We start from the raw sequence: 53,762 nt of genomic DNA on the forward strand, positions 1-53,762 counted from the left end.
CAAATATGCATTCGAACCGAAGTTCAAATGTTTACTGCTTTGGTCACTCTTCAAGACTTTGATATTTCTTCTGCCTGCCGAAACAGGCTTCGATATCGTCTTGCGAGTGCCCACACAGATTGTCTGATAAATTGTTAAAGAGCAGTGCGTTAGCAACCCGTGGTTGGTAACGCGAGGTGCGCATATTACGCTTTCCTCATTCAGAGTCAACTACTAATTTCGTTGAATTTCTCTGTTCTCTTTGCCGGTCACTTAACTACTTGATTCGTTGTGTGCCGTCTCGATGGATGCGCATTATAGGGAGTCGAATTTTTTGCACAACTCTTTTTTCGCCTTTTTCTACTGTTTGAATACTTTTCACTCCTTACGTGCAGATCTTGGTCGATCCGCCGCATTTTCGCTGCGATCCCGCTGTCCCATTGGTTGTAATTCCATCAACAAAGGCTAGTATTGCCGGTAAAGTACTTTCATATAAAGAGGCTATTACTATGTCCGATGCCATTCGCCCCTATCTTCATCATCTACCTAAGCTAGGTGAGCGTGTCATGGTCGATAGATCCAGTGTGATCATTGGTAAGGTGACTTTGGGTGATGATGTCAGTGTCTGGCCATTAGTTACCATTCGTGGTGATGTTCATGAGGTCGTCATTGGTGCCCGCTCAAATATTCAAGATGGCAGTGTGTTACACGTTACCCATCAGTCTGAATACAATCCTGAAGGATATCCGCTGATTATTGGAGAAGATGTGACTGTAGGGCATAAAGTCATGCTGCACGGCTGCACTATCGGTAACCGGGTATTAGTAGGAATGGGCTCCATCATATTAGATGGGGCTGTAGTAGAAGATGACGTGATGATTGGTGCTGGTAGCTTGGTTTCTCCAGGGAAACGTTTAGTCAGTGGTCACCTCTATATGGGCAGCCCTGCCAGACAAGCCCGCCCTTTAACACCGGCAGAAGTGGAAGGTCTGCGTTATTCCGCAGATAACTATGTGCGTTGGAAAGATGACTATCTAGCAGGAACTAAATAGATCGGAATATCTGCTGCAGGGAATAGCCCATTGCTCTCCCTGCCTCTGTATTGCTGACTGCAGACCTAAATTAAATGTCTATCTACCCAGTTCATCACGAAGTTGATTGAGCACTGGTGTAATTTCAGGCATCACACCATGCCAAAGCTGGAAAGCATGCGCCGCCTGCCCCACCAGCATTCCTAAACCATCGGTACAGTTAGTCACTCCCCACTGCTTACACCAGACTAAAAATGGCGTAGTGTCAGCTTGATAGAACATATCGTAACAGCGGACTTGTGGGTTAATGATATCGGTAGGTAAGTTTGGCACCTCACCATGTATACCCGAAGCAGTGGCGTTGATGATTAAATCAAATTGCTGCCCGCTTAGATTCTGCATTTCGACCGCATCAATCTCGCCCAAATGATGGAATACCTCTGCAACTTGTTGCGCTCGTGCATAAGTCCGATTAGTGATAACAACTTTGCACCCATATGAGAGCAGAGGGAGGATAACACCATGGGCGGCCCCACCAGCCCCCACTAATAAGATACGATCAGTGGTTTGGATCAAATGCTGTTGTTGAAGGTCACTGAGTAAACCAATGCCATCGGTATTGTCACCTAGCAAACGCCCGTCTTCTAATCGCTTGATAGTATTGACTGCACCAGCTAGCGACGCACGCTCCGTTAACTCATCACACTGAGCATAGGCGCGTTCTTTAAACGGGGTAGTAATATTCGCCCCTTTCGCCCCATCAGCAAAAAAAGACGTTAATGTTTGCTCGAAGGTTTCATAAGGGGCCAATACCATTCCGTATTGGTGCTCAATGCCCGTTTGCGCGGCAAAAAGCGTATGGATCCTCGGCGATTTACTGTGCCCAATCGGGTTACCAAACACTGCGAACTTCTGAGACATGCTTTTCTACCCTTGACGAAATTGCTTACCGGTTAAAGCATCTCTGATTTCAGATGGATTCAAACGCCCACCAACCTGACCAACAAGCACTGGTAATGAGGGACCAAATTGTATTCTGATCTCCTCTATCGTGCGGCAAGGCTCTTGTCCGCTTAAATTGGCGCTGGTTGAAACCAGTGGTTTACCATATTGCATGCAGAGTTGCTGTACCAGCGGGTGGTCGCTCACTCTGACTGCCAGCGAACCAAAACTGCCTGTTAGCCAGTTCGGCGTTTCCGGGCGAGCGGGAATAACCCAAGTTACTGGCCCAGGCCAGCAGGAGAAAATAGTGGCTCGCTGCTCATCACTCAGCGCAGAATCATCCACATAAGGTTTCAACTGCTCATAGTTGGCAGCAATAAGGATTAGCCCTTTCTGCCATGGACGCTGTTTTAATGCCAATAGAGCATTCACTGCTTTTTCACTATCAGGGTCACAACCTAAACCAAAAACGGCTTCAGTCGGATAGGCGATAACCTCTTCTTGCTGCAATGCCCGCAATACATCGGAGAAAACCGCATTCTTCTCTTGTCTACTTACGCTGTTATTACTCACTGACCACTGCCTTCCCACATAACTTGCTGGCGCAAAAACGTTTTACGCCTTGTGCTGTTCTCTTTTCCATTAACAATGGATAGTGGCAATAAGCACACTCTCCGGCAATGGGTTGCTGATTAATCGTAAACTGGCAATCAGGATAACGATTGCAGGCATGGAAGATCTTTCCAAACCGGGATTTACGTTGTAGTAATTTTCCTTGCCCACATTGTGGACAATCAATGGATGTCTCATCGGGTTTATCAATCACTTCAGTATGATCACATTGCGGATATTGGCTACAGCCAATAAACATACCAAAGCGCCCTTGCCGCAACACCATCTCTGAGCCGCATTTAGGACAATGCTGCCCTTCCAGAACTTTCACGATATGACCATCTGATTGCGCTTTTAATGGGCGCATATACTGGCAATCGGGGTAATGTGAACAACCAAGGAATGGGCCATGACCGCCGCTGCGAATGACTAACGCCGATCCACATTCCGGACACGACCCATTATCCTTGGCAGTAACTGTTTTTGTCATAACGCCTTCTATATAAAGTTATTAGCCCGTGATACTACCACTTAGTGCAAATAACCTTCATTGACTTCAAAAAGTAGCTCTTCCATCTGTTGATAAGCGCTTTCATAACCCGGTATGTTAAACAGCACCATCAGCACAACCCATTTGAGATCCTCCAGATCAATCTCATTGGAGTCCAGCGCCATAATACGATCGATAACCATCTCACGCGTATCAAGGTGCAACACCTGAATTTGTTCAAGAAATAGGATAAAACCACGGCAAGTGGCATCCAGACGTTGGGACTCTTCCGCAGTATAGATGCGCAATGCTTGCGGATCAGCAGCATAGAGATAAGGTGCTTTCTGCCCTTCTTGTAGGTCAGCAAGAGCCTCCAACCAATTCAGGGCGTTGTTGATATCCTCACGATAGAAACCTGCTTCAGCAAGATCGTCAGTAATTTTGTCTTGATCGACAAGCATTTCCGACTCGTTATGCATATAAGTTTCAAATAAGTAAATTAGAACGTCGAACATGGCCTGCCCTCCTTAATCGGACATAGCCGCCGGGTACAGCTGCGATCCACCCTGCTAACTCCAGCTCGAGCAATTTGCTAACGATATCTGGCACAGGTTGGCCGGCGCGTTCGGCGACGACATCAACGGGTGTCACCTCATCTCCTACGTTAGCCAACACATCGACAAATGGCAATTCAACTTGCCCCTCGGATGAAGAAATAATTTCTTTCTCAGGTAATGGTATCCATTGTAACGAACCGCTCACTTGTTCAGCGACCTCACGAGCAGACCTTGCAAGGTAAGCGCCTTGCTGGATTAACCAGTGAACACCTTCACTGGTGGCGCTGCCCAATGGCCCCGGTAAAGCAAAAACATCGCGACCTTGTTCCATTGCATAACGGGCGGTTATCAGTGAACCGCTTTTCAGCGTCGCTTCCACCACCAATACAGCCGAGCTTATCCCACTGATAATGCGGTTTCTTCTGGGGAAATGGGCTGCAATAGGTAACGCTGTTGTCAGAAACTCGGATACTAAGACCCCCCCTTGAGACTCAATTTCACAGGCTAAATGACGATGGCGCCGTGGGTATATATTCTCCAAACCACTCCCCAATACTGCAATGGTTTTTCCTTTCGTATCCAGAGCCGCTTGATGACATATTCCATCGATCCCAACCGCCAAGCCGCTGGTGATAACTAACCCCATCAATGCCAGCTCTGAAGCAAAGTGTCGCCCCCACTGCTCGCCATAATGGCTAAAGTGACGGCTCCCAACCATGGCTATTTGTGGATGATAAAGGGCATCAAGCTCGCCAGAGGCAAAAATCACTAATGGCGCCGCAGAAATATGCATTAAGCGAGGAGGATAATCTGGCTCACCGTAAGCCAGTAGATGATGAGAGGAATGATCCAGCCACCGGAGTGTCGCCTCAATATAATGAGGGTCAGCTTGAAAGAATTGCTGACATTGCTGTGAATCCAACCCATAGGCAGCCAACCTGCTGGGATGAATATCGCCATGGGCAAGTAAGCGCCTGGTCAATGTGCTAGCTTTTGTTACTCTAAGCCCCTTGATCTTGCTCATCCTGAGCCATATTTCTGCTACTAACATATCGCCTCCCTGGCTGACTTTCTTTACTAGCACCGATTTGTTCAATTGGTAGCCGATGCTGTCAATCAGGGCCGGAAATGTCTACAATAGAGATTGAATATCATTCACTACTCGGACGCAGATCTAGATATTTATGTCAGTATTACAAGTATTACATTACCCAGATGAGCGGCTGCGCAAAATTGCTGCGCCGGTAAAAGAAGTCAATGGCGAAATCCAGCGTATCGTGGACGACATGTTTGACACCATGTACGCAGAGGAAGGTATTGGTCTTGCTGCAACACAAGTGGATGTTCACCTGCAAATTATCGTCATTGATGTTTCGGAAAATCGTGACCAGCGTTTGGTGTTAATTAACCCAGAACTGTTGGAAAAAAGCGGCGAAACCGGCATTGAAGAGGGTTGTCTCTCGATTCCTGAGCAACGTGCATTAGTTCCTCGGGCTGAAAAAGTAAAAATCAGAGCGCTGGACCGAGAAGGTAAGTCGTTCGAACTAGAAGCCGATGATTTATTAGCAATTTGTATCCAGCATGAAATGGATCACTTGGTGGGTAAACTGTTTGTGGACTATTTGTCTCCATTGAAACGCCAGCGTATCCGTCAAAAGCTGGAGAAAATGGCCAAATTGAATGCTCGTGCCAACTAACTTCTTCTAATGCAGGAAACTAACGTGTCTGATTCTTTGCGGATTATTTTTGCCGGAACGCCTGACTTTGCAGCGCGCCATTTAGGCGCGCTGTTGTCTTCTCAACATCAAATTGTGGGTGTTTTCACTCAACCTGACCGTCCAGCGGGCCGAGGCAATAAACTCACCCCCAGCCCGGTTAAGGTACTCGCAGAGCAGCACGATATTCCAGTGTTTCAGCCAAAATCATTGCGACCGGAAGAAAACCAACATTTAGTTGCTGACCTTAAGGCCGATATCATGGTGGTGGTTGCCTATGGCTTGATTCTCCCAGCGTCAGTCTTGGCAATGCCTCGACTCGGCTGCATTAATGTTCATGGTTCTTTGTTACCGCGCTGGCGTGGTGCTGCACCTATCCAACGGGCATTATGGGCCGGAGATACCAAAACCGGTATCACTATCATGCAGATGGATGTTGGGTTAGATACCGGTGATATGTTGCATAAAATTGAGTGCGACATTCAGCCAGAAGATACCAGTGCAACTCTGTACGATAAATTGGCACAGCTGGGTCCTCAGGGATTGTTGGTCACGCTGCAACAATTAACAGAAGGCCGTGCCCAGCCTGAAGTACAAGATGAAGCACAAGTGACCTATGCAGAAAAACTCAGTAAAGAGGAAGCCAAACTAGATTGGTCACTTTCTGCAGTTCAGCTAGAACGTTGTATTCGTGCATTCAATCCTTGGCCAGTCAGCTATTTTGTTGTCGATGAACAGCCTGTCAAAGTTTGGCAAGCACAAGTGCTTGCTGCGGTTGATAATGTGGTGCCTGGGACTATCGTCCATGCGGACAAATATGGTATTCAAGTTGCCACTGCAGAGGGCGTCTTGAATATCACCCAACTGCAACCCGCCGGGAAAAAAGCCATGTCAGCCGCAGACTTATTAAATTCACGACGCGAATGGTTTACTCCGGGTAGCCAACTAGCATAATAGCTCAGTTCTCTCTGATAAATTTCATTGCCCGATACTTCATCATCGGGCCATTTTCCCTTTATTTGCTGACGTTTGTCGGCTTTTTTGGTTATGAAAAACACATATAATCTCCGCAGCATCGCTGCTAAAGCAATTAGCCAGGTATTGGATCAGGGGCAATCACTCAGTACTGTCTTACCTGCGCTACATAAAAATATTTCTGATAAAGACCGCGCATTGCTGCAGGAATTGTGTTTTGGCACGTTGCGCGTCCTGCCACAACTCGAGTGGTGTATCCAACAGCTAATGGCGCGCCCGATGACCGGGAAACAGCGTGTTTTTCATTACCTGATTATGGTTGGACTTTATCAGCTCATATACACACGTATTCCCCCGCATGCCGCTCTAGCGGAGACAGTCGAAGGTGCAACTGCACTGAAGCGCCCACAATTAAAAGGGTTAATCAACGGTGTGCTACGCCAGTTCCAACGCCAACAAGTGGAATTACTGGAAAGGGCCGCAAATAATGATAGCCGTTACCTACATCCAAGTTGGCTGTTAGCACGCATTAAGCAAGCCTATCCAGACCAATGGCAGCAGATTCTAGATGCAAATAACCAGAAACCACCAATGTGGTTGCGAGTTAGTCGACTACACCATTCGCGCGATGAATATCTAGACCTCTTAAAACAAGCCAGTATTGACGCCTTGCCACATGAAACTTATCCCGATGCAGTCCGCCTTATCACACCTTGCGCAGTTAATGACCTACCCGGTTTTGAACTTGGCTGGGTAACCGTGCAAGATGCATCAGCACAGGGTTGTGTTGATCTGCTTGATCCGCAGAATGGTGAGCAGATCCTTGATCTCTGTGCAGCTCCTGGGGGGAAAACAACGCATATTCTGGAAGCAGCACCCAAAGCCCATGTATTGGCCGTTGATATTGATGAACAGCGTCTTAGTCGGGTCAAAGAAAACTTACAGCGTCTGAAATTAAATGCCATTGTACGAGTCGGTGATGGGCGAACCCCAGATGCATGGTGTGGTGATCAACAATTTGATCGAATACTGCTAGATGCACCTTGTTCCGCAACGGGCGTTATTCGCCGTCACCCTGATATTAAATGGCTACGTCGGGACAGTGACATTGCCGAGTTAGCCCAATTGCAATTTGAGATTATTGAAGCTATCTGGCCTAAACTGAAAAAAGGTGGCGTAATGGTTTATGCTACCTGCTCTATATTGCCCGAAGAGAATCAGCAACAAATTGCCGCATTCCTGCAACGGCATAGCGAAGCTGAGTTGGTTGAAACAGGCTCGGCTTCAGCTCCTGGTAGACAAAACCTGCCACATCCTGAAGATGGTGATGGTTTCTTTTATGCAAAGTTGATCAAAAGATAGTCGTGGCCTTGGCTGCCTCAAATCTAATTTCAGTGTGAAATAGAGAACGCTATGAAAATAATTATTCTTGGGGCGGGGCAAGTTGGCGGAACCCTGGCAGAAAACTTGGTGGGTGAGAACAACGATATCACCGTCGTCGATGTTGATTCTGGCCGGTTACGTCAGTTGCAAGATAAATTTGACCTGCGAGTGGTACAAGGGCACGGCTCACATCCTCGTGTTTTGCGCGAAGCCGGCGCAGAAGATGCTGATATGTTGGTGGCCGTCACTAACTCTGACGAAACTAATATGGTTGCCTGCCAAATTGCATACTCACTCTTTAATACCCCAAATCGTATCGCGCGTATCCGTTCAGCTGAATATATCCGTGAAGCAGATAAACTCTTCCTACCGGAAGCCGTGCCTATTGACCATTTAATATCACCGGAACAGCTAGTTATCGATTACATCTATAAACTAATCGAATATCCGGGGGCTTTGCAGGTGGTCAACTTTGCCGAGGGAAAAGTGAGTATTGCCGCGGTCAAAGCCTATTATGGCGGGCCACTAGTGGGGAATGCATTATCATCGTTGCGCGAGCATATGCCGCACATTGATACCCGTGTAGCCGCGATATTCCGTCAAGATAGGCCGATTCGGCCACAAGGTTCAACAATCATTGAAGCAGGTGATGAAGTCTTCTTTGTTGCAGCTTCACAACATATCCGAGCTGTAATGAGTGAATTACAGCGTCTGGAAAAACCTTACAAACGTATCATGATTGTTGGCGGTGGCAATGTCGGCGCAGGTTTAGCTTTACGATTAGAAAAAGATTACAGCGTAAAATTAATTGAACGCGACCAGCAAAGAGCCGCTGAATTAGCTGAAATGCTACATGATACTATCGTATTTTATGGCGATGCCTCAGACCAAGAGTTGCTCGCAGAAGAACATATTGAACAGGTTGATGTCTTTATTGCCATTACCAATGACGATGAAGCTAATATCATGTCGGCTATGCTGGCGAAGCGCATGGGTGCCAAAAAGGCGATGGTATTAATACAGCGCAGCGCTTATGTCGATCTGGTTCAAGGAAGTGTGATTGATATTGTTATATCGCCACAGCAAGCCACGATTTCTGCACTGCTAGGTCATGTACGCAAAGCCGATATTGTCAGTGTTTCCTCATTAAGACGTGGTGTAGCAGAAGCGATAGAAGCCATCGCTCATGGTGATGAAAGTACATCCAAAGTTGTAGGCAGAATGGTAGAAGATATCAAACTTCCTCCCGGCACGACTATCGGCGCAATTGTGCGTGGTGACGAAGTTATTATCGCTAATGGTAATTCAATCATTAAACAAGGCGACCATGTGGTGATGTTTATAACCCACAAGAAATTTGTTCCCGATGTAGAGCGCTTGTTCCAACCAAGCCCATTCTTCTTATAACTAACAAAAATTAAATTAGCTCACTAGAGTTATCAATTAAAACTATTCCCATAGGGAATATTAAAAATTCTCCTATAATTCTGGTTGTGTCGGGTTTTATTTGGCTAAGATTAAGTAGTTCATTTTTAAATGGAGTGTGGGTTATGAGTTTTATGAAGGAATTTCGTGAATTTGCCATGCGTGGCAATGTTGTCGACTTAGCTGTCGGGGTTATTATTGGTGCTGCGTTCGGCAGAATAGTTTCTTCACTTGTCGCCGATATCATCATGCCGCCACTGGGCCTATTGCTAGGTGGAGTCGATTTCAAACAATTCCATTTCGTATTACGAGCAGCCGAAGGAACCATACCTGCGGTAGTAATGAATTACGGTACATTTATTCAGAGTATTTTTGACTTCGTCATTGTGGCACTGGCTATTTTCTCTGCAGTTAAACTGATGAACAAATTGCGTCGTGAAAAAGCAGAAGAGCCTGCAGCACCGCCAGCGCCTACAACAGAAGAAAAATTACTCGCAGAAATTCGTGATTTGCTAAAAGCACAGCAATCTAAATAATTTCAATATTGCAAACGTTGAAAGCCATCAAATTGATGGCTTTTTTATTGCTCTAAAACCAGAAGGCCAGTGGTAAACAATCATCAGATTTTTTACCACTGGCCTCCCAGCTACCGCCTTTTACATGTTTTTCTTTGCGCTGGTAACTTCCTTTACCTTTAATATTCTTCTCAATACGTTGTCTGAAAAGTGGGTCATGAAGTAGAGCTTCCAGCGCATTATCTTTAATTTTTCCTTTGGTATGCCGATACGTCGTCATAATATTGCCTCATTCGTAAACTTATTGATTAAAAATCCCGCGAATAATACTGCTTGTATGAACTGATTGAAACTCTCTATTTAAAAAATTTAGTCTGTTGATAACTCTTCAGCCGCCCCCTGCTCTAGAGCTTCTAAAATAGAGCAATAGGTTGTGGCATGCTCACTCCCACAGCACGCACTACTCAAGCGTTTTAAGGAGTCACGCATCCTTTTCAACTCAGTAATCTTACTCTCCACATCATGCAGCCGAGAGTCTACAATCGCTTTTGATTCCTGACATGTGTGATGTTCAGGATCCACGCGGATCGACAATAACTCAGCGATTGTTTCTAATGTAAATCCGAGTTGCTTCGCATAACGGATGAATCTTAGACGTTGTAAATCTTGATCATTATACAATCGATACCCCCCCTCCGTCCGTTTGCCATGATCCATCATCCCTTGCTTTTCGTAATAACGAATAGTGTCTGGCGTAACATCAGCGAGTTTCGCAAGCTGCCCAATCTTTAGCATTTAGTCACTCCCTTTAGACAACTTTTTTGCTACTTTCTGCTGGTACTCTTTACGCAAAAAGTCGGTGTTAAGCCCTGCTTGCCTCAATCTTAATTCCAACAAAGCCAGACGCTTATGTAAATTGGCATAATCATCATGCTGCTTATCGAGTTGCGATAATAAGTCCGTAATAGTGAGAGCTTCCTGTCTATCTTGCAATTCAGGAGGAAGATAGCCCGCGTTTTTTAGCAAACGATACCCAACCCTTAATTCAGTAGGGACAAAGGTATCATCGTCAAGGAAGAGTGGTTTACCATTTCCTGGCAAGTTATCAAGTTCACCCTTCTCTTGAGCTTTAATAATATGCCTTTCGGCCCATTCATCAATTAATCCCATATCACACTCAAAAGACCAGAATTCTTAAAATGGATGATAGTTAAGATTAATAGATTGGTAGATAAATAATAAGAGGACAGAGAGAAGATAGGGTGAATAGAAACTTATCCTACTGAATTTTGGACGTAAAAAAACCGGGCAAGCCCGGTTTTTTTACGCGTTTACAGATTACTCTGCAGCAACTACTTCTGCTTGCGATGCAGCACGATCAACTAACTCGATGTAAGCCATCGGTGCGTTGTCGCCTGCACGGAAGCCACACTTCAGAATGCGAGTGTAACCACCGGCGCGGCTCGCGAAACGCGGGCCTAGCTCGTTAAACAGTTTTGCCACGATCTCGTTATCACGAGTACGGGCGAATGCCAGACGACGATTAGCTACGCTGTCGGTCTTGGCAAGAGTAATCAGCGGCTCAACAACGCGACGCAGCTCTTTCGCTTTCGGCAGGGTCGTCTTGATTATCTCATGACGAACCAAAGAGCCGGCCATGTTACGGAACATAGCCTGGCGATGGCTGCTGTTACGGTTCAGTTGACGACCACTCTTACGATGGCGCATGACCTTATCCTTCTCAGTAAAACCTTAACCTGTGATCCGGTTACTCGTTGTCAGCAATGCTAGCTGGCGGCCAATTTTCTAGGCGCATGCCTAAAGAAAGACCACGTGATGCAAGCACGTCTTTAATCTCAGTAAGAGATTTTTTACCCAAGTTCGGCGTTTTCAACAGCTCGACTTCAGTACGCTGTACCAGATCACCGATGTAGTGGATAGCTTCTGCCTTGAGGCAGTTAGCAGAGCGGACAGTCAATTCCAGATCGTCAACAGGGCGCAGCAGGATCGGATCAAACTCTGGCTTCTCTTCTTTAACTTCCGGCTGACGTACATCACGTAGGTCAACGAAAGCTTCAAGCTGTTCAGCCAAGATAGTTGCCGCACGGCGGATCGCCTCTTCAGGATCGATCGTACCATTGGTTTCCATCTCGATAACCAACTTGTCCAGGTCGGTACGCTGTTCTACACGCGCTGCTTCAACATTGTAGGCAATACGCTCTACAGGGCTATAGCATGCGTCTACTAACAGACGACCAATCGGGCGCTCATCTTCTTCCGAATGAATTCGGGCAGAAGCCGGCACATAACCACGACCACGTTGAACTTTGATACGCATGCTAATAGATGCGTTTTCATCGGTCAGGTGGCAGATAACGTGCTGCGGCTTGACGATTTCGACATCACCATCATGGGTGATATCGGCTGCAGTCACAGGGCCAATGCCAGACTTATTCAGGGTAAGAATAACTTCATCTTTACCCTGAACTCTCACCGCCAGCCCTTTCAGGTTGAGCAGGATCTCCAGGATATCTTCCTGTACGCCTTCTTTGGTGCTGTACTCATGCAGTACACCATCAATCTCAACCTCGGTCACCGCGCAACCCGGCATAGATGAAAGCAGAATACGGCGCAGTGCGTTGCCGAGAGTATGGCCAAAGCCACGCTCTAACGGCTCAAGGGTCACCTTGGCGTGCGTCGAACTGACTTGCTCGATATCTACCAGGCGCGGTTTTAGAAACTCTGTCACAGAACCCTGCATTGTGTCCTCTCTTTGGTACTAAGCTTTACTTGGAGTAAAGCTCGACGATCAGGTGTTCGTTAATGTCCGCAGACAGATCAGTACGTTCAGGAATACGCTTGAACACACCTTCCATCTTAACAGCATCAACTTCCAGCCAAGTCGGCTTTTCACGCTGCTCAGCCAGCTCCAAAGCTGCCTTAACACGAGACTGCTTTTTAGCTTTCTCACGGATGCTGACTACGTCATTCGGAGATACCTGATAAGAAGCGATGTTAACAACGCGACCATTTACCATGATAGCTTTATGACTAACCAGCTGACGTGATTCAGCACGAGTTGCGCCAAAGCCCATACGGTAAACTACGTTATCCAGACGGCCTTCCAGCAATTGCAACAGGTTTGCACCAGTGTTGCCTTTCAGACGTGCTGCTTCTTTATAGTAGTTACGGAATTGACGTTCTAGAACACCATAGATACGGCGAACTTTTTGTTTCTCACGTAACTGCACACCGTAGTCAGACAGACGCGGTTTACGCGCACCGTGCTGGCCAGGTGGTTGTTCAATCTTACACTTGGTGTCAATCGCGCGAACGCCAGACTTAAGGAACAGGTCTGTGCCCTCACGACGGCTCAGCTTGAGCTTAGGACCCAAATATCTTGCCATTTTCTCTCTCCAACAAACCTAAAAGCAGCGTTATACGCGGCGCTTTTTCGGCGGACGACAACCGTTATGAGGGATCGGAGTCACATCAGTAATATTAGTGATGCGGAAACCAGCCGCGTTTAACGCACGGATAGTAGACTCACGGCCCGGACCAGGTCCTTTAACCATAACTTCCAGATTCTTGATACCGTATTCTTTCACTGCGTCAGCGCAGCGCTCTGCTGCAACTTGCGCTGCAAACGGAGTAGACTTACGAGATCCACGGAAACCGGAACCACCTGCTGTTGCCCAACCCAATGCGTTACCTTGACGATCTGTAATGGTAACGATGGTGTTGTTGAAAGAAGCATGGATATGAGCCACACCGTCAGAGACTGTCTTTCTTACACGCTTGCGTGCACGAATAGGTGCCTTTGCCATTATTCAATCACCCCGATTATTTCTTGATCGGTTTACGCGGACCCTTACGGGTACGTGCGTTGGTCTTAGTACGCTGACCGCGAACTGGTAGACCACGACGATGACGCAAACCACGATAAGTCCCAAGGTCCATCAGACGCTTGATGCTCAGGGTCACCTCACGACGCAGATCACCTTCTACAACGTACTTGGCAACTTCGTCACGCAGCTTCTCGATTTGCTCTTCAGACAGCTCACTGATCTTAACATTTTCAGCGATATCCGCCGCAGCACAGATAGCCTGTGAACGGGTTTTACCGATGCCGTAGATCGCAGTCAATGCGATAACGGTATGTTTCTGATCAGGAATGTTAATGCCTGCTATACGGGCCACTATGCACTCCTACTATTTTATACAGCAATACCATTCTGAAAAGCCCGTTTTCAGGATACTCAAATAGTATTGCAGTCACATACAAAAGATTGGCTGGCTAATCTAGCCAGCTCAACCCAACTTTGCAAGAAAAATATGCAAGATAAATCAGCCTTGACGCTGTTTATGCTTTGGTTCGGCACTGCAGATTACGCGAACGACACCGTTACGCTTAACAATTTTGCAGTTACGACATAATTTCTTGACGGAAGCACGAACTTTCATTTTTACTCTCCGTAACTTCTCAAACATCCCTGAATTAGCGGTTATAGCCTTTCAGGTTTGCTTTCTTCAATGCAGACTCGTATTGACTAGACATCATCAGAGTTTGCACTTGAGCCATAAAGTCCATGATGACCACCACTACGATAAGTAGGGAGGTACCACCAAAGTAAAATGGTACTTTCATCGCGTCACGCATGAACTCCGGGATCAGGCAGATGAAAGTAATATACATCGCACCAATTAAGGTTAGACGCGTCATTACTTTATCGATGTACTTCGCCGTTTGCTCTCCCGGACGAATTCCTGGCACGAATGCACCGGACTTCTTCAGGTTATCTGCTGTTTCACGCGGATTGAATACTAACGCCGTGTAGAAGAAACAGAAGAAGATGATTGCAGACGCATAGAGTAACACATAAAGCGGCTGTCCCGGCTGCAAATACATCGAAATAGTCGTCAGCCAGTTCCAACCTGTCCCACCCCCAAACCATGATGCAATCGTGGCAGGGAACAGAATTATGCTGGAAGCAAAGATTGCTGGGATAACCCCGGCCATATTCACTTTCAACGGTAAGTGTGTGCTCTGTGCTGCATAAACACGACGACCTTGTTGACGTTTAGCATAGTTAACGACGATACGACGCTGACCACGTTCAATGAAAACAACGAAGAAGGTTACTGCAAACACTAATACTGCAACCAACAGCAACAGGAGGAAGTGCAGGTCGCCTTGCCGAGCTTGCTCGATGGTATGAGCTATTGCAGGTGGAAGACCCGCAACAATACCAGCGAAGATTATGATTGAGATACCGTTACCGATACCACGCTCAGTAATCTGTTCGCCCAGCCACATTAGGAACATTGTCCCGGTGACCAAGCTAACAACAGCGGTAAAATAGAAAGCAAAGCCTGGATTGATTACCAGACCTTGCATCCCAGGCATATTCGGCAGACCGGTAGCAATACCGATCGATTGGAATATAGCCAATACCAACGTGCCATAACGGGTGTACTGACTAATCTTACGACGGCCAGCCTCCCCTTCTTTCTTTATTTCTGCCAACGCTGGATGAACCACCGTTAACAGTTGGATAATAATCGACGCCGAAATATACGGCATGATACCCAAGGCAAAGATAGAAGCACGACTGAGAGCACCACCAGAGAACATGTTAAACATTTCAATGATGGTCCCTCTCTGCTGCTCGAGCAATTTAGCAAGCACAGTGGCATCGATACCAGGAATCGGAATAAAAGAGCCGATACGGAAAACAATAAGCGCACCGATAACAAACAAAAGTCTGCGCTTCAGTTCGCCTAATCCGCCTTTAGCACTTTGAAAATCTAATCCTGGTTGCTTAGCCATCTGCTACTTATTCCTCAATTTTACCGCCAGCAGCTTCGATAGCAGCACGAGCGCCTTTGGTGACACGCAGACCACGAAGAGTTACCGCACGAGTGATTTCGCCTGAAAGCATAACTTTCGCGAACTCAATCTGGGTACCAACAACGTTAGCGGCTTTCAGCGTGTTCAGGTCGATTACGTCGCCTTCCACTAAAGCCAGTTCAGACAGACGAACTTCTGCCGTGATCATAGCTTTGCGAGAGGTGAAGCCGAATTTCGGCAAACGACGATATAAAGGCATCTGACCACCTTCAAAACCACGACGTACGCCACCACCAGAACGTGAGTTCTGACCTTTGTGACCACGACCAGCAGTTTTACCCAGGCCAGAACCGATACCACGACCTACACGCTTCGGCGCATGCTTGGCACCTTCAGCCGGAGACAGAGTATTTAAACGCATCTGTTACTCCTCAACTTTAACCATGTAGGAAACCAAGTTGACCATACCACGTACAGCAGGAGTATCCTCACGCTCTACAGTATGACCAATACGACGCAGACCTAAACCGATCAGGGTTGCCTTATGCTTTGGCAAACGACCGATACTGCTTTTTGTTTGAGTTACTTTAATAGTCTTTGCCATGGTTATTTCCCTAGAATTTCTTCGACGGATTTACCACGCTTAGCAGCGACCATTTCTGGGGATTTCATATCTTCTAAAGCAGCGATAGTTGCACGAACCACGTTGATCGGGTTAGTAGAACCATATGCTTTAGCTAATACGTTATGAACCCCTGCAACTTCCAAGACGGCGCGCATTGCACCACCGGCGATAATACCGGTACCTTCAGAAGCTGGTTGCATGAATACACGGGAACCTGTGTGAGCACCTTTTACTGGGTGCTGCAGAGTGCCGTTATCCAAAGCAACATTAATCATAGCGCGACGGGCTTTTTCCATCGCTTTCTGGATCGCTGCCGGAACTTCGCGTGCTTTGCCGTAGCCAAAACCAACGCGACCGTTACCATCACCAACTACTGTCAGTGCGGTAAAGCTGAAAATACGGCCACCTTTTACGGTTTTAGATACGCGGTTTACCGCGATCAGCTTTTCCTGCAGTTCGCCAGCTTGTTTTTCGATGTGAGACATCTTACACCTCTACCTTAGAACTGAAGGCCAGCTTCACGGGCAGCATCTGCCAGTGCCTGGACTCGACCATGATATTGGAAACCGGAACGGTCAAAGGATACTTTCGTGATCCCTTTTTCCAATGCGCGCTCAGCAATAGTTTTGCCTACAGCTGCTGCGGCATCTTTGTTGCCGGCGTACTTCAATTGCTCATTGATAGCTTTTTCTACAGTAGAAGCGGCGACCAAAATTTCAGAACCGTTTGGTGCAATAACCTGCGCGTAAATATGGCGTGGGGTACGATGTACCACCAGGCGAGTCGCACCCAGTTCTTTGAGCTTGCGGCGTGCGCGGGTCGCACGACGGATACGAGCTGCTTTCTTATCCATAGTGTTACCTTACTTCTTCTTAGCCTCTTTGGTACGCACGACTTCGTCGGCGTAACGGACACCCTTGCCTTTATAAGGCTCAGGACGACGGTAGGCACGCAAATCTGCTGCAACCTGACCAATCACCTGCTTATCAGCGCCTTTCAGCACGATTTCAGTTTGGGTCGGGCATTCGGCAGTGATGCCAGCCGGCAATTCGTGGTCAACTGGATGAGAGAAGCCTAAAGCTAAATTCACCACGTTGCCTTTAACTGCGGCACGGTAACCTACACCTACCAATTGAAGCTTCTTAGTGAAGCCTTCGGTAACACCAACAACCATTGCATTAAGCAGTGCACGAGTGGTACCCGCTTGGGCCCAACCGTCTACAGCGCCTTCGCGTGGAGCGAAAGTCAGTGTATTTTCTTCTTGCTTAACTTCAACAGCGCTATGGACGGTACGAGTCAGCTCGCCGTTCTTACCCTTAATCGAAATAACCTGACCGTTGAGTTTTACCTCTACGCCGGCAGGAATGACGACGGGTGCTTTTGCAACACGAGACATTCTTTCCTCCCGAATTAAGCTACGTAGCAGATAATCTCGCCACCAAGACCTGCTTGGCGAGCTGCACGATCGGTCATAACACCTTTAGAGGTAGAAATAACAGCGATACCCAAACCGGCCATAACTTTTGGCAGCTCATCTTTTTTCTTATAGATGCGCAGACCTGGACGGCTGATACGTTGAATGCTTTCTACCACTGCCTTGCCCTGGAAATACTTAAGTGCTAATTCCAGTACAGGCTTGGTGTCGCCTTCGACTTTAAAATCTTCAATAAAACCTTCTTCCTTCAGAACGTTGGCAATTGCCACTTTCAGCTTGGAGGAAGGCATGGTGACCGCAACTTTGTTTGCGGCTTGACCGTTACGGATACGGGTCAGCATATCCGCGATCGGATCTTGCATGCTCATCTGTCTTTACTCCCGTGATTCAATTGGTGACAATTACCAGCTAGCCTTTTTAAGGCCCGGGATTTCACCGCGCATTGCGGTTTCACGGACTTTAATACGGCTCAACCCGAACTTCCGCAGGAAACCATGCGGACGACCAGTTTGGTTGCAGCGGTTACGCTGACGGGACGGGCTGGAATCACGCGGCAGAGACTGCAGCTTCAGAACAGCATTCCAACGATCTTCGTCGGATGAGTTCACACCAGAGATAATAGCTTTTAATTCCTCGCGTTGAGCGCGGTATTTGTTAGCTAGTTTCACGCGAACGACTTCGCGTGCTTTCATTGATTGCTTAGCCATCAGTAACCCTACCTTACTTGCGGAATGGGAATTTAAAAGCAGCCAACAATGCACGGCCTTCATCATCGGATTTCGCAGTAGTGGTAATGGTAATATCCAAGCCACGTACACGATCGACTTTATCGTAGTCGATTTCCGGGAAGATGATCTGCTCGCGCACACCCATGCTGTAGTTACCACGACCATCGAATGACTTAGCGGACAAGCCACGGAAGTCACGGATACGAGGTACAGCAATGGTAATCAGACGCTCTAAGAATTCCCACATGCGTTCGCCACGCAGGGTCACTTTACAGCCGATCGGATAGCCCTGACGGATTTTGAAGCCTGCAACAGATTTGCGTGCTTTGGTGATAAACGGCTTTTGGCCGGAGATAGCTGCCAAGTCAGCTGCTGCATTATCCAGCAGTTTCTTGTCAGCGATCGCTTCACCAACACCCATGTTCAGGGTGATCTTCTCGACCCGAGGGACTTGCATGACAGAGTTGTAGTCAAACTGAGACATCAGTTGTTTGACCACCTCGTCTTTGTAGTAATCATGCAGTTTCGCCATCGTATTACTCCAAATTACTTGATAGTTTCGCTGTTAGATTTAAAGAAACGGACTTTTTTGCCGTCTTCGAATCTAAAGCCTACACGGTCAGCCTTACCGGTTGTCGCGTTGAACAGCGCAATGTTGGAAACTTGAATTGCAGCTTCTTTTTCAACAATGCCACCTGGTTGGTTCAGGGCCGGAACCGGCTTCTGATGTTTTTTAACCAGGTTGATACCTTCAACAATGACCTTACCAGCAGACAGGACATTCTTTACTTTACCGCGCTTACCTTTGTCTTTCCCGGTTAGCACGATAACTTCGTCATCACGACGGATTTTCGCTGCCATGGTTCGCTCCTTAGAGTACTTCTGGTGCCAGAGAGATAATTTTCATGAACTTCTCATTACGCAGTTCACGAGTTACCGGCCCAAAAATACGCGTGCCGATTGGCTGCTCGCTGTTATTATTTAAAATAACACAAGCGTTGCCATCGAAGCGAATGACAGAACCGTCCGGGCGACGTACACCCTTCTTGGTGCGCACCACTACCGCCTTCAGAACATCGCCTTTCTTCACCTTGCCACGAGGAATTGCTTCCTTGATGGTGATCTTGATGATGTCGCCGATGCCTGCGTAGCGACGGTGCGAGCCACCTAGAACCTTGATACACATTACGCGACGTGCACCGGAGTTGTCGGCCACGTTCAGCATAGTCTGTTCTTGGATCATGTTAGTGCTCCGCTAATGTCAACTACTACTTTAGGACCCAGAATAGGTCGTTTAAAAGCCCCAAGAATGAGGGCGCAGCATTATAACACCGCTTCCAGATTATGGGTAGAAAAAATAAACGGCTCACTTTCTGAGCCGTTTATTATGTGCGAGTTGGCTACTCTATTACAGAATCGCTTTCTCTACAACGCGAACAAGTGTCCAAGACTTAGTCTTTGACAATGGACGGCATTCGCGGATTTCTACCACGTCACCGATACCACATTCATTGTTCTCGTCATGTACATGCAATTTCGTCGTACGACGGATGAATTTCCCGTAAATCGGGTGCTTCACCACACGTTCGATAGCAACAACCATGGATTTCTCCATTTTGTCACTAACTACGCGACCTTGCAGAGTACGGATTTGGTCAGTCATTACGCACCCGCCTTTTCAGTCAGTAAAGTCTTAACACGTGCGATATTACGACGCACTTGTTTCGACAGGTGAGTTTGTTGCAGCTGGCCACTAGCCGCCTGCATGCGCAAATTAAATTGCTCACGCAGCAGGTTGAGCAGCTCAGTGTTCAGCTCTTCAACGCTTTTTTCACGCAGCTCTTGTGCTTTCATTACATCACCGTCTTAGTTACAAAGGTGGTTCCTACAGGCAGTTTCGCTGCTGCGAGCTTAAATGCTTCGCGAGCAGTTTCTTCCGGCACACCAGCCATTTCAAATAAAACTTTTCCTGGCTGGATCAGGGCAACCCAATACTCTACGTTACCCTTACCTTTACCCATACGCACTTCGAGCGGCTTCTCGGTGATCGGTTTGTCCGGGAATACACGGATCCAGACCTTACCTTGACGCTTAATTGCACGTGTCATCGCACGACGGGCTGCTTCGATTTGACGAGCCGTCAGGCGGCAACGGCCACAAGCTTTCAGGCCGAACTCACCGAAGCTAACATCCGTACCTTGCGCAAGGCCACGGTTACGGCCTTTGTGCATCTTACGGAATTTTGTACGCTTTGGTTGTAACATCAGCGATTCTCCTTACTTGCGGCCTTTACGCTGCTGCTTTTTAGGTTGAGCAGCCGGTTCCGGTTGTTCAACAGCAGCCATACCACCCAAGATCTCACCTTTGAAGATCCATACCTTAACGCCGATTACACCATAAGTGGTGTGCGCTTCAGATGTGTTGTAATCGATATCCGCACGCAGTGTATGCAACGGAACACGACCTTCACGGTACCATTCGGTACGCGCGATTTCAGCACCGCCAAGACGGCCGCTTACTTCAACTTTGATACCTTTAGCGCCAAGACGCATTGCGTTCTGTACAGCACGCTTCATAGCACGACGGAACATAACACGACGTTCCAGCTGTGAAGTGATGCTATCAGCAACCAATTTTGCGTCCAGTTCCGGTTTACGGACTTCGGCGATGTTAATCTGTGCAGGAACGCCAGCGATATCCGCTACGACCTTACGCAGTTTTTCGACATCTTCACCTTTCTTGCCGATAACGATGCCAGGGCGAGCGGTGTGAATAGTCACACGGATGCTCTTCGCTGGACGCTCGATAACGATGCGAGAAACGGAAGCTTTCGCTAATTCCTTAGTCAGGAATTGGCGAACTTTAAAGTCGCTGTCCAGGTTGTCAGCGAATTCTTTGGTATTTGCGTACCAGGTAGAGTTCCAAGCTTTGACAATACCTAGTCGAATACCATTAGGATGTACTTTCTGACCCATTGCTAGTCTCCAGAGTCTCAGCGATCGGACACAACCACAGTAATGTGGCTGGTGCGCTTCAGGATGCGATCTGCACGACCTTTTGCACGCGGCATAATGCGCTTCATGCTAGGGCCTTCGTCTACGAAGATCTTCGTGACTTTCAGATCATCGATGTCAGCGCCATCGTTGTGTTCTGCGTTAGCAATGGCAGACTCTAGTACCTTCTTAACCAAACCAGCAGCTTTCTTGTTGGTGTAGGTCAGAGTTTCCAGAGCTTGCGACACTTTCTTACCGCGAATCAGGTCCGCTACCAAGCGAACCTTCTGAGCAGAAGAACGAGCGTGGCGATGTTTAGCGATAGTTTCCATCTCTTCCTCCTACCTTAGCGCTTTTTAGCCTTTTTATCGGCCGCATGGCCGCGATAAGTACGGGTCGGCGCGAATTCACCCAGTTTGTGACCGACCATTTCATCGGAAACGAATACTGGAACGTGCTGACGACCATTATGGACAGCGATGGTCAAACCGATCATATTTGGAAAGACCGTTGAACGACGGGACCAAGTCCGAATTGGCTTCTTGTCTCCGCTTTCCACCGCTTTCTCTACCTTCTTCAGCAAGTGCAGGTCAATGAAGGGACCTTTCTTGAGAGAACGTGGCATGGCTTATCCTCTAATTATTTTTTACTACGGCGACGTACGATGAACTTATCAGTACGCTTGTTGCTACGGGTCTTCTTACCTTTGGTCTGAACGCCCCACGGGGTTACCGGGTGCTTACCAAAGTTACGACCTTCACCACCACCGTGCGGGTGATCTACCGGGTTCATCGCCGTACCGCGAACGGTAGGACGAATACCACGCCAACGACTGGCACCTGCTTTACCCAGGACACGCAGCATGTGTTCAGCGTTACCGACTTCACCTAAGGTGGCGCGGCAATCAGCTTGAACCTTGCGCATTTCGCCGGAGCGCAGACGCAGAGTAACGTAGGAACCGTCACGAGCAACGATCTGAACGTATGCACCAGCAGAACGAGCCAATTGGCCGCCTTTACCTGGTTTCATTTCTACGTTATGAACCGTTGAACCAACTGGGATGTTACGCATAGGCAGGGTGTTACCTGCTTTAATTGCAGCATCAACGCCAGATTGAATCTGGTCACCAGCTTTCAGGCCTTTAGGCGCTAGGATATAACGGCGTTCGCCGTCTTTGTACAGAACCAACGCAATGTTTGCGGAACGGTTCGGATCGTACTCCAGACGCTCTACCACTGCAGGGATACCATCTTTGTTGCGTTTGAAGTCAACCAGACGATAATGCTGCTTGTGGCCACCACCGATATGACGGGTAGTGATACGGCCATTGTTGTTACGGCCACCGCTTTTGCTTAATTTCTCAAGCAACGGGGCATAAGGCTTACCCTTGTGCAGCTCAGGGTTAACCACTTTAACAACGTGGCGACGACCCGGAGATGTAGGTTTACATTTAACAATTGCCATTGTTTACTCCTCCGACTTACTCTGCGCCGCCGATGAAGTCCAGATTCTGGCCTTCTTTCAGGGTGACGTAAGCTTTTTTCCAGTCGCTACGACGACCAACACGCTGACCGTGACGCTTACTCTTGCCTTTAACCAGCAAGGTGTTAACGTCTTCGACTTCGACTTCAAACAGTTTCTGCACTGCAGCTTTAATTTCTGCTTTGGTCGCGTCTTTGGCAACTTTGAGAACGATGGTGTTATTCTTTTCCATCGCAGCGGACGCTTTTTCAGATACATGCGGCGCGCGCAGTACTTTCAGCAGACGTTCTTCACGAATCATGCCAGCATCTCCTCAACTTGCTTCACAGCATCAGCAGTCATAACCACTTTGTCGAAGGCGATCAGGCTAACTGGGTCGATACCGGCTACATCGCGAACGTCAACCTTGTACAGGTTGCGAGCTGCCAAGAACAAGTTCTCGTCCAGTTCACCCGTTACGATCAGCACATCTTCCAGAGCCATATCTTTCAATTTCTGCGCCAGCAACTTAGTTTTAGGTGCTTCAACAGAGAATTTTTCGACAATGATCAGACGATCTTGACGTACCAATTCGGACAGAATGCTTTTCAGCGCGCCGCGGTACATCTTTTTGTTTACTTTTTGACTGTGGTCCTGAGGCTTCGCAGCGAAGGTCACACCACCTGAACGCCAGATCGGGCTCTTTACAGAACCTGAACGCGCACGGCCGGTACCTTTCTGGCGCCACGGTTTTTTACCGGAACCAGTCACTTCAGCGCGGGTCTTCTGAGCACGGGTACCTTGACGGGCACCTGCTGCATAAGCAACAACAACCTGATGTACCAGCGCTTCGTTGAAATCACGACCGAAGGTAGTTTCGGAAACAGTCAGCGCGCCTTGCGCGTCTTTCAATACTAATTCCATTGCTATCCCCTTACGCCTTCACAGCTGGTTTAACGATCAGGTTGCCACCGGTTGCGCCCGGTACAGCACCCTTAACCAACAGCAGGTTGCGCTCAGCGTCAACACGTACTACGTCCAGGCTCTGAACAGTCACACGTTCGTCACCCAGGTGGCCAGCCATTTTCTTGCCTTTGAACACTTTGCCCGGAGTCTGGTTTTGACCGATAGAACCCGGAACACGGTGAGACAAGGAGTTACCATGGGTAGCATCTTGGGTACGGAAGTTCCAGCGCTTAACAGTACCGGCAAAACCTTTACCTTTAGACGTACCTGTAACGTCGACTTTCTTAACGTCTGCAAAAATTTCGACGCTAATTTCTTGACCAGCAGTAAATTCTTGACCTTCTGGAAGGCGGAATTCCCACAGACCACGGCCAGCTTCTACGCCAGCTTTAGCGAAATGACCCGCTTCTGGTTTAGTAACACGGTTAGCTTTTTTAGCACCGGTAGTTACTTGCACAGCACGGTATCCGTCGTTCTCCAGGCTTTTGACCTGAGTTACGCGGTTCGCTTCAATTTCGATAACAGTTACTGGGATTGAAACGCCATCTTCAGTGAAGATACGAGTCATGCCCACTTTTTTACCGACTAAACCAATCATTGTTTCAACCTCTCAATCGCTCAATGACCTGATTAACCCAGGCTGATCTGCACGTCTACACCGGCAGCCAGATCCAGACGCATCAGAGCATCAACGGTTTTCTCGGTTGGCTCAACGATGTCAACCAGACGCTTGTGAGTGCGAATTTCGTACTGATCGCGCGCATCTTTATTGACGTGCGGAGAAATCAGAACAGTAAAGCGCTCTTTGCGAGTTGGCAGCGGGATCGGACCACGAACCTGCGCACCAGTGCGCTTGGCAGTCTCGACGATTTCCGCAGTTGATTGATCGATCAAACGATGATCAAACGCTTTCAGGCGGATACGGATTCTTTGGTTCTGCATGAGACCAGAGCTCCAATTATTTATAAACGTAAATGATTACTCCTCGCACCCATTTCGATTGATGGGGGAGTGTAATCGTTCAACATATAACCCCCATATCGGGAGTATTGTTCAGTTGCAACACTAGGTTGAAACCGACAGATTAGTTTCAATCTGACCTATCAAGATTAGGTAGGCCCGCGCATTATACGTAAATACCAGCAGGAAGCAAGCGGGTGTTGAAAATCTATGCGAAAACTTACTAGATAATTTAATCGGGAAAGAATGAAGCTATTCGTGGGGATTCATGAAGGGAAAGAGTGAGGCTAATCGCGCTCACTCTTTTGACTAAAAACATCATGGCTAGATAGGCTATCGGGTGATCTGCGAGGAGTTAGTCTTTTGTTGCAAGCTGGGCTTGGGAGTAGTTTTGTATCCCTAAGCGGTCAATCAAACTAAGTTCTGTCTCAAGCCAATCAATATGTCCTTCTTCTTCAGCCAAGATTTCTTTCAGCAAATCACGGCTAACATAGTCATGGATTGAGTCCGCATAGGCGATGCCTTCACGTAGATCCTTCGCGCCGGCTAATTCGAGGGCTAAGTCAGATTTCAGTATTTCTTCTACGTCTTCACCAATATTCAACTTACCCAAATCCTGCAAGTTGGGGATGCCCTCGAGGAACAAGATGCGCTCAATATATTTATCCGCATGCTTCATTTCGTCGATGGATTCGTGATACTCCTTATCATTAAGGCGCATCAGCCCCCAGTTTTTAAACATTCGGGCATGGAGAAAATATTGATTGATAGCAACTAGCTCGTTTCCGAGTAGTTTATTGAGATGTGCAATTATCTTTTTATCGCCTTTCATAGAAATACCCTCCGCTTCCAGTACTAAAAGTGTAGTACCAGATGGCAAAGTGTGGGGAAAACTTCTCCCTGCTAACTATTAGGCAACATCATTCATTTCTGGAATGTTAGCGCGTTCCTCGATCAAGATCTCTCTAGCCTGTCGAATGCACTTCCCGCAGTCTGTACCGATAGGCACAAGTTGACGCAATTGTTGGATGGTATGTGGATGGTGCTGGCGTACAGCTTTACGGATAACTTTGTCAGATATCGCATTACACAGGCAAACATACATAAAATAACTCACTTCTTAACCAATATTTCAAGTGTAAATAAGAATGCGAGTTATTTCAATTAAGATTATTCATTTTAGGCAATAAAAAAGGGCGCCGAAGCGCCCTTTTAACTTAATCAATAAAATAATTAAGCGATAACTTTAGCAACAACACCAGCGCCTACAGTACGGCCGCCTTCACGGATTGCGAAACGCAGACCGTCGTCCATTGCGATTGGGTGAATCAGAGTAACAACCATGTTGATGTTGTCACCTGGCATCACCATTTCAACGCCTTCTGGCAGTTCGATGGTACCGGTCACGTCAGTTGTACGGAAGTAGAACTGAGGACGGTAGCCTTTGAAGAACGGAGTATGACGGCCGCCTTCGTCTTTGCTCAGAATATAAACTTCTGATTCAAAGGTAGTGTGTGGTTTGATTGAGCCTGGTTTAGCCAGAACTTGACCACGTTCGATGTCTTCACGCTTGATACCACGCAGCAGAACACCAACGTTCTCACCAGCACGACCTTCGTCCAGCAGTTTGCGGAACATTTCAACGCCAGTACAAGTAGATTTAGCAGTATCTTTGATACCAACGATTTCTACTTCTTCACCAACTTTAACGATACCGCGCTCTACACGACCAGTTACTACAGTACCACGGCCAGAGATAGAGAATACGTCTTCGATTGGCAGCAGGAACGGCTTGTCGATAGCACGTTCTGGTTCTGGGATGTAAGAATCCAGGTAACCAGCCAGTTCGATGATTTTAGCTTCCCACTCAGCTTCGCCTTCCAGCGCTTTCAGAGCAGAACCACGTACTACTGGCAGATCGTCGCCTGGGAAATCGTAAGCAGACAGAAGTTCACGAACTTCCATTTCTACCAATTCCAGCAGCTCTTCATCATCAACCATGTCACATTTGTTCATGAATACGATGATGTAAGGAACGCCAACCTGACGACCTAACAGGATGTGCTCACGAGTCTGTGGCATAGGGCCATCAGTTGCAGCAACAACCAGGATAGCGCCGTCCATCTGAGCAGCACCGGTGATCATGTTTTTAACGTAGTCGGCGTGCCCTGGGCAGTCAACGTGCGCGTAGTGACGTGACGGGGTGTCATATTCAACGTGAGAAGTGTTGATGGTGATACCACGTGCTTTTTCTTCTGGTGCGTTATCGATCTGATCGAAAGCACGAGCGCTACCGCCGTAGGTTTTAGCCAGTACGGTGGTGATTGCTGCAGTCAGGGTAGTTTTACCATGGTCAACGTGGCCGATAGTACCGACGTTTACATGGGGTTTGGTACGTTCAAATTTTTCTTTAGACACGACTATATTCCTTACTCTTGTGCTCTCCCACTTATGAGAGAGCACTGGATCATTGTTTTAAACCCGAAAGCTTATTTGCCACGGGCTTCGATAACGGCTTTAGCGACGTTACTAGGTGCTTCAGCATACTCCAGGAATTCCATGGAGTAAGAAGCACGGCCCTGAGTCTGAGAACGCAGGTCAGTAGCATAACCGAACATTTCAGACAACGGAACCTTGACGCGAACGGTTTTACCGGTAGCAGTATCTTCCATACCTTCGATGATACCGCGACGACGGTTAAGGTCGCCCATTACGTCACCCATGTAATCTTCAGGGGTTTCGACTTCAACCTTCATGATTGGCTCAAGCAGAACTGGTTTAGCTCGTTTGAAACCTTCTTTAAAGGCGATAGAACCGGCTAATTTAAACGCCAATTCTGAGGAGTCAACGTCATGGTAAGAACCGTAGTGCAGACGGATTTTAACGTCAACAACTGGGTAACCAGCCAGAGGACCGGCTTTCAGCTGTTCCTGAATACCTTTATCAACAGCAGGGATGAACTCTTTAGGAATAGAACCACCAACGATTTCGTTGACGAATTCATACCCAGCGCCACCCGGTGGTAACGGAGACATGTCGATTACAACATGACCGTACTGACCACGACCGCCTGACTGCTTCGCGTGTTTACCTTCGATATCCTTAACGGTATCGCGGATAGTTTCACGGTATGCAACCTGAGGTTTACCGACGTTTGCTTCCACGTTAAATTCGCGGCGCATACGGTCAACCAGGATATCCAAGTGCAACTCACCCATACCAGCGATGATAGTCTGACCAGATTCTTCGTCAGTCCAAACGCGGAATGATGGATCTTCTTTTGCCAGACGACCCAGAGCCATACCCATTTTTTCTTGGTCGGCTTTGGTTTTTGGTTCAACGGCAACAGAGATTACTGGCTCTGGGAACTCCATACGTTCCAAGATGATCGGGTTAGCAGGATCACACAGAGTGTCACCTGTCGTCACATCTTTCAGACCGATCGCTGCTGCGATGTCGCCTGCGCGAACTTCTTTGATCTCTTCACGTTTGTTTGCGTGCATCTGTACGATACGGCCCAGACGCTCACGCTGTGAACGTACTGAGTTCAACACGGTGTCACCGGAGTTTACAACGCCAGAGTACACACGGAAGAACGTCAAGTTACCAACAAACGGGTCGGTAGCAATTTTGAATGCCAGTGCAGAGAACGGCTCTTTGTCGTCAGAGTGACGAACTGCCGGAGTATCTTTACCGTCATCCAGAATACCGTTGATAGCTTCAACATCAGTTGGTGCTGGCAGGTATTCAATAACCGCATCCAGCATTGCCTGTACGCCTTTGTTTTTAAACGCAGAACCACAGGTAACCAAGATGATTTCGTTGCGCAGAACACGTTGACGCAGAGCTGTTTTGATCTCTTCTTCGGTCAGCTCTTCGCCGCCCAAATATTTGTCCATCAGCTCTTCTGATGCTTCCGCAGCAGATTCAACCAAGTTCTGGTGCCATTCTTTAGCCAGTTCAACCATATCAGCCGGGATCTCTTCGTATTCGAAGGTCACGCCCTGATCAGCTTCGTTCCAGTTGATAGCTTTCATTTTTACCAGGTCGATAATACCGGTAAATTTCTCTTCCGCGCCGATAGCCAGTTGCAATGGAACTGGATTCGCGCCCAGACGAGATTTAATCTGACCAACAACTTTCAGGAAGTTCGCACCCATACGGTCCATTTTGTTAACGAACGCGATACGTGGAACTTTATACTTGTTAGCCTGACGCCATACGGTTTCAGACTGTGGCTGAACACCACCAACTGCACAGTAAACCATTACCGCGCCGTCAAGAACACGCATGGAACGTTCTACTTCGATGGTGAAGTCAACGTGCCCAGGGGTGTCAATGATATTGACGTGATGTGGTTCGAACTGTTTAGCCATACCAGACCAGAAGCAGGTAGTAGCCGCAGAAGTGATGGTAATACCACGCTCCTGCTCCTGTTCCATCCAGTCCATGGTGGCTGCGCCGTCATGAACTTCACCGATTTTATGGTTTACACCGGTGTAAAACAGGATACGTTCGGTAGTGGTTGTCTTACCGGCGTCGATGTGAGCGCTGATACCGATATTACGATAGCGCTCAATGGGTGTTTTACGAGCCATTTGATTCCTCTATTCCTAGGGCGTTCATTCGGTTAACCCATGCGGGTTGGCTTTTGAGCGCCCGCATGGTTATTCCCGCTTTTTCGTTTAGCCAAGATTGGCGTCTGCGCTGTGCGGCTACTCGCCGTACTGATGTACTGTTTCGTAGCTGCTCTCAGGCCTTAGCCTTGTCCTGTCGAAAAAACAGGAATACACAAACTACTACGTGGCAATTACCAGCGGTAGTGGGCGAACGCCTTGTTAGCTTCGGCCATACGGTGAACGTCTTCACGTTTCTTAACAGCAGAACCTTTGTTCTCTGCTGCGTCAGACAGTTCATTCGCCAAGCGCAAAGCCATGGATTTATCACCGCGTTTACGAGCAGCATCAACGATCCAACGCATTGCCAAGGCATTACGACGAACCGGACGAACTTCAACTGGTACCTGATAAGTAGAACCACCAACGCGGCGAGACTTAACTTCGACAGTCGGGCGCACGTTATCCAGAGCTACTTCGAAAGCTTCCAGAAAATCTTTACCAGAACGCTGAGCCAGGGTCTCCAGCGCGGTATAGACGATTGCTTCTGCAGTAGATTTTTTACCATCTACCATCAGGATATTTACAAATTTCGCCAACAATTCAGATCCGAACTTAGGATCTGGTAAAATTTTACGTTGGCCAATTACACGACGACGTGGCATGGAAATACTCCGTTGTTAATTCAGGGTTGTCCAAAACTCTAAGAGTTTATTTTGACATTAATGTAAAAATGTTTGGCCTTACTTAACGGAGAACCATTAAGCCTTTGGCTTCTTCACGCCGTACTTAGAACGTGATTGCTTACGGTCTTTAACACCTGAGCAGTCAAGCGCGCCGCGAACGGTGTGGTAACGCACACCTGGCAAGTCTTTAACACGACCGCCACGGATCAGGATCACGGAGTGTTCCTGTAGGTTATGACCTTCACCGCCGATGTAGGAGGTGACTTCAAAACCGTTAGTTAAACGCACACGGCAAACTTTACGCAGTGCGGAGTTAGGTTTTTTCGGGGTGGTGGTATATACGCGGGTACATACACCACGTTTCTGCGGGCATGCTTCCAGCGCAGGAACGTTGCTTTTAGCAACCTTCATGCTGCGTGGCTTGCGAACCAGCTGGTTAATCGTTGCCATTATTAAAAAAGCTCCTGGTTTTTTGCTTCGTAAACACGTGATAAATCCCCCTCGTTTGCACTACTGGCAGAGAACGAGGACGCAGAATTTTATGGCTGACTATCTAAGGTGTCAAGAAATATACAGCATCAACTGCATTACCATGCCAGTTGTTGCTGATGTTTTAGGGTCAAATCCACGAAGTGAGTATAGCCGATTACTGTAACGCTGTCTGAAATTTGACCAGACAAGCCACGCGCAATGACATCATCTCCCAACACAAAGAGGGAAGCGGGGTTATTTAACAATAGCTTAAGACTTTCACTGTTTTTCAAGACAGCCATAACACCGTCTTGTAGAAATAAAATCTCATCTTCGGATGTGACTAATCTCAGTAATGCAGATAAATCGCAGTGATAAGGTGAATGACTGACGGTATACAGCATTATCGCTACCCGAATCCCATTAAAAAGTCAGCACGACATCATAAGTTGCCAATTGGCTACGCAAATTTACCGGAGATAATACCTCAACATCAAGTACCCAATCCGTCACTTCACTCAATCCACGTTGCTGCAATGACGCTCCACAAATATAACAATTCTCGACATCGTACAGGGGTAAGACACCAAAAGTCGCAATATAGTTTCTGGCGAGGATGACTTCTGGTTTTTGCTGCGGTAATAACTGGAGTACACCATCTGACACAAAGAAAGCACCGATCTCTTCGCTAAGAGCAGAAGTCGCGAGTAATGCATCCAGCCCTTCACGGCCACTGGTATTGCCATGCGGCCCTTGGGTAAAAACAAATGCGATCCGATTCTTGCCCATTAAAATTGCACCATTCGGTCGCAAGTTAATGCCGCTTCCGCCAATGCGCCCAAACCACTCAAGGTAAACCCTGTTTGCAAGTTTGCAGCGGTCAGATTGAGTTGCTCAGCTTCCTGTGCGTCAGTGACACCACGGCGCAGTGCCGCTGCAACACACACATTCAACGTCACTGCATGCTTGGCTGCCAACTGTTGCCATGCCCGAACCAGATCGAATTCATCACTGGCGGGCGATGTCAGTTGGTTAGCATTCAGCACACCTTCACGGTAGAAAAATACACTGGTTAACATATGTCCGGACTTAATCAGAGCTTGTGCAAACTGATACGCACTACTCGATTGCTGTGTTCCATAAGCAGGCCCTGTCACCATCAGGCAATATTTTGCGATATTCACCTCAGACATCAACGATCATGTCCAATAAGGTCACCGCTTTTAAATTGGCGAATGTAGAGATACACAGTGTGTTTAGAAATATTGAGCCGTTCTGCAACCTGATTGATGGCATCTTTGATATCAAAAATACCTTTTTCATAAAGGTTGAGGACCACTTGACGGTTCTTCGCATTATTAGAAACATTGCGATCAGCATTCACTTCTTCAATGGTGAACTCCAATGTTTGCGCCACCAAGTCATCCACAGATGAGGCAAAATTGACTGAGGAAGGGACTTCTTGTGTTTCCGGCGGCATAAAAGTCTGAATGATTTGTGAAAAAGGCACATCCAGATTCATATTAATGCACAGCAAGCCAATCACGCGCTGGTCACGGTTGCGAATAGCGATGGTGACAGACTTCATCAATACACCGCTTTTGGCGCGTGTGAAATAAGCCCGTGAAACACTGCTGTCAGCACCGGCCATATCGTGCAGCATCCGCAGAGCCAAGTCTGTTATCGGTGAGCCAATCTGCCTTCCGGTATGCTCGCCATTAGCGATTCTTACCGCAGAGCTTTTGAGGTCTTCCAGTGAATGCAGGACAATTTCACAGTGGTTGCCAATAAGCATAGCCAAGCCATCAACGATAGCCTCGTATGACTTTAGTATTTCATGGTCCGTCTGACTGAACGGACGTTCATCCAGTAAATCCAGTTCACTGGTTTCGCTACTGAGAAGCGAATTAGACATCGAAGACACCATCCTCTACGTAAAGCCTGTCTCAATATCGTTGGCAGACTAATAACTCAATATCCTAGATTTTAAGTCTAGCAAATATGCCGAGATAAAATCCTTGCGTTTGCGCGTGATATTGACGTTAAGCCCACAAGCCATAAATCGTCAAGTTATCAACGAACAGAAGTGCAAATTGATAGATATAACGCAAAAAAAACCGCCACGACAAAAATCGCAGCGGTTATCAGCATAACCGGGTTCTAAGCTAAATTACTTTTTAGCTTTTGCATCCGCGGCAGCGGCTGGTTGTTCTTCAGCAGCGTCTGCTTTAGGCGCAGCTTTCACATCCAACAGTTCTACATCAAATACCAGAGTAGAGTTAGCCGGGATCCCTGGGACGCCAGTTTTGCCGTATGCCAACTCTGGTGGGATAACCAGAGTTATCTTGCCACCTTTCTTGATTTGCTTCAGACCTTCGGTCCAGCCAGGGATAACACCATCCAGACGGAAGGACAGCGGCTCACCACGTTTGTATGAGTTATCAAACTCAGTACCGTCGGTCAGCGTCCCTTTGTAGTTAACAACGACGGTATCGGTGTCTTTTGGTGCTTCACCTGTACCGGCTTTCTCTACTTTGTACAGCAGGCCAGATTCAGTTTTCTTCACATCTTTTTCTTTAGCGAAGGTTTCGCGATACTTAGCGCCTTTATCGGCGTTTTCTTTAGCATCCTGCTCCATTTTCGCTTGAGCAGAGGCTTTTACACGCGCTTCAAAACCTTGCAGGGTTTTTTCGATTTCTTCGTCGGTCAGCTTGCTCTTGCTAGCAAAAGCGTCCTGTACACCCGCGATCAACTGGTCTTTATCCAGTTTAATGCCCAGTTTTTCTTGTTCTTTCAGGGAGTTATCCATGTAACGCCCTAATGATGCGCCTAATGCATAGGCAGATTGCTGGTCATCATTCTTAAATGCGCTATTTGTCGTTGCTGCGGCGTCAGCCGTTTTCGCTGCTTCAGCAGCAAAAGCAGCAGAGGTATTCAGGGTCAGCGCCATGGTGGTAGCCAGTAGCGTTACTTTAAACAGTGATTTCATCCATTTCTCCATTGGCTTAAGGACTCTTACCCCAAGCAACGATTATAAGAGTAACTTGTACTATAACTGTCTGTGCGAACACAAAACAATCTCTATACTCATGCTATTAAGTGATATTCAGACTTTTTTTACTACAAGAAGTTTCGTTTTATCGATATCTTGACCCTCGCAGAGCAATCACGGAGTTTTACAGGTAGAATCCACCCTCCCTGCCATTTTCCCTATTTTCATCAGGTGGAAAGTGGTTAATGGGTATGATTTGCAGTCATGAGAGGTAATTAAGATGGAACAATCCCTGTTTGAGCAACGGCTAGAAATGCTGGAAAGCCGTCTGGCATTTCAGGAAGTGACGATTGATGAACTCAATTTAATCGTGACGGAACATCAGATGGAAATGAGTAAGCTGCGGGAGCATCTACGTTTGTTGACCGATAAACTACGGGCATCCCAGCCATCAATGCTGGTCGCCGAATCGGATGAGACACCGCCTCCGCACTATTAGTATTGGCAGTCATTAGCACTGGCAGTGAAATTCAGTGCAGCTAATAGCAAAAAGCCAGCCGCAAGGCTGGCTTTTGACTAACGGAGTCTTGTTAACTGACTCGGTTAGATTTTAGTGACAGCCACAGCCGCCGCCTTTACCACAACCGCCTTTGCCGTGTTCGTGGCCGTGCTCACCTTCATCATGGCCATGACCACCGCAGCAACCGTCACCGTGTTCGTGGTGATGATCATGCTCACCATGTACGTGACCATGTTGCAGTTCTTCTTCCGTTGCTTCACGGATAGCAACCACTTCAACGTGGAAGTTCAAATCCTGACCCGCCAGCATATGGTTACCATCAACCACAACGTGTTCATCTTCAACCGCTGTGATTTCTACTGGTACTGGGCCTTGATCGGTATCCGCCAGAAAACGCATGCCAACTTCCAGCTCATCAACACCCATGAAGACGTCTTTCGGTACGCGCTGCACCAGATTTTCATCATAGCTGCCGTAACCTTCATCAGCGTTAACACGCACATCAAAGCTGTCACCCGCTTCGTGGCCTTCGAGCGCTTTTTCCAAACCAGCGATCAGGGAACCGTGTCCGTGCAGGTAGTCCAACGGCGCGCTCACCGGAGACTCATCAACTAAAACACCGTCTTCTGTACGTACCTGGTAAGCCAGGCTGACCACCAAGTCTTTTGCTACTTTCATGATATCTCCTACCCTTGGAACAAAAATTGGCACAGATTGTAGCGGAAATCTGCACCGCTGTACCCTCCAGCATAAAAAAACGCGAAGGATAACGCTACTCCGGATGGAAAATACCGATCACTTGTTCATTTTCACGAACGTGTTGATTGACTTGTTCATCCGTCTGACGCTGATGGTGACCGCACTTCACACACTCGACAACTTCAACCTGATCTTCACGCCATAAAGCTAGCGTATCCAATGCCTTACATTGCGGACAAACGGCTCCGGCAATAAACCTTTTACGTGTCACTGTCATCGTTCTCTCCGGCGTTATTCGTATTCATCCCACCCATCTAACTGCCGACTTTCATGCAGCATTTCTCGCTGGAAAATATCTTCCAATTCACGACGGGCTTCTTTAATTCTGGATATTTGTGCGACGTCGCCATGATGTTGCGGCACTAACTCACGTAACATGCGCATATCAAGACGGCGGAAATGTTGTTGCGCCCGATAAGCCTGATGGGGATGCATTCCTAACCCCAACAAGGTTTTCCGCCCCAGTTCCAACGCACTGGAGAACGTTTCGCGGGTGAAGTCCTTGACCCCATTTTGTAGCAACTCATGCGCTTCAACACGCCCTCTGGCACGGGCCAGAATGTGCAAGTTAGGAAAATGCTGCTGGCACAAATGCACCAATGTCATGGTGTCTTCCGGCTCATTACAGGTGATAACGATAGCTTTGGCTTTTTCTGCTCCAGCTGCCCGCAACAACTCCAGCTCAGTAGCGTCGCCATAATAGACTTTATAACCATATTTGCGCATAACACTGACGGCACTGACATCGCGCTCCAAAACTGTAATGCGCATTTTGTTCGCCATCAATAAGCGACCAATTACCTGACCAAATCGCCCGAATCCAACAATAATGACTTGCGGATCATTATCTTCCACAAAGGGCTTCTCATCACTCTCTTCTTGCGCGTTATAACGGCGTACCAGAATACGGTCGATGCCTTGCATCAGCAGTGGCGTCGTCATCATTGACAGCGTGACCACCACCAACAACAAAGCCAGTTGCTCGGCATTCAAAACATGCTGAGAAAATGCCGCGGAGAACAAGACGAAAGCAAATTCCCCCCCCTGACTCAGCACCCCGGCAAATTGCAGACGTACCGAGCGGCGTAGGCCAAATGTCCGGGCCAACCCATATAGCACGGTGCCTTTGATAAACACCAACGCGAGGACACCTAACAACACATCCAGCAGATGTGTGAAGAGCACACCGAGGTTTAGCGCCATGCCGACCGAGATGAAAAATAGCCCGAGCAGTAATCCCTTAAAGGGTTCAATGGCAATTTCCAGTTCGTGCTGGAATTCACTTTCTGCCAGCAAAATACCCGCGATGAATGTCCCTAGTGCCATAGATAGGCCCAATGCATCCATAAACAGCGCCGACCCCAACACCACCAGCAAGGCTGCCGCGGTGAAAACTTCCCGCACCCCAGAGGCCACAATGTAGCGGAATAACGGGCGTAGCAAATAGCGGCCACCAATCAACATGCCCGCAAAAGCGGCCACTTTGATACCAATTTTGACCCAGTCATTGGCCGCCCCACCGCCACCAGCCAGAATAGGAATCAGTGCCAATGCCGGGATAACCGCCATGTCTTGGAACAGTAAGACCGAGAACCCCAGTTGACCGCCTTCGTTGCGGTTCATCCCTTTTTCCCGCATCAGTTGCAATGCCATCGCGGTGGAGGACATCGCTAAACCGACACCACCGATAACGGCGGCCTGCCAAGCAAATTGAGTGAAATAGAGTAATGCCCCTAATACTGCCGCGGTTATCACTACCTGACCGGCACCCACACCAAAAATAGAGCGTCGCAACTGCCAGAGCTTGGCTGGATTAAGCTCCAACCCGATGATAAACATCAGAAAAACAACACCCAATTCTGAGAAGTGAAGAATTTCGTCAACATCACGAATAAACCCTAAACCCCATGGGCCAATAGCAATACCGGCAATCAGGTAGCCCAATACCGCGCCGATACCGAGGCGCTGAGCAATAGGAACAGCCACCACAGCAGCAAAGAGAAATAATAAAATTGCGGTCAGTAACGCCGAGCCTTCCATATATCAGTGCCCCCCTGTGGGCAACGGTGACTGCAACCACTGCGCATAAGCTTGTGCATGGCTGGCTAAGACTTCCGGCTTCTGGCGTCGTGCCCAGTAGACAATCATCGGATTCATCCAATGCATATGGCACATCGCTGCGGTTAACTCAAAAGGCCGCAAAATATCTTCCATCGGATAGCGGTTATATCCCCCAGCCCGATAGGCGCCTTCTGGCTCACCTGTGGTAATGACTGACCGCCAATATTTCCCCGTCAGAGCATGCCCCCCTACACCATTAGCAAAGCCACGCGCCAGCACTCGGTCCAGCCACTCTTTGAGTAGGGCCGGGCAACTGTAGGTGTAAAGGGGATGTTGAAAAACAATAACTTGATGTTCACGTAGCAGTTGCTGCTCATGGTGAATATCAATGAAGAAATCCGGATAATGTGCATAAAGATCGTGCACAGTGACATGTTCTAATTGCTGCACCGGTTGCAGTAAAACCCGGTTTGCCACCGAGTCTTGTGATTCCGGATGGGCATACAACAGCAAAACCTTCGGTAGCTGCGACATCATTCCCCTCCAAAGCGTCGTCAGGGCCCGGTTTTTCCGTTACCATGCTCCGCAAAGACTAAAAAAGACTGAAATGGGTACTCTAATACTCTAAATAATTCGAGTGCAGGCAGGCGGCAAGAGTGCGAATCCCCTAGAGCTTACTTGAGTAAGTGACTGAGGTAAGAACGCGCAGCCAACGCCCCTGCGGCTTGAAGTATGACGAGTATATACCCTATTAACATACTCTAAACATACGGCACTCTATGATTGTTTTTTCCTCGCTACAAATTCGACGTGGTACTCGCGTCTTGCTGGACAACGCGACAGCAACGATTAACCCTGGCCAAAAGGTCGGGCTGGTCGGCAAAAACGGCTGTGGTAAATCCACTCTGCTGGCGCTACTCAAAGGCGAATTAAGTGCCGATGGTGGCAATGCCACGTTTCCCAGTAATTGGGCGCTGGCCTGGGTTAACCAAGAGACCCCAGCACTGGATATTCCGGCGATAGAGTATGTTATCGACGGTGACCGTGAATATCGTCAACTGGAGGCCGAACTACAAGTCGCCAATGAAAAAAATGACGGCCATGCCATTGCAACCGTGCACGGCAAGTTAGACGCCATCCATGCCTGGACCATTCAATCGCGCGCGGCCAGCTTGCTGCATGGGTTAGGGTTTTCTCAAGACCAATTACAACAGCCAGTACGTTCATTTTCAGGCGGCTGGCGTATGCGCCTTAATCTGGCTCAGGCGCTGATTTGCCGTTCCGATTTACTGCTGTTGGATGAACCGACCAACCATTTGGATTTGGATGCCGTCATCTGGTTGGAGAAATGGCTGAAAAGCTACACCGGTACGCTGGTGCTGATTTCCCATGACCGCGATTTCCTTGATCCTATTATTGATAAGATTTTGCATATTGAACAGCAGACGCTGAATGAATATACCGGTAATTATTCATCCTTCGAACGCCAACGAGCCACCAAACTGGCACAGCAACAATCGATGTATCAGCATCAACAAGAGAAAGTTGCACACCTGCAAAGTTACATTGATCGCTTCCGCGCACAGGCCACTAAAGCCAAACAGGCACAAAGCCGGATTAAAATGTTGGAGCGGATGGAACTGATTGCGCCCGCGCATGTGGATAATCCTTTCCACTTTAGTTTCCGGACACCTGAAAGCCTACCTGACCCGCTGCTGCGCATGGATAAAGTCAGTGCCGGTTATGGCGATCGTACAATTTTAGAATCGATAAAACTCAATCTGGTACCGGGTTCGCGCATTGGTCTGCTAGGGCGCAATGGAGCCGGTAAATCGACGCTGATTAAACTGCTCGCCGGAACGTTAGAACCGCAAAGTGGTGAAATCGGCTTATCCAAAGGGATTAAACTGGGTTACTTCGCCCAGCATCAACTTGAATTCTTACGCGCTGATGAATCCCCACTACAGCATATGAGCCGTCTGGCCCCCAAAGAGCCAGAGCAACAACTGCGTGATTATCTGGGTGGCTACGGTTTTCAGGGGGATCAAGTCACCGATCCCACTGCGCGCTTCTCCGGGGGTGAAAAGGCGCGTCTGGTGTTGGCACTGATTATTTGGCAGCGCCCTAACCTGTTACTGCTCGATGAGCCGACTAACCATCTTGACCTTGATATGCGCCAAGCCTTGACCGAAGCATTAATTGATTTCGAGGGTGCATTAGTAGTGGTGTCCCATGATCGTCATTTGCTGCGTTCAACTACCGATGACCTTTATCTGGTACACGATGGTAAAGTGGAGCAATTCGACGGTGATCTGGAAGATTATCAGCAGTTTTTGGTGGACTTGCAGCGCCAACAAAGTCAGCAAGATAACCCCACCAAAGAGTTATCTGGTAACAGTGCACAACAACGTAAAGATCAAAAACGTCGTGATGCCGAGTTCCGTAATCAAACCCAGCCATTGCGTAAGCAGATTATGGCGCTGGAAAAGCAGATGGATAAACTCAGCGCAGAGCTGACTGCAATTGAAGAGCAACTTGCTGATTCTGCCTTATATGATATTGCGCGCAAGGCGGATTTGACTCAATGTCTACAGCAGCAGACGCAGGTTAAGTCCAAGCTGGAAGAGACAGAAATGCAGTGGCTGGACGCCCAAGAGCAGTTGGAGAATATCACCAAGATATTTGAAGCGGAGTAATCCGCAGCAAGATTTGAGTAAGCACAAAGCCGCCACCCTTGCGGCTTGAAAAATGACAACATTATGGATAATAACGTCATGAGCAAAAAGGACATTACCGTCGTGGTGCCGGTATTTAACTGTATGGCGTACCTCACGGAGCTTCTCGATTCATTACGCAGCCAGACTGGCCCATCATTAGAGATTATCGCTGTTAATGATGGGTCAACTGATAATAGCCTCGCGATTTTAGAAAACATTGCCCGCCACGACCCACGGCTAATCATTATTAATCAACACAATCAGGGGCTTTCCGTGGCCCGCAACACCGGTATCACTCACGCGAGTAGTCCTTGGATTGCCTTTGCCGACGGGGATGATTGGCTCGCACCCAATGCTTTATCCACTTGGTGGGAACAAGCTAAACGCCAGCAACTCGATGTCCTGATTGGCAACGGTTATGCTTTCAATGCCGCCCCTCAACAATCTCAGCGCAGCCCTTTGTTGCATAAACAACCTTGGGGTCAAGTACTCACTGGTCAACAGTGGGTTATCCGTAGTGTCGAATGCAATGAATGGCCGCATTATGCCTGGCTGCAACTCATTCGCCGTGAGTTACTCCAGACCCATCAGTTGGCATTCATTCCAAGAATGCTCCATGAAGATATTTTGTGGACAACTCAACTGGCCTTAGCCGCTCAACGCATCGGCTATTGTGCCCATCCATTCTACGGTTACCGGGCGAATCCTGAGTCAATCACTCACTCTCATGAAACCCAAGCGCTACTGCACCGTGCCAGTAGCTATATTCACATTATCAAGGGGTTAGTTGATATTGCCGAAACGAAGGAACCAGCGCTACGCCATGCGCTGTTACGTCACGCGAATCAGGAAAGTCGCCATTTTTTGGGGTTGATGCGCAAACAGCTTCCCGTCTCTTCAGCCCGCAGCGCACTGGCTGCCGAGTTTGGCCATTTAGGCCTATACCCTGCGTTATTCCGCGGTATTGGCAACATTCATGAGTTCTGGCAGGCGCTACGTTGTTCTCTAATTCTTGCGCGTTATGCCCAACAAACGCATTTATTACCTAAATAGATATTAAATTAATGTTTATTTTTGTTATTACTCAGAAAGTTTTAATGTTTAATAAGGCATAAAATTATTTCTGGGAAGAAGTATAAATGCAGCGCATTTTAGTCATTCGAATTGATTTTCTTGGCGATATGATATGCACCACTGCTTTATTACATGCGCTGAAACAGCGCTGGCCATCAGCTGAAATTCATGTATTAGCCAATAAATACAATCGAGAAGCTCTGGCACGCAACCCCGACATTAGTGCAGTCCACACTTACGTTTACAGTAAACAATGTGAACGAAACCAAAAATCAGGCCGAGTTAAAGCCATTTTCGACAGGCTGGCCCTTATTTGGCAATTACGCCGCTTGCGCTTTGACCTGCTGGTTATCCCTAACGGCGGCATGAGCAAGAACAGTATTCAGTTCGCCAAACAACTCAATGTGGCCGATAGTCGCTGGCATACTCATGCTACTGAGTTTGATGACCGCAATCCTGAGCATGTTGCCAACCGCCCCATACACCATGAAGCACTCTCCGGCTTTGCTCTGCTGCCTGAACTAGGTTCAGTGAATATCAATAAACTCAAATTATCCATCTACCCCGACCCACAATTGCAGGCAAAGTGGCAGGTAGAATTAGGTGAAAAAAATCGACCGCGCATTGGATTGTTTGTCTCTAACAAATCGCCACAACGCCGCTGGAGCTGGGAAAAGTGGCAGCAGTTGGCACAGAATCTCAGCGATCAGGCCGATATCATCATTTTGTATGATCCCAAAGAACCCCCAAGTGAACATCAATTAGCGACCATCAAAGGCCGCCATTTGTCTACGCCGTCCGTTGATGATTTTGTTGCAGCAGTGAGCCAATTGGATGTGGTGATTTCAGCAGACAGCGCACCGGTTCATATCAGTTCAGCGTTGCAGATACCTGTCGTGGCCTTGTTTGAATCTCGGCCTGAAAAGTATCTGCGCTGGTATCCATTAGTACGTCATGTTTTATTGCACATGGGGCCTCAAGTTGAAGACATCACCGTCGATGCTGTTGAAACCGCTGCCCGCACACTGCTGGATAACCAATAAAATCGCCGTCAAAACCAGATAATAATGGGCGCAATTGTTGCTGTTAGTTTGGATGCAGACAGCGCGCAAAAACCGGAGCGTACATCAAGTACGTGAGGATTTTGAGCACTGCTCAAATTCAAAATAACCAATAAAATCGCCCATTAAGGTCGATACACTGGCTTATCACCCAACACAGTGGCACGGTGCATAATCCGCCGCTGCGGCAGATAATCAGCATTGGCATAGTGCTGGGTGACGCGGTTATCCCAAATCGCAACATCATCTTGCTGCCAGCGCCAGCGCACCTGAAATTCGGGCTTGGTGGTGTGGGCGAAGAGAAAACGCAACAGTGCATCACTCTCTTTATCACTCACATCAACTATTCGGGTAGTGAATCCTTCATTGACGAACAGTGCCTGCCGCCCACTCACTGGGTGAGTGCGAACTACCGGATGGAGCAGCGGTGGGTTTTTCTCTTTTGCCAATAACCAGCGTTGGTGCTCTTGCGGCGTTGTGCGGTGTTTGTGCTCTGGAAAAGAGTGGGCAAAATCATGCTCCGCTCGTAGACCTGCCAATAGCTGCTTAAACGGTGCAGAGAGTGCCTCATACGCCGCAATCCCACTGCTCCATAAGGTATCACCTCCCGTAAGCGGCAACAGCTTTGCGGCCAGAATCGCGCCCAATGGTGGGTTTTCGATAAAAGTTACATCAGTGTGCCAGTTATCATTATCAGGCGGATTATTGTCATGCGTATCCAACACGATAATCTCTTCACACTCTTGGGTATGTGGATAAACCGGGTGGATATGCAAATCACCAAAACGACCTGCCAGTGAGCGCTGCTGTAATGGCGTGATAGGCTGATTGCGGAAAAACAGCACTTGGTGCTTGAGCAACGCATGATAAAGCTGCTCAAACTGGCTATCGCCCAGCGGGCGAGCAATATTGATATTCTCCACCAGAGCGCCAATATATGGCCCCAGTGGTGTCACGAGTAGACGTTCATTCATTGTTGTGCTCCATACCAAGGCGTTAATCGGCGTTGAATCGCCCGCAAACTTAATTCCATGCCAAAAGCAATAATGGCAATCACACTGATCCCGGCAATCACCACGTCGGTGGCGAGAAACTCACCGGCGGATTGCACCATAAAACCCAACCCACGAGTGGCGGCAATTAACTCTGCAGCCACCAGCGTTGACCAACCGACCCCCAATCCAATACGGATGCCCGTTAAAATTTCCGGCAATGCGCTGGGAAGGATAACAAACCATAAAACCTGCCAACGATTCGCCCCTAATGCACGGGCGGCTCTGACTCGAACCTGCGCCACACTACGCACCCCCGCCACAGCAGCCAAGGTAATGGGGGCAAAAATCGCCAGATAAATCAGTAAGATTTTTGAGGTTTCGCCAATACCAAACCAGATAACCATCAGCGGCAAATAGGCTAAAGGGGGGACCGGACGATAAATCTCAATAAGGGGATCCAATACGCCACGTACCGTGCTACTTAGCCCCATAGCAATTCCGGTAGGCACACCGAGAGCTACAGCGGCGAATAATGCGATCATGATTCGCCCCAAACTGGCGGACAGATGTTGCCATAGCGTGGCATCCATAAACCCCTGCGGGCTGGCAATCACCAACAATTGATGCAGTACTTGCTGCGGGGCGGGTAAGAATAATGGGCTGATAAGCTGTAGCGCGGTGACTGTCCACCACAGCAGTACAACACTAACCAGTGTGGCAATACTGAGCCACACACCTCTGGCAATAGGTAAGCGCCATCGTATTTTGGGGCGGCTGAGTGTGGTTGTGTGCGGCGTTTGATGAGGCAACGAGCTACCACGTAATGTGTTGTGTAGGCTCATATTAGGGCCTCCCTTTGTTGGAAGACTTTGCCCAACACATATTCACGACGGGCAATAAATTCAGGGTCAGATTTAATGCTACGGCAAGCCTCCCCCTCGGCATAACGCTGACCAAAGTTGAGCGATAACCGCTCGACAATTTGCCCCGGCCCCGGTGACAACAAAAGCAGCTCACTGGCTAAAAATACGGCTTCTTCGATATCGTGAGTGATCAGTAAAATCTGTTTGCCGGTATCGCGCCAAATAGTCAGCAGCAACTCCTGCATTTGTTCGCGCGTGAAAGCATCCAGCGCACCAAAAGGCTCATCGAGCAACAATAAACGCGGATCAACTGCCAGTGCCCGCGCGATCCCTACCCGCTGGCGCATCCCACCAGAGAGTTGCCAAATGTAGTGATGTTCAAATCCAGCTAATCCCACCCGGTGCAGCATTTTTAGCGCTGTTTCCCGCCGTTGTTGCTGACTTAACCCTGCCAGTTGCAAGCCAAACTCCACATTACTGACCACATCACGCCACGGCAGTAAACCCTCATGCTGGAACACCACTCCCCGTTCGGCACTGGGGCCGTGAACCGGAATATCATCCAGAGTGATGCTGCCAGCTGAAGGCTCCATAAACCCGGCAATTAAATTTAATAACGTGGTTTTGCCACAACCTGATGGCCCCAATACCACGACCAACTGTCCGGATGCGATTTGCAATGACACATCCTGTAAGGCAAGTTTGCCCTGATATTCGGCCCACAGGCCGTGCACGTTTAACATGATGGCTCCTAGGACTGTGGTGCTGCCTGAACTTCTTTCACAAAGCGGTCGGTGACGAAATCACGGTAATCACTGGCCACCTGAGGGATTTTGCCTTGATCTTTCAAGAATGCGGCAGTATCACGAATGGCTTGGTCCACCGGTTGACCGAGCTGTGTTATTTGCTGCGCCACCGGTAAGTAAGTATTGCCTTTCACCAACTCCGGTACTTGCTCTGCCGGCACCCCACTTAACCGCGCCAATTGGCCCAAGTTTTCTGTATTTTTAAGCCATTGTTCCGGTTGTGCCAAATAAGCCCCTTGAGCGGCTAATGCACTACGGGCAAAAGCAGTAACAACCTCAGGGTGCGCTTTGGCAAAATCTTTGCGAACGACCCAAACATCCAGTGTAGGTGCCCCCCATTGCCCCACTTGCGCCGAGTCAGTCAGTACTGTGCCTGTTTTGGCTAATTCGTTAACAGCAGGAGCCCAGACATAAGCGCCATCAATATCTCCCCGTTGCCAAGCCGCTGCGATAGCGGGCGGCTGCAAGTTGAGTATAGTCACCTGATCTGGCTTGATACCCCAATGCTTCAACGCAGCCAGCAGGCTGTAATGGGTGGTTGAGATAAAAGGCACGGCAATGCGCTTACCGATGAGATCCTGCGGGGTTTTGATCTCTTTTTTCACCACCAGTGCTTCAGAGCTGCCTAATTGTGAAGCCAGTAGGAAAACCTCAATCGGAACATTTTGACTGGCGGCTACCGCCAGTGGACTGGATCCAATATTGCCAATCTGCACATCACCCGAGGCTAATGCTCTGACCACGCTTGAGCCGCTATCAAATTTGCGCCAATCCACCTTGGCCCCAGAAAGTTTGGCAAAGCTGTTATCCGCCTGAGCCACTTTTGCCGGTTCAGCGGAGGTCTGATAAGCCACAGTCACATCAACCGCATGCGCACTGGTCACCACCAGTGACAGCGCCAACAATGCACTACCGGATCGTAAGAAACCGCGAATTGCGGTAGAAGAAAAGGTTATCGCCATGGTTCACTCCGCTCATTTAGCTCTGTGTCATTCGCTGTTATTGCGACCCTAAGCGCACCCGGCGCTCTGAGATGACAGTGTTACCTGAAGGAGTAATATGACAAAAGGAATAAAAAAATATTCTTTATTCCCTTATGTGATAAGAAAATACGGAAGAGATAGTCTACAACGTTAAGCCGGAAGGGATATTTCACCTTTTAAAAATATGCGGGCATCACCGGCAATCAAGGTGCGATCACCCGCTAATGTGCAGAATAACTCGCCGCCACGGGCAGATATCTGACGGGCATGCAGTGACGTTCTTCCCAACCGAGCCACCCAATAGGGCATTAACGTACAGTGAGCAGAACCGGTCACCGGATCTTCATTGCTGCCAAGGGTAAAGTAGCGAGAGACAAAATCCACCTGATCACCCGGTGCCGTGACAATCACACCGCGGCCAGTATAGGCAATCAGCGCTACGATGTCGGGCTGTAACTGTCGCACTTGCTGCTCGTTTTCCAATACGACCAACAGAGACTTTGCCTGCCATAACTGCTCAATTTTGGCTCCGAGCAGTGCCGCCAACTCAGTCGAAATAGCAATTTGTTCCGGCGGCAGTGAGGGGAAATCCAGCGACAATCGACCAAAATTATCTTCATCACGTTTGACGTGTAAATCACCACTGGCACTGCGAAAACAAATATCTCGCAGACCGGGATTCACTAGACTGAACATCACATGTGCCGCCGCCAACGTGCCATGACCGCATAAATCCACTTCACGTTCTGGCGTAAACCAGCGAATCGCCGATTTATCCCCTTCATCCCAGACAAAACTGGTTTCTGGCAGATTAATTTCAGCCGCGATGCTTTGCATCTCTTCTGTTGAAAGTGGTTTTTTCAACAAATAGACCCCAGCAGGGTTACCGGAAAGCCCTACACCGACAAACGCATCCACATGAAAATAGTTATAAGCCATCAATTTGCCCCGATGATTGGCTAATGCCAAATCAACAACACACAGGCCGCCGTCAGCAAGCCCATCGAAATATTAAAAGTAAACCAAGCGCGGCGGCTGCGTAGCAGGCGGCCAATTAAGGTGCCGAACCCCAGCCAAATAATCCCAGCGACCAGATTCACCATAAACATACCAAGACTTATCATGACGATAGAATGATTATAGGCCGCTCCCGCCATACTGAAGCTGGCGACCGAACCTAATCCCATCAACCAGGCTTTTGGATTGAGGAATTGCAATAACCAGCCTTGATACAAACGCAGTGGCTTTGGCGGGACGATGTTGGTTTCCAACTTTTCATAAGCCGAGGTGGCAATTTTCCATGCCAGCCACAACAGATACAGACTACCCAGAATTTTCAGTATCAAGTGAATAGATGGATAGATAAGAATCAGGCCACCCACCCCAAAAGCCACCAGCAGTAACATGCTCTGCATGCCTAACATAATGCCAAGCATCAGCCAGATAGAGCGCATAAAACCAAAATTGGCCCCGGCAGAGGTGAGCAACATATTGTTCGGACCCGGGGTAATAGCTGCAACCCAAAGAAAACCTATCATTGAAAGAAATAAACTCAGTTCCATGAGACGGGTGCCTCTCACCCAAAATGATGCGCGATATACCCATGAAGCTAACAGTGTGCTATTGATCACACAAGAGCAACAACATGATTTCCATTCATCATATGCATGAAATATTCCGTCCACTGGCCGGTGCCAGTAACCCACATCTACAAACACTGCTACCGCGGCTGGTCAGGCGGCGTGTGCGACTGCAACCTTTTTGGCAACGACTGGAATTACCCGATGGGGATTTTGTCGACTTAGCCTGGAGTGAAAATCCTGAGCTGGCGCGCGATAAACCTAGGCTGGTGTTATTCCACGGTTTGGAAGGAAATTTTTACAGCCCCTATGCCCACGGTTTGCTGCGCGCATCCCAAGCCAAAGGGTGGTTGGGTGTGGTGATGCATTTTCGCGGATGCAGTGGCGAGCCAAATCGTAAGTCACGTATTTATCATTCCGGTGAAACAGAAGATGCCCGTTTTTTCCTGCGCTGGTTACGGGAAAATTATGGTCAGGCGCCTACCGCTGCCGTCGGCGTCTCATTAGGGGGCAATATGCTGGCCTGCTATTTGGCTGAACAAGGGCAGGATAGTCTGTTACAAGCCGCCGTCGTAGTTTCAGCCCCTCTCATGCTGGAGCCATGCGCAAACCGGATGGATCAAGGTTTTTCCCGCGTCTATCAGCGCTATTTACTCAACCAGTTAAAGCTGAATGCCACTCGCAAGCTACTGCATTACCCCGGTAGCTTGCCATTGGATCTGATTCAGTTGAAAGGATTACAGCGAATCAGAGATTTCGATGATGTGATAACAGCGAAAATACATGGCTTTAATGATGCCGTGGATTACTATCGCCGTTGCAGCGCCCTACCGCTGCTGCCGAAAATCACAACACCGCTGCTGATCATTCATGCCAAAGATGATCCTTTTATGACGGCCGAGGTTATCCCGAATCTGAGCGAGTTACCGGATAATATTGATTATCAACTCACTGAACATGGCGGCCATGTGGGTTTTGTTGGCGGCTCATTAAAACACCCACAAATGTGGCTGGAACAACGCATTCCCACTTGGCTTTCCCCTTATCTGGAGCAGCAGTCATGATGATTCCCTGGCAGCAAATCGACAGCGAAACGCTGGATAATTTGCTGGAAGCTTTTGTGTTACGTGAAGGCACTGATTACGGCGAACATGAGCGATCGTTAGCACAAAAAGTTGAGGACGTGCGTCGCCAATTGATGAGTGGAGAAGCGGTGCTCGTGTGGTCCGAGTTACATGAAACCATCAATATCATGCCACGCGGCGCATTTCGGGCCGGCGTCGAAGAGTCGCCATAATACTCACTGGGTCACGACGGCCTGCAAGTAAAAATCAGGGTGACAAGCCAGACACTTTGCCCTAAAAATAACCATTAACGATAAAAAAACAGGCAATTGCAGCCCGTCCACTCAATGGAGTTATAGCTAATATGTCAACTAAACATCCGGTTATCGCCGTTACCGGCTCAAGTGGCGCGGGGACGACAACGACCAGCTTGGCGTTTCGCAAAATTTTCCAGCAATTGAATATCCGTGCGGCACAAATTGAAGGCGATAGCTTCCATCGCTATACCCGCCCTGAAATGGATGCTGCCATCCGTAAAGCCCGGGATCAAGGCCGACATATTAGCTATTTTGGCCCAGAGGCCAATGACTTTGGTCAGTTAGAAGAAAGTGTTTCACAATACGGCGAGCATGGCACGGGTCGCTCACGTAAATATTTACATACCTATGATGAGGCTGTGCCCTATAACCAAGTTCCGGGCACTTTCACACCATGGGAGGCATTGCCGGAACCGACTGATGTCCTGTTTTATGAAGGGCTGCATGGCGGAGTCGTTACCGAGCATCATGATGTGGCTAAACACGTAGACTTATTGGTTGGTGTGGTGCCCATCGTCAATCTGGAGTGGATTCAGAAATTGGTGCGCGATACCGGCGAGCGCGGCCATTCTCGTGAAGCAGTGATGGATTCTGTGGTGCGCTCCATGGACGATTATATTAATTACATCACGCCGCAGTTCTCACGCACGCACATCAACTTCCAGCGCGTCCCCACCGTCGATACTTCTAACCCCTTCGCCGCCAAAGCCATTCCTTCACTGGATGAAAGTTTTGTTGTTATTCACTTTAGAGGTTTGGATCAAATCGATTTCCCCTATTTACTGGCGATGCTTCAAGGGTCATTTATATCGAACATCAATACGTTAGTCGTGCCCGGCGGGAAAATGGGGCTAGCAATGGAGCTGATTATGGCCCCGCTCGTCCAGCGACTATTGGAAGGTAAAAAGATTAATTAATATCCTTGGTACTTGAAGTCGCAACCAACATCTTCGCAGCTTCAAGTACGTAGGGTTTGCTTATGCGATTTCGCGGATTTCAAAACTGTGGGTAATTGTTGCCGCTTTTCCCAACATCAAAGAAACCGAGCAATATTTTTCAGCCGACAACTGAACAGCACGCTCAACAATTTTATCGGTCAGATCTTTGCCGCTGACAATAAAGTGTAGGTTGATTTGCGTAAACAAACGTGGCGCTTCTTCCCGGCGTTGTGAAGTTAAGGTCACTTCGCAATCACGCACATCGTTACGCCCTTTTTGCAAGATAGAAACAACATCAATTGCGCTACAGCCGCCTGCTGACATTAATAGCATTTCCATTGGGCTTGGTGCTTTGTCTCCCGCATTCCCATCCATCAAAACTTGATGACCTGAGGCGGATTCACCCAAAAATGTCAGCCCCTCAACCCACTTTACTCGTGCCTGCATAACTCTTGCTCCCGGTTAAATTTTCTATTTCAGACTACCCTTTCATTTACAAACTCGCAATGTAACCCGATGTTCATCATGCTGAAGCGATACAACACAAGACAGTCGCCTCATCCTGTGCTACAAACAGAATCGAAAGTGTTGTTTCTAGAATTAAATAGGGTAGCTTCTCAATACTCAGTGAAGGGTTTCTATCCGGTACGTATCTTGGCTATACCTTTCGGCAGTTGAGCAAATTAATATGCTAAGAGAAAGTGTATTTTATAAGCACGCCGCGCAGGGAACTCTGAGCCCTGTTAAGTTAGGCAGCGATAACAACAGAGGATAACAGCGAATGGTTCTCGGCAAGCCACAAACAGACCCGACTCTCGAATGGTTCCTGTCTCATTGCCATATCCACAAATATCCATCGAAGAGTACGCTAATTCACCAAGGTGAAAAGGCCGAAACGCTTTACTACATCGTGAAAGGCTCCGTTGCGGTGCTTATCAAAGATGAAGAAGGTAAAGAGATGATTCTCTCCTATTTAAACCAAGGGGATTTCATCGGCGAGCTTGGATTATTTGAAGAAGGCCAAGAACGCAGTGCTTGGGTTAGAGCAAAAACCGCCTGTGAAGTGGCTGAAATTTCTTACAAAAAATTCCGCCAGCTAATTCAGGTCAATCCAGATATTTTGATGCGCCTGTCTTCGCAAATGGCGAGTCGCTTACAGATTACGTCTGAGAAGGTGGGTAACCTCGCTTTCCTTGATGTGACTGGGCGCATTGCACAAACGCTGCTTAATCTGGCAAAACAACCTGATGCCATGACCCACCCAGATGGGATGCAGATTAAGATTACCCGCCAGGAAATTGGTCAAATAGTTGGCTGCTCCCGCGAAACTGTGGGGCGGATACTAAAAATGCTGGAAGATCAGAACCTGATCTCCGCACACGGTAAAACGATTGTCGTTTACGGCACTCGTTAATTCCCCATAAACCGGTGCCGATACCCTCGGCACCGGTTTTCTTCGCTGTATGATCAATAAATCTCTGGGGCCTAGATGAAGTGGCAACGGCTTATTTATCATCCTGAAGTGAACTATGCACTCCGCCAAACATTGGTTCTCTGCCTGCCTGCTGCACTGGGCTTTGCCATTGGCGATCTGCGGATGGGATTGATGTTCTCCCTGATACCCGCATGCTGTAATATTGCCTCGTTAGATACCCCACACCAGCATTTTTTCCGCCGCCTGATTATTGGCGGTGCGCTCTTTACCTTGTGCAGCTTCCTGACTCAACAGTTATTGTTGTGGGATATTCCACTGCCTTGGGTGATGTTGGGACTGGCATTGGTTCTGGGTGTTTCAGGGGCCATCAGCCCGCTCAATGGCCGCATGTTGCCTGCGGCGCTAATTGCTGCCATCTTCAGCCTGAGCATGGTGGGTCGCGCTCCCATCTGGCAAGCGCCATTAATGTGCGCCGTGGGGACCCTTTGGTACGGCGGTTTTACTTGGATTTGGTTCCGATTATGCAAAGACCAACCTATCCGCGAACCTTTGAGCCAGCTTTATCATTTATTGGCGGATTATTGCGATGCTAAATTCAGTTTGTTTGATCAGCATCTTGAGCCAGAAAAATCCCTACCGCCATTGCTCGACAGACAGCAAGGTATAATGGATAAAGTTAATCAGCTTTATCAGCAATTTAATCTGTTATCTAATGCGACGAAAACTGAACAAAAACGGCTAGTGAGCTTGTTCCAGATGGCGCTCGATTTACAAGAGCACATTACTGCGGCACTCAATCAGCCAGAAAAAGTGCAAGAGCTGATTGAGCAAACACCAATAATCACAGTTCTTCACCGCAATATGGATCAAATTTCGACCCAGATGCGAACCATTGCTGACGATATTCTCTATCACCATCGCGCTAAAGAACATTTCAGTGCTGGCAATGCGCTAGTCGAGCTGGAAGAGATTGCCCAACAACATCCAGACAATTCCGTGGCGCAATTTTGCTATTACCACATCAGCCATGTGACTCAAATCCTGAGTGATCGCCGCCCACAATATGACCGAGACTTGATGGCCAGCCAGTTATCCCAGCCTCTCTGGCCAGCATTTATCAGCTATTTATCGTTGAAATCCAGTCCATTGCGTGATGCGGCTCGTATGGGTGTCACTCTGGCAGCAGGGAGCTACATCGGTACGCTTATCCACTTACCTAAACCATACTGGATCTTGCTCACCATCATGCTGGTCACGCAAAACGGGTATAACGCGACCAAGATACGGATTCATCACCGTGCTATGGGGACGTTAATTGGGTTGATATTGGCGGCGGGTTTATTGCACTTGCAGATGCCGGAAGGGACAACCCTAAGCATCATGTTAGTCATCACCCTGCTCTGCTATCTGGTGCAACGCAAAAACTACGGTTTGTCCGTTATCGGCAGAACCATCACTACAGTGTATATCTTGCAGCTATTGACCGGAGAAGGGGCTGACTTCTTAGTTCCACGTTTACTCGATACCTTGATAGGCTGTGCTTTGGCCTTTGCCAGTGCCTTGTGGCTGTGGCCTCAGTGGCAAAGCGGCTTACTGCGTAAGAATGCGCATCAAGCACTTGATAGTTATCAGAAAATCTTACGCTTGCTACTGACACCTCATCCCAATATTGGCCAACTGGCCTATGAGCGACTTCAGGTGAATAAAACCAGTAACGCGGTGCTAAGTTCACTGAATCAGGCCATGCAAGAACCGGGATTTAATTCAAAATATTTGGCAGACATGCGGCTTTGGTCAACCCACAGTGAGCTTATTGTGGGGCATATCAATGAGATGACAATTCTGGTGCGAGAGCATCCACTAACCGAATCAGCGACCACCTCCGACAGTGCTCATAGCCTGATGAGCATCAAGGTGGCGCAGGATTATTTACAGTTATGTGAGATGGCAATTCAACAATGCCAAGAGCGGTTAGTATCGGATGACAGTGAGGGGAATAACGATTTTGTTCAAATGCCGGATATTGACCCTGACACGCAACTTTCTGAGATGGAACGTAATTTACGGCGCATTCTGTCACATCTCAGTGTGATGCATACTGTTTCATCATTAGCATGGCAACAACAGCCACACCACGGAATTTGGCGCAGCCGAAAGCTACGTGACAAAACATAAAAGCAAAAAGAGAGGCCAAGTGCCTCTCTTTTAATGCTTATCTTACTTCAGCTTAGTGTGTATCAACCAAACTGGCGATGGCTTTTTCCAAACACGCCATGCCTTGCTTGATATCCTCCAACTCAACCACCAGCGAAGGGGCCAAGCGCAATACATCCGGCCCGGCATTGAGGATCATGACGCCATTCGCTGCCGCTGCGGTCAGGAATTCCCGCGCACGCCCATGATATTGCGGCGTTAACTCTGCACCAATTAATAACCCCATGCCGCGGATATCTCCGAACACCGGATACCGGCTGTTGATATCTTGCAGAGCCTGTACAAACAGGCCGTGGCGCTGTTCGATGCCATCAAGTACTTCAGGGGTGTTGATGACATCCAATGCCGCTTCTGCGACCGCACAGGCCAGAGGATTGCCACCATAGGTGGTGCCATGCGTACCGACAGCCATCACTGATGCGATCTCTTCCGTGGTCAGCATCGCACTGACGGGGAAGCCGCCCCCCAGCGCTTTCGCCGTCGTGAGGATATCGGGGGTCACACCATAATGCATATAGGTAAACAACTTCCCGCTGCGGCCCATACCACTTTGCACTTCATCAAACACCAGCAGCGCTTTATGCTGATCACACAGATCGCGCACACCTTGCAGGAACTCTGCCGTAGCGGAGGTAATTCCGCCCTCGCCTTGAATTGGCTCAAGCACCACCGCACACGTGTGGTCATCCATAACGGCTTTTACCGCCGCCAAATCATTGAATGGCACATGGATAATATCGGCGGGTTTTGGGCCGAAGCCATCGGAGTACTTTGGCTGCCCACCAACAGAGACCGTAAAGAGGGTGCGACCGTGGAAGGCATTGTGAAAAGCAATGATTTTAGTTTTATAAGGGCTATGACGTTCGATGGCGTAATGGCGCGCCAGCTTAAAGGCTGCCTCATTCGCTTCACCGCCTGAGTTGGCAAAAAACACGCGGTCGGCAAAAGTCGCCTCAATCAATTTTTG

General features: G+C 48.2%; 75 protein-coding genes (1 of these 75 running past the window's edge). 15 read left to right on the forward strand and 60 right to left on the reverse strand.

Annotated features, from left to right (window positions below):
* Nucleotides 1-43: 43 nt before the first annotated feature.
* A complete protein-coding gene (locus tag HUZ92_RS08640) occupies nt 44-184 on the reverse strand; it encodes a hypothetical protein (protein ID WP_162928760.1) in 141 nt (46 codons plus the stop codon).
* Between the two features lie 304 nt (nt 185-488).
* Here HUZ92_RS08640 and HUZ92_RS08645 point away from each other — a divergent pair, with 304 nt between their 5' ends.
* On the forward strand, nt 489-1,031 hold the full coding sequence (locus tag HUZ92_RS08645; protein WP_050099612.1) for a gamma carbonic anhydrase family protein: 543 nt from the start codon (nt 489-491) through the stop codon (nt 1,029-1,031).
* Between the two features lie 78 nt (nt 1,032-1,109).
* On the opposite strand, the gene aroE is transcribed toward HUZ92_RS08645, so the two are convergent.
* The 5 genes from aroE to dprA are packed head-to-tail and all read right to left on the reverse strand — an operon-like array spanning nt 1,110 to nt 4,662.
* A complete protein-coding gene (aroE, locus tag HUZ92_RS08650; protein WP_050099611.1) occupies nt 1,110-1,931 on the reverse strand; it encodes a shikimate dehydrogenase in 822 nt (273 codons plus the stop codon).
* Nucleotides 1,932-1,937: 6 nt separating this feature from the next.
* Complete coding sequence (gene tsaC, locus HUZ92_RS08655) at nt 1,938-2,525, reverse strand: L-threonylcarbamoyladenylate synthase type 1 TsaC (RefSeq protein WP_050099610.1); 588 nt, start codon at nt 2,523-2,525, stop codon at nt 1,938-1,940.
* Complete coding sequence (locus HUZ92_RS08660; protein ID WP_050099609.1) at nt 2,518-3,054, reverse strand: DNA topoisomerase family protein; 537 nt, start codon at nt 3,052-3,054, stop codon at nt 2,518-2,520. The genes tsaC and HUZ92_RS08660 overlap by 8 nt, the downstream gene beginning before the upstream one ends.
* A gap of 41 nt (nt 3,055-3,095) precedes the next feature.
* A complete protein-coding gene (locus HUZ92_RS08665; protein ID WP_050099608.1) occupies nt 3,096-3,569 on the reverse strand; it encodes a DUF494 family protein in 474 nt (157 codons plus the stop codon).
* Nucleotides 3,541-4,662 (reverse strand): DNA-protecting protein DprA, encoded by a 1,122-nt coding sequence (gene dprA / locus HUZ92_RS08670; RefSeq protein WP_145579486.1) that lies wholly within the window; start codon nt 4,660-4,662, stop codon nt 3,541-3,543. Before dprA ends, HUZ92_RS08665 begins: the two co-directional genes overlap by 29 nt.
* Nucleotides 4,663-4,795: 133 nt before the next feature.
* Here dprA and def point away from each other — a divergent pair, with 133 nt between their 5' ends.
* From def to mscL, 5 genes are all read left to right on the forward strand, one after another.
* Nucleotides 4,796-5,308, forward strand: coding sequence for a peptide deformylase (def, locus tag HUZ92_RS08675; protein WP_050099606.1), 513 nt, complete (start codon nt 4,796-4,798; stop codon nt 5,306-5,308).
* 24 nt (nt 5,309-5,332) lie between these two features.
* Complete coding sequence (gene fmt / locus HUZ92_RS08680) at nt 5,333-6,280, forward strand: methionyl-tRNA formyltransferase (protein WP_050099605.1); 948 nt, start codon at nt 5,333-5,335, stop codon at nt 6,278-6,280.
* 93 nt (nt 6,281-6,373) lie between these two features.
* Entirely contained in the window at nt 6,374-7,663 is a 1,290-nt protein-coding gene (rsmB, locus tag HUZ92_RS08685) for a 16S rRNA (cytosine(967)-C(5))-methyltransferase RsmB (RefSeq protein ID WP_050099604.1), read from the forward strand.
* Between the two features lie 51 nt (nt 7,664-7,714).
* Nucleotides 7,715-9,091 carry a Trk system potassium transporter TrkA gene (trkA, locus tag HUZ92_RS08690; RefSeq protein ID WP_050099603.1) on the forward strand — a complete coding sequence of 459 codons (1,377 nt, stop codon included), beginning with the start codon at nt 7,715-7,717 and terminating at the stop codon, nt 9,089-9,091.
* A gap of 143 nt (nt 9,092-9,234) precedes the next feature.
* On the forward strand, nt 9,235-9,645 hold the full coding sequence (mscL, locus tag HUZ92_RS08695; RefSeq protein WP_019213306.1) for a large-conductance mechanosensitive channel protein MscL: 411 nt from the start codon (nt 9,235-9,237) through the stop codon (nt 9,643-9,645).
* 52 nt (nt 9,646-9,697) lie between these two features.
* Here mscL and HUZ92_RS08700 read toward each other — a convergent pair whose 3' ends face one another.
* The 42 genes from HUZ92_RS08700 to fkpA all read right to left on the reverse strand — a co-directional run bounded on the left by HUZ92_RS08700 (nt 9,698) and on the right by fkpA (nt 33,405).
* On the reverse strand, nt 9,698-9,904 hold the full coding sequence (locus HUZ92_RS08700; RefSeq protein ID WP_050099602.1) for an alternative ribosome-rescue factor A: 207 nt from the start codon (nt 9,902-9,904) through the stop codon (nt 9,698-9,700).
* A gap of 89 nt (nt 9,905-9,993) precedes the next feature.
* Nucleotides 9,994-10,419, reverse strand: a complete 426-nt coding sequence (gene zntR, locus HUZ92_RS08705) for a Zn(2+)-responsive transcriptional regulator (RefSeq protein WP_050099601.1) — start codon at nt 10,417-10,419, stop codon at nt 9,994-9,996.
* On the reverse strand, nt 10,420-10,794 hold the full coding sequence (locus HUZ92_RS08710; RefSeq protein WP_050139991.1) for a DnaJ family domain-containing protein: 375 nt from the start codon (nt 10,792-10,794) through the stop codon (nt 10,420-10,422).
* Between the two features lie 168 nt (nt 10,795-10,962).
* A complete protein-coding gene (gene rplQ, locus HUZ92_RS08715; RefSeq protein ID WP_004391407.1) occupies nt 10,963-11,352 on the reverse strand; it encodes a 50S ribosomal protein L17 in 390 nt (129 codons plus the stop codon).
* Between the two features lie 40 nt (nt 11,353-11,392).
* Nucleotides 11,393-12,385: a DNA-directed RNA polymerase subunit alpha gene (locus tag HUZ92_RS08720; protein ID WP_004709232.1), complete on the reverse strand. Its 993-nt coding sequence runs from the start codon at nt 12,383-12,385 to the stop codon at nt 11,393-11,395.
* A gap of 25 nt (nt 12,386-12,410) precedes the next feature.
* On the reverse strand, nt 12,411-13,031 hold the full coding sequence (rpsD, locus tag HUZ92_RS08725) for a 30S ribosomal protein S4 (protein ID WP_002218949.1): 621 nt from the start codon (nt 13,029-13,031) through the stop codon (nt 12,411-12,413).
* Between the two features lie 30 nt (nt 13,032-13,061).
* Nucleotides 13,062-13,451, reverse strand: coding sequence for a 30S ribosomal protein S11 (rpsK, locus tag HUZ92_RS08730; protein ID WP_004709234.1), 390 nt, complete (start codon nt 13,449-13,451; stop codon nt 13,062-13,064).
* 16 nt (nt 13,452-13,467) lie between these two features.
* Nucleotides 13,468-13,824: a 30S ribosomal protein S13 gene (gene rpsM / locus HUZ92_RS08735; protein WP_050099599.1), complete on the reverse strand. Its 357-nt coding sequence runs from the start codon at nt 13,822-13,824 to the stop codon at nt 13,468-13,470.
* Between the two features lie 147 nt (nt 13,825-13,971).
* Complete coding sequence (gene rpmJ / locus HUZ92_RS08740; protein ID WP_002227352.1) at nt 13,972-14,088, reverse strand: 50S ribosomal protein L36; 117 nt, start codon at nt 14,086-14,088, stop codon at nt 13,972-13,974.
* 34 nt (nt 14,089-14,122) lie between these two features.
* Complete coding sequence (secY, locus tag HUZ92_RS08745; protein WP_002213344.1) at nt 14,123-15,454, reverse strand: preprotein translocase subunit SecY; 1,332 nt, start codon at nt 15,452-15,454, stop codon at nt 14,123-14,125.
* Between the two features lie 7 nt (nt 15,455-15,461).
* Nucleotides 15,462-15,896, reverse strand: a complete 435-nt coding sequence (rplO, locus tag HUZ92_RS08750; RefSeq protein WP_004391411.1) for a 50S ribosomal protein L15 — start codon at nt 15,894-15,896, stop codon at nt 15,462-15,464.
* A gap of 3 nt (nt 15,897-15,899) precedes the next feature.
* A complete protein-coding gene (rpmD, locus tag HUZ92_RS08755) occupies nt 15,900-16,079 on the reverse strand; it encodes a 50S ribosomal protein L30 (RefSeq protein WP_002213339.1) in 180 nt (59 codons plus the stop codon).
* A 2-nt stretch (nt 16,080-16,081) separates the two neighbouring features.
* The gene (gene rpsE, locus HUZ92_RS08760; protein WP_004391412.1) at nt 16,082-16,585 is read right to left on the reverse strand and encodes a 30S ribosomal protein S5; all 504 of its coding nucleotides are present in this window, start codon (nt 16,583-16,585) and stop codon (nt 16,082-16,084) included.
* 14 nt (nt 16,586-16,599) lie between these two features.
* A complete protein-coding gene (rplR, locus tag HUZ92_RS08765) occupies nt 16,600-16,953 on the reverse strand; it encodes a 50S ribosomal protein L18 (protein WP_002213336.1) in 354 nt (117 codons plus the stop codon).
* Between the two features lie 9 nt (nt 16,954-16,962).
* Nucleotides 16,963-17,496, reverse strand: a complete 534-nt coding sequence (gene rplF / locus HUZ92_RS08770) for a 50S ribosomal protein L6 (protein WP_004391415.1) — start codon at nt 17,494-17,496, stop codon at nt 16,963-16,965.
* A gap of 14 nt (nt 17,497-17,510) precedes the next feature.
* Nucleotides 17,511-17,903, reverse strand: a complete 393-nt coding sequence (gene rpsH / locus HUZ92_RS08775; RefSeq protein WP_004709239.1) for a 30S ribosomal protein S8 — start codon at nt 17,901-17,903, stop codon at nt 17,511-17,513.
* A gap of 33 nt (nt 17,904-17,936) precedes the next feature.
* A complete protein-coding gene (rpsN, locus tag HUZ92_RS08780) occupies nt 17,937-18,242 on the reverse strand; it encodes a 30S ribosomal protein S14 (protein WP_004391418.1) in 306 nt (101 codons plus the stop codon).
* 13 nt (nt 18,243-18,255) lie between these two features.
* Complete coding sequence (gene rplE / locus HUZ92_RS08785) at nt 18,256-18,795, reverse strand: 50S ribosomal protein L5 (RefSeq protein WP_005159856.1); 540 nt, start codon at nt 18,793-18,795, stop codon at nt 18,256-18,258.
* A gap of 14 nt (nt 18,796-18,809) precedes the next feature.
* Nucleotides 18,810-19,124: a 50S ribosomal protein L24 gene (gene rplX / locus HUZ92_RS08790; protein WP_004709242.1), complete on the reverse strand. Its 315-nt coding sequence runs from the start codon at nt 19,122-19,124 to the stop codon at nt 18,810-18,812.
* Nucleotides 19,125-19,134: 10 nt separating this feature from the next.
* Complete coding sequence (rplN, locus tag HUZ92_RS08795) at nt 19,135-19,506, reverse strand: 50S ribosomal protein L14 (RefSeq protein ID WP_002213325.1); 372 nt, start codon at nt 19,504-19,506, stop codon at nt 19,135-19,137.
* 165 nt (nt 19,507-19,671) lie between these two features.
* On the reverse strand, nt 19,672-19,926 hold the full coding sequence (gene rpsQ / locus HUZ92_RS08800; protein WP_002228135.1) for a 30S ribosomal protein S17: 255 nt from the start codon (nt 19,924-19,926) through the stop codon (nt 19,672-19,674).
* On the reverse strand, nt 19,926-20,117 hold the full coding sequence (gene rpmC, locus HUZ92_RS08805) for a 50S ribosomal protein L29 (RefSeq protein WP_005159843.1): 192 nt from the start codon (nt 20,115-20,117) through the stop codon (nt 19,926-19,928). Before rpmC ends, rpsQ begins: the two co-directional genes overlap by 1 nt.
* Nucleotides 20,117-20,527 (reverse strand): 50S ribosomal protein L16, encoded by a 411-nt coding sequence (gene rplP / locus HUZ92_RS08810; protein WP_002218940.1) that lies wholly within the window; start codon nt 20,525-20,527, stop codon nt 20,117-20,119. Before rplP ends, rpmC begins: the two co-directional genes overlap by 1 nt.
* A gap of 12 nt (nt 20,528-20,539) precedes the next feature.
* On the reverse strand, nt 20,540-21,238 hold the full coding sequence (rpsC, locus tag HUZ92_RS08815; RefSeq protein ID WP_002221644.1) for a 30S ribosomal protein S3: 699 nt from the start codon (nt 21,236-21,238) through the stop codon (nt 20,540-20,542).
* 17 nt (nt 21,239-21,255) lie between these two features.
* Entirely contained in the window at nt 21,256-21,588 is a 333-nt protein-coding gene (gene rplV, locus HUZ92_RS08820; RefSeq protein WP_002223844.1) for a 50S ribosomal protein L22, read from the reverse strand.
* A gap of 14 nt (nt 21,589-21,602) precedes the next feature.
* Nucleotides 21,603-21,881: a 30S ribosomal protein S19 gene (gene rpsS / locus HUZ92_RS08825; protein WP_002213430.1), complete on the reverse strand. Its 279-nt coding sequence runs from the start codon at nt 21,879-21,881 to the stop codon at nt 21,603-21,605.
* Between the two features lie 14 nt (nt 21,882-21,895).
* Nucleotides 21,896-22,720: a 50S ribosomal protein L2 gene (gene rplB / locus HUZ92_RS08830; protein WP_002213425.1), complete on the reverse strand. Its 825-nt coding sequence runs from the start codon at nt 22,718-22,720 to the stop codon at nt 21,896-21,898.
* A gap of 16 nt (nt 22,721-22,736) precedes the next feature.
* A complete protein-coding gene (gene rplW, locus HUZ92_RS08835; protein ID WP_005159841.1) occupies nt 22,737-23,039 on the reverse strand; it encodes a 50S ribosomal protein L23 in 303 nt (100 codons plus the stop codon).
* The gene (rplD, locus tag HUZ92_RS08840; RefSeq protein ID WP_019213299.1) at nt 23,036-23,641 is read right to left on the reverse strand and encodes a 50S ribosomal protein L4; all 606 of its coding nucleotides are present in this window, start codon (nt 23,639-23,641) and stop codon (nt 23,036-23,038) included. The genes rplW and rplD overlap by 4 nt, the downstream gene beginning before the upstream one ends.
* A 10-nt stretch (nt 23,642-23,651) precedes the next feature.
* A complete protein-coding gene (gene rplC / locus HUZ92_RS08845; protein ID WP_004709250.1) occupies nt 23,652-24,281 on the reverse strand; it encodes a 50S ribosomal protein L3 in 630 nt (209 codons plus the stop codon).
* A gap of 32 nt (nt 24,282-24,313) precedes the next feature.
* On the reverse strand, nt 24,314-24,625 hold the full coding sequence (gene rpsJ / locus HUZ92_RS08850; RefSeq protein ID WP_001181005.1) for a 30S ribosomal protein S10: 312 nt from the start codon (nt 24,623-24,625) through the stop codon (nt 24,314-24,316).
* A gap of 373 nt (nt 24,626-24,998) precedes the next feature.
* Nucleotides 24,999-25,475: a bacterioferritin gene (bfr, locus tag HUZ92_RS08855; RefSeq protein ID WP_050099598.1), complete on the reverse strand. Its 477-nt coding sequence runs from the start codon at nt 25,473-25,475 to the stop codon at nt 24,999-25,001.
* Between the two features lie 78 nt (nt 25,476-25,553).
* On the reverse strand, nt 25,554-25,748 hold the full coding sequence (bfd, locus tag HUZ92_RS08860; RefSeq protein WP_050099597.1) for a bacterioferritin-associated ferredoxin: 195 nt from the start codon (nt 25,746-25,748) through the stop codon (nt 25,554-25,556).
* A 128-nt stretch (nt 25,749-25,876) separates the two neighbouring features.
* Entirely contained in the window at nt 25,877-27,061 is a 1,185-nt protein-coding gene (gene tuf, locus HUZ92_RS08865) for an elongation factor Tu (protein WP_050076773.1), read from the reverse strand.
* A 71-nt stretch (nt 27,062-27,132) separates the two neighbouring features.
* Entirely contained in the window at nt 27,133-29,241 is a 2,109-nt protein-coding gene (gene fusA, locus HUZ92_RS08870; RefSeq protein ID WP_050099596.1) for an elongation factor G, read from the reverse strand.
* A gap of 212 nt (nt 29,242-29,453) precedes the next feature.
* Nucleotides 29,454-29,924, reverse strand: coding sequence for a 30S ribosomal protein S7 (rpsG, locus tag HUZ92_RS08875; RefSeq protein WP_002212324.1), 471 nt, complete (start codon nt 29,922-29,924; stop codon nt 29,454-29,456).
* Nucleotides 29,925-30,020: 96 nt separating this feature from the next.
* Complete coding sequence (gene rpsL / locus HUZ92_RS08880; RefSeq protein WP_002212323.1) at nt 30,021-30,395, reverse strand: 30S ribosomal protein S12; 375 nt, start codon at nt 30,393-30,395, stop codon at nt 30,021-30,023.
* 137 nt (nt 30,396-30,532) lie between these two features.
* Complete coding sequence (tusB, locus tag HUZ92_RS08885; protein WP_050099595.1) at nt 30,533-30,820, reverse strand: sulfurtransferase complex subunit TusB; 288 nt, start codon at nt 30,818-30,820, stop codon at nt 30,533-30,535.
* Nucleotides 30,821-30,839: 19 nt separating this feature from the next.
* Complete coding sequence (gene tusC, locus HUZ92_RS08890; RefSeq protein WP_050099594.1) at nt 30,840-31,205, reverse strand: sulfurtransferase complex subunit TusC; 366 nt, start codon at nt 31,203-31,205, stop codon at nt 30,840-30,842.
* The gene (gene tusD / locus HUZ92_RS08895) at nt 31,205-31,600 is read right to left on the reverse strand and encodes a sulfurtransferase complex subunit TusD (RefSeq protein WP_072087710.1); all 396 of its coding nucleotides are present in this window, start codon (nt 31,598-31,600) and stop codon (nt 31,205-31,207) included. The genes tusC and tusD overlap by 1 nt, the downstream gene beginning before the upstream one ends.
* An 8-nt stretch (nt 31,601-31,608) precedes the next feature.
* Nucleotides 31,609-32,331, reverse strand: coding sequence for a helix-turn-helix transcriptional regulator (locus HUZ92_RS08900; protein WP_050099592.1), 723 nt, complete (start codon nt 32,329-32,331; stop codon nt 31,609-31,611).
* Nucleotides 32,332-32,586: 255 nt separating this feature from the next.
* Complete coding sequence (fkpA, locus tag HUZ92_RS08905; RefSeq protein WP_050099591.1) at nt 32,587-33,405, reverse strand: FKBP-type peptidyl-prolyl cis-trans isomerase; 819 nt, start codon at nt 33,403-33,405, stop codon at nt 32,587-32,589.
* A gap of 283 nt (nt 33,406-33,688) precedes the next feature.
* On the opposite strand from fkpA, the gene HUZ92_RS08910 reads away from it, so the two are divergent.
* A complete protein-coding gene (locus tag HUZ92_RS08910; protein WP_004709265.1) occupies nt 33,689-33,907 on the forward strand; it encodes a protein SlyX in 219 nt (72 codons plus the stop codon).
* A gap of 111 nt (nt 33,908-34,018) precedes the next feature.
* Here HUZ92_RS08910 and slyD read toward each other — a convergent pair whose 3' ends face one another.
* From slyD to kefG, 4 genes are all read right to left on the reverse strand, one after another.
* The gene (slyD, locus tag HUZ92_RS08915; RefSeq protein ID WP_004709267.1) at nt 34,019-34,606 is read right to left on the reverse strand and encodes a peptidylprolyl isomerase; all 588 of its coding nucleotides are present in this window, start codon (nt 34,604-34,606) and stop codon (nt 34,019-34,021) included.
* Between the two features lie 94 nt (nt 34,607-34,700).
* Nucleotides 34,701-34,904 carry a YheV family putative zinc ribbon protein gene (locus HUZ92_RS08920; protein ID WP_050099590.1) on the reverse strand — a complete coding sequence of 68 codons (204 nt, stop codon included), beginning with the start codon at nt 34,902-34,904 and terminating at the stop codon, nt 34,701-34,703.
* Nucleotides 34,905-34,918: 14 nt separating this feature from the next.
* Complete coding sequence (kefB, locus tag HUZ92_RS08925) at nt 34,919-36,727, reverse strand: glutathione-regulated potassium-efflux system protein KefB (protein ID WP_050099589.1); 1,809 nt, start codon at nt 36,725-36,727, stop codon at nt 34,919-34,921.
* A gap of 3 nt (nt 36,728-36,730) precedes the next feature.
* The gene (gene kefG / locus HUZ92_RS08930; protein ID WP_050099588.1) at nt 36,731-37,282 is read right to left on the reverse strand and encodes a glutathione-regulated potassium-efflux system ancillary protein KefG; all 552 of its coding nucleotides are present in this window, start codon (nt 37,280-37,282) and stop codon (nt 36,731-36,733) included.
* A 245-nt stretch (nt 37,283-37,527) separates the two neighbouring features.
* Between kefG and HUZ92_RS08935 the strand changes: the two genes are divergently transcribed.
* The 3 genes from HUZ92_RS08935 (at nt 37,528) to HUZ92_RS08945 (ending at nt 41,582) form a co-directional block, all read left to right on the forward strand.
* The gene (locus HUZ92_RS08935; protein ID WP_050099587.1) at nt 37,528-39,444 is read left to right on the forward strand and encodes an ABC transporter ATP-binding protein; all 1,917 of its coding nucleotides are present in this window, start codon (nt 37,528-37,530) and stop codon (nt 39,442-39,444) included.
* A 78-nt stretch (nt 39,445-39,522) separates the two neighbouring features.
* Nucleotides 39,523-40,518 (forward strand): glycosyltransferase, encoded by a 996-nt coding sequence (locus HUZ92_RS08940; RefSeq protein ID WP_145579487.1) that lies wholly within the window; start codon nt 39,523-39,525, stop codon nt 40,516-40,518.
* Between the two features lie 86 nt (nt 40,519-40,604).
* Entirely contained in the window at nt 40,605-41,582 is a 978-nt protein-coding gene (locus tag HUZ92_RS08945; RefSeq protein WP_050295756.1) for a glycosyltransferase family 9 protein, read from the forward strand.
* Between the two features lie 143 nt (nt 41,583-41,725).
* On the opposite strand, the gene tauD is transcribed toward HUZ92_RS08945, so the two are convergent.
* The 6 genes from tauD to HUZ92_RS08975 all read right to left on the reverse strand — a co-directional run bounded on the left by tauD (nt 41,726) and on the right by HUZ92_RS08975 (nt 46,809).
* A complete protein-coding gene (gene tauD / locus HUZ92_RS08950; protein ID WP_050139994.1) occupies nt 41,726-42,574 on the reverse strand; it encodes a taurine dioxygenase in 849 nt (282 codons plus the stop codon).
* The gene (gene tauC, locus HUZ92_RS08955; protein ID WP_050099584.1) at nt 42,571-43,437 is read right to left on the reverse strand and encodes a taurine ABC transporter permease TauC; all 867 of its coding nucleotides are present in this window, start codon (nt 43,435-43,437) and stop codon (nt 42,571-42,573) included. Before tauC ends, tauD begins: the two co-directional genes overlap by 4 nt.
* Nucleotides 43,434-44,201, reverse strand: coding sequence for a taurine ABC transporter ATP-binding subunit (tauB, locus tag HUZ92_RS08960; RefSeq protein ID WP_050099583.1), 768 nt, complete (start codon nt 44,199-44,201; stop codon nt 43,434-43,436). The genes tauC and tauB overlap by 4 nt, the downstream gene beginning before the upstream one ends.
* 8 nt (nt 44,202-44,209) lie before the next feature.
* Nucleotides 44,210-45,226, reverse strand: coding sequence for a taurine ABC transporter substrate-binding protein (gene tauA / locus HUZ92_RS08965; protein ID WP_050099582.1), 1,017 nt, complete (start codon nt 45,224-45,226; stop codon nt 44,210-44,212).
* Between the two features lie 171 nt (nt 45,227-45,397).
* The gene (locus HUZ92_RS08970; protein ID WP_050139996.1) at nt 45,398-46,186 is read right to left on the reverse strand and encodes a PhzF family phenazine biosynthesis protein; all 789 of its coding nucleotides are present in this window, start codon (nt 46,184-46,186) and stop codon (nt 45,398-45,400) included.
* A gap of 20 nt (nt 46,187-46,206) precedes the next feature.
* Entirely contained in the window at nt 46,207-46,809 is a 603-nt protein-coding gene (locus HUZ92_RS08975) for a LysE family translocator (RefSeq protein WP_050099580.1), read from the reverse strand.
* Nucleotides 46,810-46,910: 101 nt separating this feature from the next.
* On the opposite strand from HUZ92_RS08975, the gene HUZ92_RS08980 reads away from it, so the two are divergent.
* From HUZ92_RS08980 to HUZ92_RS08990, 3 genes are all read left to right on the forward strand, one after another.
* The gene (locus tag HUZ92_RS08980) at nt 46,911-47,891 is read left to right on the forward strand and encodes a hydrolase (RefSeq protein ID WP_050099624.1); all 981 of its coding nucleotides are present in this window, start codon (nt 46,911-46,913) and stop codon (nt 47,889-47,891) included.
* Nucleotides 47,888-48,124, forward strand: coding sequence for a YheU family protein (locus HUZ92_RS08985; protein ID WP_050099579.1), 237 nt, complete (start codon nt 47,888-47,890; stop codon nt 48,122-48,124). Before HUZ92_RS08980 ends, HUZ92_RS08985 begins: the two co-directional genes overlap by 4 nt.
* A 131-nt stretch (nt 48,125-48,255) precedes the next feature.
* Entirely contained in the window at nt 48,256-49,125 is an 870-nt protein-coding gene (locus HUZ92_RS08990; protein WP_050099578.1) for a phosphoribulokinase, read from the forward strand.
* A gap of 60 nt (nt 49,126-49,185) precedes the next feature.
* Here the strand turns inward: HUZ92_RS08990 and HUZ92_RS08995 are convergent, their stop codons facing one another.
* Entirely contained in the window at nt 49,186-49,593 is a 408-nt protein-coding gene (locus HUZ92_RS08995) for an OsmC family protein (RefSeq protein ID WP_050099577.1), read from the reverse strand.
* A 334-nt stretch (nt 49,594-49,927) separates the two neighbouring features.
* On the opposite strand from HUZ92_RS08995, the gene crp reads away from it, so the two are divergent.
* On the forward strand, nt 49,928-50,560 hold the full coding sequence (gene crp / locus HUZ92_RS09000) for a cAMP-activated global transcriptional regulator CRP (RefSeq protein WP_005186183.1): 633 nt from the start codon (nt 49,928-49,930) through the stop codon (nt 50,558-50,560).
* Nucleotides 50,561-50,635: 75 nt separating this feature from the next.
* Entirely contained in the window at nt 50,636-52,756 is a 2,121-nt protein-coding gene (locus HUZ92_RS09005; RefSeq protein ID WP_145579488.1) for a YccS/YhfK family putative transporter, read from the forward strand.
* 52 nt (nt 52,757-52,808) lie between these two features.
* Here the strand turns inward: HUZ92_RS09005 and argD are convergent, their stop codons facing one another.
* Nucleotides 52,809-53,762: the 3' portion of a bifunctional acetylornithine/succinyldiaminopimelate transaminase gene (argD, locus tag HUZ92_RS09010; protein ID WP_050099575.1), read on the reverse strand. 267 nt of this gene lie beyond the right edge of the window; only the last 954 of its 1,221 coding nucleotides appear in the window; its start codon lies off the right edge, out of view; its stop codon occupies nt 52,809-52,811.

Origin of the sequence: Yersinia vastinensis (assembly GCF_902726565.1) — a bacterium.
Lineage (GTDB): Bacteria > Pseudomonadota > Gammaproteobacteria > Enterobacterales > Enterobacteriaceae > Yersinia > Yersinia vastinensis.

Excerpts from the sequence above, each read along its gene's own strand:
- HUZ92_RS08640 (WP_162928760.1), bottom strand. The coding sequence starts at position 184 with ATGCGCACCTCGCGTTACCAACCACGGGTTGCTAACGCACTGCTCTTT.
- HUZ92_RS08645 (WP_050099612.1), top strand. The coding sequence starts at position 489 with ATGTCCGATGCCATTCGCCCCTATCTTCATCATCTACCTAAGCTAGGT.
- aroE (WP_050099611.1), bottom strand. The coding sequence starts at position 1,931 with ATGTCTCAGAAGTTCGCAGTGTTTGGTAACCCGATTGGGCACAGTAAA.
- HUZ92_RS08660 (WP_050099609.1), bottom strand. The coding sequence starts at position 3,054 with ATGACAAAAACAGTTACTGCCAAGGATAATGGGTCGTGTCCGGAATGT.
- HUZ92_RS08665 (WP_050099608.1), bottom strand. The coding sequence starts at position 3,569 with ATGTTCGACGTTCTAATTTACTTATTTGAAACTTATATGCATAACGAG.
- dprA (WP_145579486.1), bottom strand. The coding sequence starts at position 4,662 with ATGTTAGTAGCAGAAATATGGCTCAGGATGAGCAAGATCAAGGGGCTT.
- def (WP_050099606.1), top strand. The coding sequence starts at position 4,796 with ATGTCAGTATTACAAGTATTACATTACCCAGATGAGCGGCTGCGCAAA.
- rsmB (WP_050099604.1), top strand. The coding sequence starts at position 6,374 with ATGAAAAACACATATAATCTCCGCAGCATCGCTGCTAAAGCAATTAGC.
- trkA (WP_050099603.1), top strand. The coding sequence starts at position 7,715 with ATGAAAATAATTATTCTTGGGGCGGGGCAAGTTGGCGGAACCCTGGCA.
- mscL (WP_019213306.1), top strand. The coding sequence starts at position 9,235 with ATGAGTTTTATGAAGGAATTTCGTGAATTTGCCATGCGTGGCAATGTT.
- HUZ92_RS08700 (WP_050099602.1), bottom strand. The coding sequence starts at position 9,904 with ATGACGACGTATCGGCATACCAAAGGAAAAATTAAAGATAATGCGCTG.
- zntR (WP_050099601.1), bottom strand. The coding sequence starts at position 10,419 with ATGCTAAAGATTGGGCAGCTTGCGAAACTCGCTGATGTTACGCCAGAC.
- HUZ92_RS08710 (WP_050139991.1), bottom strand. The coding sequence starts at position 10,794 with ATGGGATTAATTGATGAATGGGCCGAAAGGCATATTATTAAAGCTCAA.
- rplQ (WP_004391407.1), bottom strand. The coding sequence starts at position 11,352 with ATGCGCCATCGTAAGAGTGGTCGTCAACTGAACCGTAACAGCAGCCAT.
- HUZ92_RS08720 (WP_004709232.1), bottom strand. The coding sequence starts at position 12,385 with ATGCAGGGTTCTGTGACAGAGTTTCTAAAACCGCGCCTGGTAGATATC.
- rpsD (WP_002218949.1), bottom strand. The coding sequence starts at position 13,031 with ATGGCAAGATATTTGGGTCCTAAGCTCAAGCTGAGCCGTCGTGAGGGC.
- rpsK (WP_004709234.1), bottom strand. The coding sequence starts at position 13,451 with ATGGCAAAGGCACCTATTCGTGCACGCAAGCGTGTAAGAAAGACAGTC.
- rpmJ (WP_002227352.1), bottom strand. The coding sequence starts at position 14,088 with ATGAAAGTTCGTGCTTCCGTCAAGAAATTATGTCGTAACTGCAAAATT.
- secY (WP_002213344.1), bottom strand. The coding sequence starts at position 15,454 with ATGGCTAAGCAACCAGGATTAGATTTTCAAAGTGCTAAAGGCGGATTA.
- rplO (WP_004391411.1), bottom strand. The coding sequence starts at position 15,896 with ATGCGTTTAAATACTCTGTCTCCGGCTGAAGGTGCCAAGCATGCGCCG.
- rpmD (WP_002213339.1), bottom strand. The coding sequence starts at position 16,079 with ATGGCAAAGACTATTAAAGTAACTCAAACAAAAAGCAGTATCGGTCGT.
- rpsE (WP_004391412.1), bottom strand. The coding sequence starts at position 16,585 with ATGTCTCACATCGAAAAACAAGCTGGCGAACTGCAGGAAAAGCTGATC.
- rplR (WP_002213336.1), bottom strand. The coding sequence starts at position 16,953 with ATGGATAAGAAAGCAGCTCGTATCCGTCGTGCGACCCGCGCACGCCGC.
- rplF (WP_004391415.1), bottom strand. The coding sequence starts at position 17,496 with ATGTCTCGTGTTGCAAAAGCACCCGTCGTCATTCCTGCCGGCGTAGAG.
- rpsH (WP_004709239.1), bottom strand. The coding sequence starts at position 17,903 with ATGAGCATGCAAGATCCGATCGCGGATATGCTGACCCGTATCCGTAAC.
- rpsN (WP_004391418.1), bottom strand. The coding sequence starts at position 18,242 with ATGGCTAAGCAATCAATGAAAGCACGCGAAGTCGTTCGCGTGAAACTA.
- rplE (WP_005159856.1), bottom strand. The coding sequence starts at position 18,795 with ATGGCGAAACTGCATGATTACTACAAAGACGAGGTGGTCAAACAACTG.
- rplX (WP_004709242.1), bottom strand. The coding sequence starts at position 19,124 with ATGGCAGCGAAAATCCGTCGTGATGACGAAGTTATCGTGCTAACCGGG.
- rplN (WP_002213325.1), bottom strand. The coding sequence starts at position 19,506 with ATGATCCAAGAACAGACTATGCTGAACGTGGCCGACAACTCCGGTGCA.
- rpsQ (WP_002228135.1), bottom strand. The coding sequence starts at position 19,926 with ATGACTGACCAAATCCGTACTCTGCAAGGTCGCGTAGTTAGTGACAAA.
- rpmC (WP_005159843.1), bottom strand. The coding sequence starts at position 20,117 with ATGAAAGCACAAGAGCTGCGTGAAAAAAGCGTTGAAGAGCTGAACACT.
- rplP (WP_002218940.1), bottom strand. The coding sequence starts at position 20,527 with ATGTTACAACCAAAGCGTACAAAATTCCGTAAGATGCACAAAGGCCGT.
- rpsC (WP_002221644.1), bottom strand. The coding sequence starts at position 21,238 with ATGGGTCAGAAAGTACATCCTAATGGTATTCGACTAGGTATTGTCAAA.
- rplV (WP_002223844.1), bottom strand. The coding sequence starts at position 21,588 with ATGGAAACTATCGCTAAACATCGCCACGCTCGTTCTTCTGCTCAGAAG.
- rpsS (WP_002213430.1), bottom strand. The coding sequence starts at position 21,881 with ATGCCACGTTCTCTCAAGAAAGGTCCCTTCATTGACCTGCACTTGCTG.
- rplB (WP_002213425.1), bottom strand. The coding sequence starts at position 22,720 with ATGGCAATTGTTAAATGTAAACCTACATCTCCGGGTCGTCGCCACGTT.
- rplW (WP_005159841.1), bottom strand. The coding sequence starts at position 23,039 with ATGATTCGTGAAGAACGTCTGCTGAAAGTACTGCGCGCGCCGCATGTA.
- rplD (WP_019213299.1), bottom strand. The coding sequence starts at position 23,641 with ATGGAATTAGTATTGAAAGACGCGCAAGGCGCGCTGACTGTTTCCGAA.
- rplC (WP_004709250.1), bottom strand. The coding sequence starts at position 24,281 with ATGATTGGTTTAGTCGGTAAAAAAGTGGGCATGACTCGTATCTTCACT.
- rpsJ (WP_001181005.1), bottom strand. The coding sequence starts at position 24,625 with ATGCAGAACCAAAGAATCCGTATCCGCCTGAAAGCGTTTGATCATCGT.
- bfr (WP_050099598.1), bottom strand. The coding sequence starts at position 25,475 with ATGAAAGGCGATAAAAAGATAATTGCACATCTCAATAAACTACTCGGA.
- bfd (WP_050099597.1), bottom strand. The coding sequence starts at position 25,748 with ATGTATGTTTGCCTGTGTAATGCGATATCTGACAAAGTTATCCGTAAA.
- fusA (WP_050099596.1), bottom strand. The coding sequence starts at position 29,241 with ATGGCTCGTAAAACACCCATTGAGCGCTATCGTAATATCGGTATCAGC.
- rpsG (WP_002212324.1), bottom strand. The coding sequence starts at position 29,924 with ATGCCACGTCGTCGTGTAATTGGCCAACGTAAAATTTTACCAGATCCT.
- rpsL (WP_002212323.1), bottom strand. The coding sequence starts at position 30,395 with ATGGCAACGATTAACCAGCTGGTTCGCAAGCCACGCAGCATGAAGGTT.
- tusB (WP_050099595.1), bottom strand. The coding sequence starts at position 30,820 with ATGCTGTATACCGTCAGTCATTCACCTTATCACTGCGATTTATCTGCA.
- tusC (WP_050099594.1), bottom strand. The coding sequence starts at position 31,205 with ATGGGCAAGAATCGGATCGCATTTGTTTTTACCCAAGGGCCGCATGGC.
- HUZ92_RS08900 (WP_050099592.1), bottom strand. The coding sequence starts at position 32,331 with ATGTCTAATTCGCTTCTCAGTAGCGAAACCAGTGAACTGGATTTACTG.
- fkpA (WP_050099591.1), bottom strand. The coding sequence starts at position 33,405 with ATGAAATCACTGTTTAAAGTAACGCTACTGGCTACCACCATGGCGCTG.
- HUZ92_RS08910 (WP_004709265.1), top strand. The coding sequence starts at position 33,689 with ATGGAACAATCCCTGTTTGAGCAACGGCTAGAAATGCTGGAAAGCCGT.
- slyD (WP_004709267.1), bottom strand. The coding sequence starts at position 34,606 with ATGAAAGTAGCAAAAGACTTGGTGGTCAGCCTGGCTTACCAGGTACGT.
- HUZ92_RS08920 (WP_050099590.1), bottom strand. The coding sequence starts at position 34,904 with ATGACAGTGACACGTAAAAGGTTTATTGCCGGAGCCGTTTGTCCGCAA.
- kefB (WP_050099589.1), bottom strand. The coding sequence starts at position 36,727 with ATGGAAGGCTCGGCGTTACTGACCGCAATTTTATTATTTCTCTTTGCT.
- kefG (WP_050099588.1), bottom strand. The coding sequence starts at position 37,282 with ATGTCGCAGCTACCGAAGGTTTTGCTGTTGTATGCCCATCCGGAATCA.
- HUZ92_RS08935 (WP_050099587.1), top strand. The coding sequence starts at position 37,528 with ATGATTGTTTTTTCCTCGCTACAAATTCGACGTGGTACTCGCGTCTTG.
- HUZ92_RS08940 (WP_145579487.1), top strand. The coding sequence starts at position 39,523 with ATGAGCAAAAAGGACATTACCGTCGTGGTGCCGGTATTTAACTGTATG.
- HUZ92_RS08945 (WP_050295756.1), top strand. The coding sequence starts at position 40,605 with ATGCAGCGCATTTTAGTCATTCGAATTGATTTTCTTGGCGATATGATA.
- tauD (WP_050139994.1), bottom strand. The coding sequence starts at position 42,574 with ATGAATGAACGTCTACTCGTGACACCACTGGGGCCATATATTGGCGCT.
- tauC (WP_050099584.1), bottom strand. The coding sequence starts at position 43,437 with ATGAGCCTACACAACACATTACGTGGTAGCTCGTTGCCTCATCAAACG.
- tauB (WP_050099583.1), bottom strand. The coding sequence starts at position 44,201 with ATGTTAAACGTGCACGGCCTGTGGGCCGAATATCAGGGCAAACTTGCC.
- tauA (WP_050099582.1), bottom strand. The coding sequence starts at position 45,226 with ATGGCGATAACCTTTTCTTCTACCGCAATTCGCGGTTTCTTACGATCC.
- HUZ92_RS08970 (WP_050139996.1), bottom strand. The coding sequence starts at position 46,186 with ATGGCTTATAACTATTTTCATGTGGATGCGTTTGTCGGTGTAGGGCTT.
- HUZ92_RS08975 (WP_050099580.1), bottom strand. The coding sequence starts at position 46,809 with ATGGAACTGAGTTTATTTCTTTCAATGATAGGTTTTCTTTGGGTTGCA.
- HUZ92_RS08980 (WP_050099624.1), top strand. The coding sequence starts at position 46,911 with ATGCATGAAATATTCCGTCCACTGGCCGGTGCCAGTAACCCACATCTA.
- HUZ92_RS08985 (WP_050099579.1), top strand. The coding sequence starts at position 47,888 with ATGATGATTCCCTGGCAGCAAATCGACAGCGAAACGCTGGATAATTTG.
- HUZ92_RS08990 (WP_050099578.1), top strand. The coding sequence starts at position 48,256 with ATGTCAACTAAACATCCGGTTATCGCCGTTACCGGCTCAAGTGGCGCG.
- HUZ92_RS08995 (WP_050099577.1), bottom strand. The coding sequence starts at position 49,593 with ATGCAGGCACGAGTAAAGTGGGTTGAGGGGCTGACATTTTTGGGTGAA.
- crp (WP_005186183.1), top strand. The coding sequence starts at position 49,928 with ATGGTTCTCGGCAAGCCACAAACAGACCCGACTCTCGAATGGTTCCTG.
- HUZ92_RS09005 (WP_145579488.1), top strand. The coding sequence starts at position 50,636 with ATGAAGTGGCAACGGCTTATTTATCATCCTGAAGTGAACTATGCACTC.